Annotated in this window: 55 protein-coding genes and 1 tRNA gene; 33 read left to right on the top strand and 23 right to left on the bottom strand. The window is 60.2% G+C overall.

All coding sequences use genetic code 11. From position 1 onward, the window contains the following. Positions 1-110: 110 nt before the first annotated feature. Positions 111-1439, bottom strand: coding sequence for a L,D-transpeptidase family protein (locus H4I99_RS19100; protein ID WP_163904750.1), 1329 nt, complete (start codon positions 1437-1439; stop codon positions 111-113). Positions 1440-1679: 240 nt separating this feature from the next. Between H4I99_RS19100 and H4I99_RS19095 the strand changes: the two genes are divergently transcribed. After that, the gene (locus tag H4I99_RS19095; RefSeq protein ID WP_163904748.1) at positions 1680-2417 is read left to right on the top strand and encodes a YrbL family protein; all 738 of its coding nucleotides are present in this window, start codon (positions 1680-1682) and stop codon (positions 2415-2417) included. Here H4I99_RS19095 and ldtR read toward each other — a convergent pair. Next, positions 2414-2923: a transcriptional regulator LdtR gene (gene ldtR, locus H4I99_RS19090; RefSeq protein ID WP_163904746.1), complete on the bottom strand. Its 510-nt coding sequence runs from the start codon at positions 2921-2923 to the stop codon at positions 2414-2416. The two genes, H4I99_RS19095 and ldtR, sit on opposite strands and share 4 nt — an antisense overlap. Positions 2924-3053: 130 nt before the next feature. Further along, positions 3054-3437, bottom strand: coding sequence for a DUF6163 family protein (locus tag H4I99_RS19085; protein ID WP_425503169.1), 384 nt, complete (start codon positions 3435-3437; stop codon positions 3054-3056). 180 nt (positions 3438-3617) lie between these two features. On the opposite strand from H4I99_RS19085, the gene hemB reads away from it, so the two are divergent. The 4 genes from hemB to H4I99_RS19065 all read left to right on the top strand — a co-directional run bounded on the left by hemB (position 3618) and on the right by H4I99_RS19065 (position 7032). Then, on the top strand, positions 3618-4634 hold the full coding sequence (gene hemB / locus H4I99_RS19080; RefSeq protein WP_163904742.1) for a porphobilinogen synthase: 1017 nt from the start codon (positions 3618-3620) through the stop codon (positions 4632-4634). Positions 4635-4728: 94 nt separating this feature from the next. Continuing rightward, entirely contained in the window at positions 4729-5187 is a 459-nt protein-coding gene (locus H4I99_RS19075; RefSeq protein WP_163904740.1) for an RDD family protein, read from the top strand. Positions 5188-5332: 145 nt separating this feature from the next. Next, positions 5333-6112 carry an arginyltransferase gene (locus tag H4I99_RS19070; protein WP_163904738.1) on the top strand — a complete coding sequence of 260 codons (780 nt, stop codon included), beginning with the start codon at positions 5333-5335 and terminating at the stop codon, positions 6110-6112. Further along, positions 6109-7032, top strand: a complete 924-nt coding sequence (locus H4I99_RS19065; protein WP_163904736.1) for a DMT family transporter — start codon at positions 6109-6111, stop codon at positions 7030-7032. The genes H4I99_RS19070 and H4I99_RS19065 overlap by 4 nt, the downstream gene beginning before the upstream one ends. A 66-nt stretch (positions 7033-7098) precedes the next feature. Here H4I99_RS19065 and parC read toward each other — a convergent pair whose 3' ends face one another. Further along, positions 7099-9375, bottom strand: coding sequence for a DNA topoisomerase IV subunit A (gene parC / locus H4I99_RS19060; protein ID WP_163904734.1), 2277 nt, complete (start codon positions 9373-9375; stop codon positions 7099-7101). Between the two features lie 225 nt (positions 9376-9600). Between parC and H4I99_RS19055 the strand changes: the two genes are divergently transcribed. Further along, positions 9601-10797 carry an aq_1923 C-terminal domain gene (locus H4I99_RS19055; protein WP_163904732.1) on the top strand — a complete coding sequence of 399 codons (1197 nt, stop codon included), beginning with the start codon at positions 9601-9603 and terminating at the stop codon, positions 10795-10797. Between the two features lie 17 nt (positions 10798-10814). Here H4I99_RS19055 and H4I99_RS19050 read toward each other — a convergent pair whose 3' ends face one another. Further along, positions 10815-11354 carry an FUSC family protein gene (locus H4I99_RS19050; protein WP_163904730.1) on the bottom strand — a complete coding sequence of 180 codons (540 nt, stop codon included), beginning with the start codon at positions 11352-11354 and terminating at the stop codon, positions 10815-10817. Between the two features lie 4 nt (positions 11355-11358). Further along, complete coding sequence (gene aspS, locus H4I99_RS19045; RefSeq protein WP_163904728.1) at positions 11359-13149, bottom strand: aspartate--tRNA ligase; 1791 nt, start codon at positions 13147-13149, stop codon at positions 11359-11361. Between the two features lie 220 nt (positions 13150-13369). On the opposite strand from aspS, the gene H4I99_RS19040 reads away from it, so the two are divergent. The 8 genes from H4I99_RS19040 to H4I99_RS19005 all read left to right on the top strand — a co-directional run bounded on the left by H4I99_RS19040 (position 13370) and on the right by H4I99_RS19005 (position 21195). Continuing rightward, positions 13370-14605, top strand: coding sequence for an MFS transporter (locus H4I99_RS19040; RefSeq protein ID WP_163906245.1), 1236 nt, complete (start codon positions 13370-13372; stop codon positions 14603-14605). Positions 14606-14691: 86 nt separating this feature from the next. Then, complete coding sequence (locus tag H4I99_RS19035) at positions 14692-16101, top strand: multicopper oxidase family protein (protein ID WP_163904726.1); 1410 nt, start codon at positions 14692-14694, stop codon at positions 16099-16101. A gap of 96 nt (positions 16102-16197) precedes the next feature. Continuing rightward, positions 16198-17079, top strand: a complete 882-nt coding sequence (locus H4I99_RS19030) for an MBL fold metallo-hydrolase (protein WP_246225588.1) — start codon at positions 16198-16200, stop codon at positions 17077-17079. Positions 17080-17220: 141 nt separating this feature from the next. Continuing rightward, positions 17221-18366 (top strand): ribonuclease D, encoded by a 1146-nt coding sequence (gene rnd / locus H4I99_RS19025; RefSeq protein ID WP_163904722.1) that lies wholly within the window; start codon positions 17221-17223, stop codon positions 18364-18366. Positions 18367-18370: 4 nt separating this feature from the next. After that, on the top strand, positions 18371-18865 hold the full coding sequence (locus tag H4I99_RS19020) for a GNAT family N-acetyltransferase (protein ID WP_163904720.1): 495 nt from the start codon (positions 18371-18373) through the stop codon (positions 18863-18865). 10 nt (positions 18866-18875) lie between these two features. Continuing rightward, a complete protein-coding gene (locus H4I99_RS19015) occupies positions 18876-19868 on the top strand; it encodes a small ribosomal subunit Rsm22 family protein (protein ID WP_163904718.1) in 993 nt (330 codons plus the stop codon). Beyond that, a complete protein-coding gene (locus H4I99_RS19010) occupies positions 19846-20862 on the top strand; it encodes a DUF2891 domain-containing protein (RefSeq protein WP_163906243.1) in 1017 nt (338 codons plus the stop codon). Before H4I99_RS19015 ends, H4I99_RS19010 begins: the two co-directional genes overlap by 23 nt. Beyond that, on the top strand, positions 20863-21195 hold the full coding sequence (locus H4I99_RS19005) for a hypothetical protein (RefSeq protein WP_163904716.1): 333 nt from the start codon (positions 20863-20865) through the stop codon (positions 21193-21195). Here H4I99_RS19005 and H4I99_RS19000 read toward each other — a convergent pair. After that, positions 21167-21574: a PTH2-like family protein gene (locus H4I99_RS19000; RefSeq protein WP_163904714.1), complete on the bottom strand. Its 408-nt coding sequence runs from the start codon at positions 21572-21574 to the stop codon at positions 21167-21169. The genes H4I99_RS19005 and H4I99_RS19000 overlap by 29 nt on opposite strands. Between H4I99_RS19000 and H4I99_RS18995 the strand changes: the two genes are divergently transcribed. Further along, a complete protein-coding gene (locus H4I99_RS18995) occupies positions 21573-22454 on the top strand; it encodes an AraC family transcriptional regulator (RefSeq protein ID WP_163904712.1) in 882 nt (293 codons plus the stop codon). The genes H4I99_RS19000 and H4I99_RS18995 overlap by 2 nt on opposite strands. A 95-nt stretch (positions 22455-22549) precedes the next feature. Continuing rightward, positions 22550-23905: an esterase-like activity of phytase family protein gene (locus H4I99_RS18990; RefSeq protein WP_163904710.1), complete on the top strand. Its 1356-nt coding sequence runs from the start codon at positions 22550-22552 to the stop codon at positions 23903-23905. A gap of 174 nt (positions 23906-24079) precedes the next feature. Here the strand turns inward: H4I99_RS18990 and ppx are convergent, their stop codons facing one another. The 4 genes from ppx to H4I99_RS18970 all read right to left on the bottom strand — a co-directional run bounded on the left by ppx (position 24080) and on the right by H4I99_RS18970 (position 29707). Continuing rightward, positions 24080-25600, bottom strand: a complete 1521-nt coding sequence (gene ppx / locus H4I99_RS18985; RefSeq protein ID WP_163904708.1) for an exopolyphosphatase — start codon at positions 25598-25600, stop codon at positions 24080-24082. A gap of 11 nt (positions 25601-25611) precedes the next feature. Next, positions 25612-27804 carry an RNA degradosome polyphosphate kinase gene (locus tag H4I99_RS18980; protein ID WP_163904706.1) on the bottom strand — a complete coding sequence of 731 codons (2193 nt, stop codon included), beginning with the start codon at positions 27802-27804 and terminating at the stop codon, positions 25612-25614. Between the two features lie 64 nt (positions 27805-27868). Continuing rightward, a complete protein-coding gene (gene hdaA / locus H4I99_RS18975) occupies positions 27869-28582 on the bottom strand; it encodes a DnaA regulatory inactivator HdaA (RefSeq protein WP_163904704.1) in 714 nt (237 codons plus the stop codon). Beyond that, the gene (locus tag H4I99_RS18970) at positions 28583-29707 is read right to left on the bottom strand and encodes an AI-2E family transporter (protein ID WP_163904702.1); all 1125 of its coding nucleotides are present in this window, start codon (positions 29705-29707) and stop codon (positions 28583-28585) included. 252 nt (positions 29708-29959) lie between these two features. On the opposite strand from H4I99_RS18970, the gene purM reads away from it, so the two are divergent. From purM to H4I99_RS18945, 5 genes are all read left to right on the top strand, one after another. Beyond that, positions 29960-31033, top strand: coding sequence for a phosphoribosylformylglycinamidine cyclo-ligase (purM, locus tag H4I99_RS18965; protein WP_163904700.1), 1074 nt, complete (start codon positions 29960-29962; stop codon positions 31031-31033). Next, positions 31030-31689 (top strand): phosphoribosylglycinamide formyltransferase, encoded by a 660-nt coding sequence (purN, locus tag H4I99_RS18960; RefSeq protein ID WP_163904698.1) that lies wholly within the window; start codon positions 31030-31032, stop codon positions 31687-31689. Before purM ends, purN begins: the two co-directional genes overlap by 4 nt. Before the next feature lie 85 nt (positions 31690-31774). Beyond that, positions 31775-32725 (top strand): ABC transporter ATP-binding protein, encoded by a 951-nt coding sequence (locus tag H4I99_RS18955; protein ID WP_163904696.1) that lies wholly within the window; start codon positions 31775-31777, stop codon positions 32723-32725. 87 nt (positions 32726-32812) lie between these two features. After that, positions 32813-33754 carry an omptin family outer membrane protease gene (locus H4I99_RS18950; protein ID WP_163904694.1) on the top strand — a complete coding sequence of 314 codons (942 nt, stop codon included), beginning with the start codon at positions 32813-32815 and terminating at the stop codon, positions 33752-33754. A gap of 179 nt (positions 33755-33933) precedes the next feature. Beyond that, positions 33934-34878: an omptin family outer membrane protease gene (locus H4I99_RS18945; protein WP_163904692.1), complete on the top strand. Its 945-nt coding sequence runs from the start codon at positions 33934-33936 to the stop codon at positions 34876-34878. A gap of 96 nt (positions 34879-34974) precedes the next feature. On the opposite strand, the gene H4I99_RS18940 is transcribed toward H4I99_RS18945, so the two are convergent. Beyond that, positions 34975-35571 (bottom strand): NUDIX domain-containing protein, encoded by a 597-nt coding sequence (locus H4I99_RS18940; protein WP_163904690.1) that lies wholly within the window; start codon positions 35569-35571, stop codon positions 34975-34977. After that, on the bottom strand, positions 35568-37682 hold the full coding sequence (locus H4I99_RS18935; protein ID WP_244625183.1) for a molybdopterin-containing oxidoreductase family protein: 2115 nt from the start codon (positions 37680-37682) through the stop codon (positions 35568-35570). The genes H4I99_RS18940 and H4I99_RS18935 overlap by 4 nt, the downstream gene beginning before the upstream one ends. 75 nt (positions 37683-37757) lie before the next feature. Between H4I99_RS18935 and H4I99_RS18930 the strand changes: the two genes are divergently transcribed. The 4 genes from H4I99_RS18930 (at position 37758) to H4I99_RS18915 (ending at position 40496) form a co-directional block, all read left to right on the top strand. Beyond that, positions 37758-38609, top strand: a complete 852-nt coding sequence (locus tag H4I99_RS18930; RefSeq protein ID WP_163904687.1) for a 23S rRNA (adenine(2030)-N(6))-methyltransferase RlmJ — start codon at positions 37758-37760, stop codon at positions 38607-38609. An 84-nt stretch (positions 38610-38693) separates the two neighbouring features. Continuing rightward, the gene (locus tag H4I99_RS18925) at positions 38694-39116 is read left to right on the top strand and encodes a hypothetical protein (RefSeq protein WP_163904685.1); all 423 of its coding nucleotides are present in this window, start codon (positions 38694-38696) and stop codon (positions 39114-39116) included. Positions 39117-39138: 22 nt separating this feature from the next. Continuing rightward, positions 39139-39873: a ribonuclease T2 family protein gene (locus H4I99_RS18920; protein WP_163904683.1), complete on the top strand. Its 735-nt coding sequence runs from the start codon at positions 39139-39141 to the stop codon at positions 39871-39873. A 26-nt stretch (positions 39874-39899) separates the two neighbouring features. Then, positions 39900-40496 (top strand): glutathione S-transferase, encoded by a 597-nt coding sequence (locus H4I99_RS18915; RefSeq protein ID WP_163904681.1) that lies wholly within the window; start codon positions 39900-39902, stop codon positions 40494-40496. An 86-nt stretch (positions 40497-40582) separates the two neighbouring features. On the opposite strand, the gene H4I99_RS18910 is transcribed toward H4I99_RS18915, so the two are convergent. Further along, positions 40583-41227 carry an outer membrane protein gene (locus H4I99_RS18910; RefSeq protein ID WP_163904679.1) on the bottom strand — a complete coding sequence of 215 codons (645 nt, stop codon included), beginning with the start codon at positions 41225-41227 and terminating at the stop codon, positions 40583-40585. A 365-nt stretch (positions 41228-41592) separates the two neighbouring features. Between H4I99_RS18910 and H4I99_RS18905 the strand changes: the two genes are divergently transcribed. The 5 genes from H4I99_RS18905 to H4I99_RS18885 all read left to right on the top strand — a co-directional run bounded on the left by H4I99_RS18905 (position 41593) and on the right by H4I99_RS18885 (position 45922). Further along, a complete protein-coding gene (locus H4I99_RS18905; protein WP_163904677.1) occupies positions 41593-42360 on the top strand; it encodes an SDR family oxidoreductase in 768 nt (255 codons plus the stop codon). Then, positions 42357-44384, top strand: a complete 2028-nt coding sequence (gene uvrC / locus H4I99_RS18900; protein WP_163904675.1) for an excinuclease ABC subunit UvrC — start codon at positions 42357-42359, stop codon at positions 44382-44384. Before H4I99_RS18905 ends, uvrC begins: the two co-directional genes overlap by 4 nt. Before the next feature lie 115 nt (positions 44385-44499). Then, entirely contained in the window at positions 44500-45135 is a 636-nt protein-coding gene (gene pgsA / locus H4I99_RS18895) for a CDP-diacylglycerol--glycerol-3-phosphate 3-phosphatidyltransferase (RefSeq protein WP_163904673.1), read from the top strand. A gap of 2 nt (positions 45136-45137) precedes the next feature. Then, on the top strand, positions 45138-45392 hold the full coding sequence (moaD, locus tag H4I99_RS18890; RefSeq protein WP_163904671.1) for a molybdopterin converting factor subunit 1: 255 nt from the start codon (positions 45138-45140) through the stop codon (positions 45390-45392). A gap of 68 nt (positions 45393-45460) precedes the next feature. After that, complete coding sequence (locus H4I99_RS18885) at positions 45461-45922, top strand: molybdenum cofactor biosynthesis protein MoaE (RefSeq protein ID WP_163904669.1); 462 nt, start codon at positions 45461-45463, stop codon at positions 45920-45922. Between the two features lie 66 nt (positions 45923-45988). Here the strand turns inward: H4I99_RS18885 and H4I99_RS18880 are convergent, their stop codons facing one another. Further along, entirely contained in the window at positions 45989-46885 is an 897-nt protein-coding gene (locus H4I99_RS18880) for a branched-chain amino acid ABC transporter permease (protein ID WP_163906241.1), read from the bottom strand. 59 nt (positions 46886-46944) lie between these two features. On the opposite strand from H4I99_RS18880, the gene H4I99_RS18875 reads away from it, so the two are divergent. Together H4I99_RS18875 and H4I99_RS18870 are read left to right on the top strand one after the other, a co-directional pair. Then, positions 46945-47493 carry a CGNR zinc finger domain-containing protein gene (locus H4I99_RS18875; protein WP_163904667.1) on the top strand — a complete coding sequence of 183 codons (549 nt, stop codon included), beginning with the start codon at positions 46945-46947 and terminating at the stop codon, positions 47491-47493. Next, positions 47490-48014 (top strand): hypothetical protein, encoded by a 525-nt coding sequence (locus H4I99_RS18870; RefSeq protein WP_163904665.1) that lies wholly within the window; start codon positions 47490-47492, stop codon positions 48012-48014. Before H4I99_RS18875 ends, H4I99_RS18870 begins: the two co-directional genes overlap by 4 nt. Before the next feature lie 21 nt (positions 48015-48035). On the opposite strand, the gene H4I99_RS18865 is transcribed toward H4I99_RS18870, so the two are convergent. The 7 genes from H4I99_RS18865 to H4I99_RS18835 form a co-directional block, all read right to left on the bottom strand. Continuing rightward, positions 48036-49067: a LacI family DNA-binding transcriptional regulator gene (locus tag H4I99_RS18865; RefSeq protein WP_244625181.1), complete on the bottom strand. Its 1032-nt coding sequence runs from the start codon at positions 49065-49067 to the stop codon at positions 48036-48038. 256 nt (positions 49068-49323) lie between these two features. Further along, a complete protein-coding gene (locus H4I99_RS18860) occupies positions 49324-49938 on the bottom strand; it encodes an alpha/beta hydrolase (protein WP_163904661.1) in 615 nt (204 codons plus the stop codon). A 17-nt stretch (positions 49939-49955) separates the two neighbouring features. Then, positions 49956-50945, bottom strand: a complete 990-nt coding sequence (locus tag H4I99_RS18855; protein WP_163904659.1) for a glutathione S-transferase family protein — start codon at positions 50943-50945, stop codon at positions 49956-49958. A 12-nt stretch (positions 50946-50957) separates the two neighbouring features. Further along, positions 50958-51863 (bottom strand): VOC family protein, encoded by a 906-nt coding sequence (locus H4I99_RS18850; protein ID WP_163904657.1) that lies wholly within the window; start codon positions 51861-51863, stop codon positions 50958-50960. A 109-nt stretch (positions 51864-51972) separates the two neighbouring features. Then, positions 51973-52896 (bottom strand): LysR family transcriptional regulator, encoded by a 924-nt coding sequence (locus tag H4I99_RS18845; RefSeq protein WP_163904655.1) that lies wholly within the window; start codon positions 52894-52896, stop codon positions 51973-51975. Positions 52897-52990: 94 nt separating this feature from the next. Then, positions 52991-53566 carry a DUF922 domain-containing Zn-dependent protease gene (locus H4I99_RS18840; protein ID WP_163906239.1) on the bottom strand — a complete coding sequence of 192 codons (576 nt, stop codon included), beginning with the start codon at positions 53564-53566 and terminating at the stop codon, positions 52991-52993. Between the two features lie 736 nt (positions 53567-54302). Beyond that, positions 54303-54379 (bottom strand) — tRNA-Pro (locus H4I99_RS18835). A 289-nt stretch (positions 54380-54668) separates the two neighbouring features. On the opposite strand from H4I99_RS18835, the gene H4I99_RS18830 reads away from it, so the two are divergent. Beyond that, positions 54669-55073, top strand: a complete 405-nt coding sequence (locus tag H4I99_RS18830; RefSeq protein ID WP_163904653.1) for a hypothetical protein — start codon at positions 54669-54671, stop codon at positions 55071-55073. Between the two features lie 141 nt (positions 55074-55214). Here the strand turns inward: H4I99_RS18830 and H4I99_RS18825 are convergent. Beyond that, positions 55215-56278 (bottom strand): IS3 family transposase gene (locus H4I99_RS18825; protein ID WP_342345169.1). Its coding sequence is split into 2 segments (ribosomal slippage): positions 55215-56056 and positions 56056-56278, totalling 1065 coding nucleotides; the frame shifts between segments, so codons are not numbered across the junction. Between the last annotated feature and the right edge of the window lies 1 nt (position 56279).

The raw sequence follows: 56279 nt of genomic DNA, 5'->3' as shown, positions 1-56279 counted from the left end.
ATTTTAACAAATTTTTAACGATTATTATTCGTCACCCGATAAGCGTATATTAACCATAACGAAACTAACCGGCCGCTCCCAGGGTAATGGAGGCGGCCGAAAATTCGCTGTTATTGCGGCAGGATATCGTCTTCGACGGAACCGGAGACCTGCTCGACGCCGATATTGGTCTGCAGCGCGAGCTGGGCGTTGCCGTCTTTTCCGTAAATATCGTCACGGAACTGAACGACGCCATCCTTCGCCGACCAAGCGGTCAGGTATACCCAATGCACGCCGACTTCGTCCGTCACCTTGATCGGCGTATTGACGCGGCTTGCGATCACACGCTCGATTTCCTGGCGGTTCCAGCCGGGGGTGTTCTTCAGCACCCAGACGATGAGGTCGCGCACGTTCTGAACGCGTACACAGCCGGAGGATTCGAAACGCATCAGCTTGTTGAACAGGCCCTGGGTCGGCGTGTCGTGCATATAGACCGCTTCCGGGCTCGGGAAGTTGATTTTCGTCGAGGACATGGCGTTGATCTTGCCCGGGTCCTGTCGGAACATCAGGTTCGGTGCCTTGGGCGCGAACCAGTCAATGCTTTCCGGCGACACCTCGTTGCCCTTGCCGTCGATCAGGCGGATGTTATTGCGCGACAGATAGGTCGGATCCTTGCGCATCAGCGGCACAATGTCCTTTTCGACGATCGAGCGCGGCGCAGTCCAGTAGGGGTTCAGGATGATGTCGGAAACCTTGGAATCCACCAACGGCGACGGACGGGTGTCACGGCCGACAATCGCAGTATTGCGGAGCGCAACGCGGTCGCCTTCAACCGCTTCAACATAGGCTGCCGGAATGTTGACGACGATGTAGCGGTTTTCGAGCTGCTTGCTCATCATCTCCTGCAGTCGCTGCAGGTTCACGTTGAGCTGCATCAGTCGAGTATCGGCTGAGACGTTAAGGGCCTTCAGCGAGAACTCGCCGAGAACGCCGTCTTCCGGCAGGCCGTGGCGGGCCTGGAAACGCTTCACGGCACCATCGACATAGGTGTCGAAGGAGTTGGACATGCCAGCGCCGCGATCAAGGTCGCCCGAAATCATCAGACGCTGGCGCAACTGCTGGACTGACGGATCGACGACACCGATCTTCAGCTTGACGGCAGGCGTAACCTGTGGCCAACCGCCGTTAGAAACGATGGCCTGATAGTTCTGGATCGCATCCTGGAAGTTGAAGAGGTTGCTGCCGCTCAGCATGGGAGTGTTCGACACGACGCTCGCCGTCGCGCGGGAAGCCTGGGCGTCGAACTGATCATCCCAGTTGCCGCGTCGCGGCGCGCTGATCAGCTCGTCGACTGCCGTCTGTGCAACGGCCTGGCCGGCGATTGCTGCGGCACCTGCTGCTGCGGCACCGCGCAGGATCGCGCGGCGTGACAAATCGACAATTCCAGATTTCTTCGACATCTTTCCTACCGTTTCCAGTTCAAACGAAAACCATGCTTTAAGTCGGCCATGGTTAACAAACGGACGCCAAGCTTGGCTTTTGGGGCGACAGCCGCTCCGGCACCGCGACGAATATGCAACCGTTATTCCCTCCGGCGCTCACATAGCAATATGGCCAATTCGTGGCTCCGACTATTGCGCACGGCGTCATCTTATTGTCATATCAAGCGTAGTTATATGTAATTACGATCAAAGATTTCCATGGCCAGCAAGGACTTTTACGGCAGGTTCAGCAGCAGACTCGATATATCGGAATGCAAGTTCGAGACCGCCGGTTCACTAAAACGTGTCTACACCCACCCCGATATGCCTGATGTGGTGCTGAAGATCGTCGATCCGGAAAGAACATCCGGGGATGCTCGTCTGAAGGGTGAAAGCCTGATCAAGCGAACCAATCCGCTAGGGGTCTATCGCGGCTTTCGGCGGGAACTGACCCAATATCTCATCCTCAGCCGTCGCTGGAACGAGGACGAGCGGGGCGCTCCCCCGATTGCCGTGCCCTGCGGTCTCGTGTCGACGACAGCTGGGCTTGCGCTTGTCACAGAAAAAATTGCCGGCGAAGGCGATGAACTCGCCCCCACACTCGAAAAACTGTTCGACAAGGGCACATTGGCCGTCAAGCACCTGACTGCTTTCGACCAGTTGTTCAAGGACTGCATGGACATGCATGTGGTGCTTTCCGACATGCATATGCGGCAGTTTCTCTACAGCGAGAACCGCTCGGGCAGGCCGGAATTCGTCGTCATCGACGGCATCGGGGAAAAGAACATGATCCCTCTGCGTTCGCTCAGCCCATATCTCAACAGACGGCGACTGCAACGCGCACGCGACGGCATTTTCGACGCCATCTTCGCGCGCTACCCCGCCCTCAAGTTAGAGTGGACCGGGAAGCAGGCGAATGCATCCCGGCCAGAGCTTGAAAGCAAGCCAGCTTCTTAGAGGCGATAAAGGATCTGGTCGTTCCAGAAGCGATCGAGGCGCTGCAGCAGCTTGTTCATCTGGGTAAACTCGTCGGAACCGATGCCGCCGACCTTCTGGATCGAACCGATGTGGCGCTCGTAGAGCTTGGCGACGGTTTCGGCAATTTCCTGGCCACTCTCGGTCAGGCTGATGCGAACCGAGCGGCGGTCGATGCGCGAGCGCTGGTGGTTGATAAAGCCCAGATCTACCAGCTTCTTGACGTTGTAGGAAACGTTCGAACCGAGATAGTAACCACGCGAGCGCAGTTCGCCGGCAGTCAATTCGGAATTGCCGATGTTGAACAAGAGGAGCGCCTGAACGGCGTTGACGTCGCTGCGACCCTGCCGGTCGAACTCGTCCTTGATGACATCGAGAAGACGGCGATGCAGGCGTTCAACGAGATGCAACGACTCCATGTAGAGCGAGCGGATTGCTTCTTCCTGCGGTGCCAGGGTGTTCTGCTGTGGCTTGAGCTTGGTGTTCATGTCGGTCTGCCTCACTGTTTTATCTGGCGGCTTTGTTTTTCTCCCGCCTTGTGAGTGACCATATCCAATGCATATAAAATTCTACTTAAAACGCAGGCTTAACAAGAGTTTACCGAAAAGCCTGATGTCATTACGGTAAATCAAGCCTTATCTCATCCTGCTTGTGGCGCTTTTCGAGCCACAACGCCAGACGGAAGACAATGTACACCAGCGCCACTACGGCATGCATGACCAGTACCATCGGATTCGAACCGAAGGTGTCGTACCAGACCACATGCATCAGGACCTGTGTGCCGGCCGCAAGCGCCCAGATAACCGGCCCCCAGGAGACCGCAAGCCACAGTCCGAGAGCAGCAACGGGAAAGATAACAGACAGGCTGGCGCCCGCCACTTTCCACGGCAGGGAGAGAAGATCAAAACGTCCCTGCCCACCCAGCGAATAGCCGACCAGCATTCCCCAGTATTGCAGGCCAAACCACAGGGAGGCGATCGCGACCACTCTCAGAAAGATCACGAACAGGATTTCCGCCAGGCTGCCTTTCGGTGCATTTTGAGAATCAGGGTTCATGGGCGAAGCATATGCGCAAGCGGCGTCCCGTTGCCAGCCATGGCGCGACGATGCGCCCCTTTGCGGTTTCTCAATTTAGGACTAGAGCAGTACGCGCACCGCTCAAAAGGAAGACGAGGCATTACCATGCAGGACAAGATTCATCTGGTCGACGACATCACAGGACACCGCCGCATGCGGCGGAATCGCAAGGCCGACTGGACGCGCCGCATGGTTCAGGAGAACCGGCTGACGGTTGACGACCTCATCTGGCCGATCTTCGTCATCCCCGGCGAAGGCATCGTCGAGCCGGTCGCCTCGATGCCCGGCGTCAACCGAATGTCTGTGGATAAGGCTGTAGAGGCCGCGAAGGAAGCGGCCGATCTCGGCATTCCGGCGCTGGCGACCTTTCCGAACATCGAAATGGAACTGCGTAACGAAACCGGTTCGCAGATCCTCGAAGCCAACAATCTCATCAATCGTGCAACGGCTGCGATCAAGAAGGCCGTCCCGAACATCGGCGTCATCACGGACGTTGCGCTCGATCCGTTCACCAGCCATGGGCACGACGGCATCCTGCGCGGGGAAGAGATCGTCAACGACGAGACGGTCGAACAGGTCGTGCGCGCCGCCATCCTGCAGGCCGACGCCGGCTCCGACATCATTGCGCCGTCTGAAATGATGGACGGCCGCATCGGCGCGATCCGCCGCGGCCTCGACGCCGCAGGCCACCAGAACGTCGGCATCATGTCCTATGCGACGAAGTTCGCTTCCGGCTATTACGGCCCCTATCGCGAGGCGATCTCCACCGGCGGGCTGCTGAAGGGCGACAAGAAGAGCTATTATCTCGACCCGGCCAACGGCACCGAAGCGCTTCGCGATGCAGCGCTCGACGTCGAGGAGGGCGCGGACATGCTGATGGTCAAGCCCGGCCTGCCTTATATCGACATCTGCTGGCGAATGAAGGAAGCCTTCGGCCTGCCGGTCTTCGCCTATCAGGTCTCCGGCGAATATGCGCAGATCAAGGCCGCCGGCCTCAACGGCTGGCTGGATGAAGAAAAGGTCATGCTGGAAACCCTGCTCTGCTTCAAGCGCGCGGGTTGTGATGGCATCCTGACCTATTTCGCCATGGATGTGGCCCGCCACCTCGCCAAGCACGGCTGAGACTTCGGAACCTTTCGGGGGCAGACCTGTCGGAGTCATTGTTTTTCCGGCGTTTGCCCCCATATGCTTTCATGAGTTCACAACGGAGCATACAATGAGCCTCGACACCAACCCGACCTATGCAGCACCGGATGACTGGCGCGCTTATAGTGGTGTGCTGTCGCGAAGGGTCTTTGCTTTCATGATCGACTACCTGCTCGTCGGGGCATTGTGGGTCCCGGCCGCAATTCTGGTGTTCTTCATGGGCGTCATCACGCTCGGCTTCGCGTGGCTTCTCTATCCGATCCTGTTCTTCGTGGTGGCAGGCCTCTATTTCGGCATGTCGCTTGCCGGACAAAGCCAGGCGACGCCTGGCATGCGCGCCATGGGCATCGCCATGGTTCGCCTCGATGGCCGCAAGATCGACTTCTTTACCGCGATCGCGCATCTGGCGCTGTTCTGGATCCTGAACTCGGTGCTCACCCCGCTGATTCTCCTCGCCGGTCTTTTCATCGAGAGATCGCGGTTGGTTCACGACCTGCTGCTCGGTACTGCCGCCGTTCGTACGGCCTGACAGAGGTCAGCGAGAGCAAAACCTTCGGAACACGCCGTCCCATAGCGGTCCGGCGTGTTCTTCTTTGATGACGGATAGTTGACGTTTTTTATTCTTGCGCCATGCTAATGAAAATGATGGTCGCCAGAGGAAATCGACCGGCAAGATGAACACCCAGACGTCTCCGTCTCCGCAATTTTACCTCACGGCGCCCGCGCCGTGCCCATACCTGCCGGGGGAAATGGAGCGCAAGGTTTTCACTCATCTCGTCGGCCCTCGCGCGACCGAGATGAACGACCTTCTCACGCAGGGCGGCTTCCGCCGATCCCAGAACATCGCCTACCGTCCCGCCTGCGAAGCGTGCCGTGCGTGCATCTCGGTGCGGATCCTCGTTGACGAGTTCGAGCCGGGCCGTTCCTTCAAGCGGGTCGCCGCCACCAACAAGGACGTGGTCTCGACGGTCTTTCCGGCCCAGCCCTCGACCGAGCAGTTTTCCCTATTCCGTACCTATCTCGATCATCGTCACCAAGAAGGCGGCATGTCGGACATGTCGGCGCTCGACTATGCCATCATGGTCGAGGATACCCATGTGCAGACCCGCGTGATCGAATACCGGCTGCGTGCGCCCGGCGACGGGCTTGGCGGCCAGCCGCGAGGCGAGTTAATAGCGGTCGCCCTGTCGGACCTGATGAGCGACGGGCTCTCGATGGTCTATTCCTTCTTTAACCCGGCTCTAGACAAGCGGTCACTCGGCACGATGATGGTTCTCGACCACGTCAACCGGGCGAAGGCGCTCGGACTGCCGCATGTGTATCTCGGCTATTGGGTGCGCGGCTCCCACAAGATGGATTACAAGACCCGCTTCCTCCCGCAGGAGCACCTGACGAACCAAGGCTGGGAACGCTATATTCCCGACCCGGAAGCGGCCGAGCCCCCGAAAAAATGACACCACCCTCCCCTGCCGGTCGCTCCACCGGCCTCGCGCTGGCGACAGCCGGAGGCCTCTTCCTTTCCTTCGACATTCCGCTCGTCCGGCTTTCAGATGGCGGGCTGTGGCCGGTGCTTGGCCTTCGCAGCATGGCGATCTTCCTGATCGCGCTTATGGCGCTTGCCGGAATGCGGCTTGTGACAGGGCGCTGGTCCGCGATCCGCCTGACACCAGCGAGCTTGATTGGCGGGCTGTTCTACGGCTTCAGCACCATGGCGTTCGTGGCTGCCGTCTATCACACCTCCTCGGCAAACGTCGTCTTCATCGTCGCCTTCTCGCCGATGATCGCGGCCATCCTGTCATGGCTGTTCCTGAAGGAACCTCCGAGCCGCTCGACGCTGGTTACCATGGTGATCATGCTGGCCGGGGTCTCATTGATCGTCAGCGGGGGCGTGTCATCGGGCCATCTTTTCGGAGATTGTCTCGCCACCGTCGCCGCCGTGCTGATTGCCGGGGCACTCACCATCGGACGCGCCTCGCGCCAGCCCATGGGCTTCGTACCGCTGCTTGCGACCATCATACCTGCCGGTTTCAGCCTCGTTCTCGGCTGGAGCGACGAGTTCACCATGCACGCACCCGGCTGGGCGCTGCTCGATGGGATCGTGATGATGCCGCTTGCCTTCTGGCTGCTGGCAACCGCCCCGCGCTATCTGCCAGCCGCGGAGGTCGGTATGTTCTACCTGCTGGAAACCATTCTCGCGCCGGTGTGGATCTGGCTGATCTTCAACGAGATGCCCGGGACGCCGACCCTCATCGGCGGCGGCATCATGGTGCTCGCCTTGCTCGGTCACTCCCTGACTCAGATATGGGCCGGGCGAATAGCCAACCGGCGCAAGGCTGCGGCAGTACCGATCGAGGTGAGACAAAGCGAAGCCTGAGGCCACTCTACCCGCATCGATATCGCAATTATCTCTTCAATATCCGATTGCCACCGGAAGAGAAGATCAGCCGGAGAACTTGCCGCTGCGGGGGAAACCCTTCGGAACGGTACGGCCGGCCGCAGCGCGATCGCCCATCCATTCGGCAAGGTCATCCTTCGACTTGCTGAAGACGCGACCGGCGCTGTCTTCCCAAGTCAGTCCGTCAGCAATCGCGAAGCACTTGATGTCGGAAATGCCGCCATCCTTGTAACGCTGAAGGCGAACGCCCTTGCCGCGGGTCATTTCCGGCATCTGCGCCATCGGGAACACCAGCAACTTGCGGTTCTCGCCGACGACGGCGACGTGGTCGCCCGATACGGGAACCACGAGCTTCGCCTCATCCGGCATTCCGACGTTCATCACCTGCTTGCCCTTGCGGGTATTGGCGACGATGTCCGCTTCGGCCACGATAAAGCCGTTGCCCACGGTCGAGGAGAACAGAAGCTTACGATTGCTATCGTGCACGAAGGCGGTCAGCACGTCCTGATCATTCTCCATGTCGACCATGATGCGCAGCGGTTCGCCGTGTCCACGGCCACCCGGCAGCTTGTCGCCGCCAAGCGTGAACACCTTGCCGCCGGTGGTGACCAGCAGAATCTTGTCCGTGGTCTGCGCCGGGAAGGCAACCTTCAGGCCATCGCCTTCCTTGAAGGTGAGGCTCGACGTATCGGAAATGTGACCCTTGAGCGCGCGGATCCACCCCTTTTCGGAGACGACGACGGTGATCGGTTCCTTCTCGATCATCGCCTGCTGGATCGCCTCACTGTCGGCGTCGGGCGCATCGGCGAACTGGGTGCGGCGGCGGCCGAGTTCGGTCGCCTTGGCATACTTCTTCTTGACCTCGCCGATCTCCCAGGAAATCGTCTGCCACTGCTTATCGTCGGATGCGAGCAGCGCCTCGATCTCGGCCTTCTCCTTCGAAAGCTCCTCGTGCTCCTTGCGGATCTCGAATTCCTCGAGCTTGCGCAAATTGCGCAGCCGCATGTTGAGGATGGCTTCGGCCTGGATGTCGGTCAGATCCCAACGGGCGATCATCACCGGCTTGGGTTCATCTTCCTCACGAATGATGCGGATTACTTCGTCGAGGTTGAGATAGGCGACCAGCAGGCCGCCGAGAATTTCGAGGCGGCGGTCGATCGCGGCAAGGCGGAAACGCGAACGGCGAACCAGAACGTCCTTGCGGTGTTCCAGCCACTCGGTCAGCACCTCGTTCAGCGCCATGACGCGAGGCACCTTGCCCTGCGACAGCACGTTCATGTTGAGCGAGATACGGCTTTCGAGCTCGGTGAGCTTGAACAGCGATTCCATCAGCAGCGTTGCGTCGACGGTGCGGCTCTTGGGCACCAGAACGACGCGGACGTCCTCGGCGGACTCGTCTCGGATATCTTCCAGAAGCGGCAACCGCTTGGCGATCAGCAGTTCGGCGATCTTTTCGATCAGGCGCGACTTCTGCACCTGGAACGGGATCTGGGTGACGATGATCTGGTAACCGCCACGACCGAGATCCTCGATTTCCCAGCGCGCACGCACACGGAAGCCGCCGCGACCCGTGCGGTAGGTTTCCAGCATGCTTTCGCGGCTCTCGACGATGATGCCACCGGTCGGGAAGTCCGGGCCTTCGATACCGCCCTTCTGGGGATTGGCCGGATCGGCCAGCAGCTCCTCGACGGGAGCGCCGGGGTTCTTGATCAGGTAAAGGGCGGCGTCGCAAATTTCGTGCGCGTTGTGCGGCGGGATCGAAGTCGCCATGCCGACCGCGATGCCGGATGCGCCGTTTGCAAGCAGGTTGGGGAAGGCGCCGGGAAGAACGACCGGCTCCTCGTCTTCCTCGTTATAGGTCGGGCGGTAGTCGACGGCGTCCTGATCGATGCCTTCGAGCAGCAGCGCCGCGACATCGGTCATGCGCGCTTCGGTGTAACGATAGGCAGCAGCGCTATCGCCATCGATGTTGCCGAAGTTGCCCTGCCCGTCCACGACCGGGTAACGCTGGGAGAAATCCTGCGCGAGACGCACCAGCGCATCATAGACCGACTGGTCGCCATGCGGGTGGAACTTACCGATGACATCGCCGACGATACGGGCGCATTTCTTGAAGGCCGAGTTCGGGCGAATGCCCATCTCGCTCATCGCGTGGATGATGCGGCGATGAACCGGCTTCAGGCCATCGCGCACGTCGGGCAGCGCCCGGTGCATGATCGTCGACAATGCATAAGCGAGATAGCGCTCTTCGAGCGCCGCCTTGAGATCGACCGGCTGAATGTTGTCGCCGCCGTCATCCGGCGGAATAAGATTTTTCCCCATGGCTTCTCAACTAGACGAGAAGGCCTGAAACGGCAAGGAATCCGCGTCATCCGGCTGTGGATTAACAGGGGCTGGCGTTGGCTGTGACAAAACTCACCACCCTTTAACCTAGGTCAAAATGTCATGGCAAAAGCGATGGAAGTTTCGCAATCTGACAATATAAAGACATGCTGTTAGTCGTGAATAATACGACTCTGCATTTTTTTCTCCGAAAGGAACTCGTGTATGACCTTTTTCCGTACTTCCCGGCTGCTGCTGGCAGGCGCCGCCTTTGCAACGCTTTCCAACCCGGCATGGGCTCTCGACGGCCAGGATCTTCTGAAAAAGATCAATGCAGCCTATGCGGCGGGCAGCGGCGCAATCTCCGCCGAATCGGTGGAAGTCGATGGCAGTGCCGTGATCCTCAAGGGTTCGAAATTCACGACGACGGGCCCGCAGGAAAAGTCGATCCCGCTCGGCGACCTTACCCTCAAGGGTGTGAGCGAGGAAGACGGTGGCGCCTATTTCATCGAGCGCATCGATTTCCCGGCCGTGGACTTCACCGAAGAGAAGACCAGCATCTCGGTCAAGGATCTCTACCTTGCGGGCGTGCATGTGCCCGGCAGCACTGAAGGCAAAGACTTCAAGTCGATGATGCTCTACGATGAAGCCCATAGCGGCGCGATCAATGTCAGCGTCGACGGCAAGCCGGTCTTCACAATGGCCGAGGCTTCCGCCACCATGACGCTCGGCGAAGATGAGAAGTCGCTCGCCTTCGAAGGCGGCGTCAGCAGCGTCAAGGCCGACCTCTCTTCGGTTGAAGATCCCAAGAGCAAGGAAACCCTGAACGCGCTGAACCTCAACACGATAGAGGGCGACGTCTCCTTCTCGGGCAACTGGGAGCTTGATACCGGCACGATCGATGTCGAGGAATACGCCTTCGACTTCGCCAATATCGGCCGCCTGAACCTCGCATTCAGCCTGTCCGGCTACACCATGGACCTCGTCAAGCAACTGCAGGAAACCGCCCGCACGATGCAGGGTCAGCAAAACAACGAACAGGCACAGCAGGCCGCAGGTCTCGCCATGCTCGGCCTGATGCAGCAGATGTCCTTCGTCAGCGCCGAAATCAGCTTCGAGGATGACGGCATCACCAAGCGCGGCCTCGATTTTGCCGGCAAGGAGCAGGGCACCACCGGCGAGCAGATGGCCCAGATGGTCAAGGCGATGCTGCCGATGATGCTGGCGCAGGCAAAGCTCGGCGCGCTGCAAAACGAGATCTCGAATGCCGTCAACACCTATCTCGACGATCCGCAGAACCTGACGATCAGCGCGGCACCGGAAAAGCCGGTCCCCTTCCCGATGATCATGGGTGCCGGCATGGGCGCACCGGAAACAATTCCGCAGCTGCTCGGCGTGTCCGTCAGCGCCAACGAGGAATAAACTTCCCCGTTTCGTTTTCAGGGGCCGTCCTTCGGGGCGGCCCCTTTCGTTTCAGGGGGCTCTTCACCTTCCTTACCGGTGGATGACGCGCGTTTTTGCAAAAACAGGATAAGCGCGAAAGTCGCGCCGATAAGGGCTCCAACCACAACGTCCAGAAAACGCACGAGTCCCGCGTTGGCAGGTCCCATAACCATCACAAGCAGAGCCGAAGCCCCGGCCTGTATGGGAACGACTGGTGCAAGGTTTATCAGAGCACCGAGAAGCACGCCGAGAAAGACGCACAGCAATATCCGGACTTCGAGAAACGGAATCGGCAGCAAGAATGCGAGTTCGCCCACCAGAATCCCGATGGCCACGCCCACTATCATGTTCAATGTCTGGCGAAAATGATTGGGAATACCTGGAGCCAGGCAGATGATCGCAGTGATCGCCGCGAAAATCGGCTCCGGGTGCCCGAATAGCCAACGCGCCACATAAAACGACAACGCCGCGGCAATAGCCGCGGCGAGGGCATGTAGCAGGATGTCCCGGACCCGGTCGGAGATCCAGAGCTTCATCCGATCAGTCTTTCTTCTGCGGCGGGATCACGCGCAGGCCGAGTTCGCGAAGCTGCGTCGGCGTTGCGTCGGACGGCGCGTTCATCAGAAGGTCCTGCGCCTGCTGGTTCATCGGGAACAGCGTGATTTCGCGCAGGTTCTTGGCGCCGACGAGCAGCATGACGACACGGTCGATACCGAAGGCACAGCCGCCGTGCGGAGGTGCACCGTACTGGAAGGCACGATACATTCCGCCGAAGCGTTCCTCGACGTCGGCCTTAGAGAGACCGACCAGTTCGAAAGCCTTGACCATCAGGTCCGGCGACTGGTTACGGATCGAGCCGGAAGCGATTTCAAAGCCGTTGCAGACGGCGTCGTACTGGAAGGCCTTGATCGACAGCAGATCCTCGCCGTTCAGTGCCTCAAGCCCGCCCTGCGGCATCGAGAAGGGGTTGTGCGCGAAGTCGATCTTCTTTTCCTCTTCGTTGTATTCGAAGAAGGGGAAGTCGACGATCCAGCAGAATTCGTAGCGGTCGCGGTCAACCAGATCCAGCTCTTCGCCGGCGCGGGTACGGGCTTCGCCCGCGAACTTGTAGAACTTGGACGGCTCGCCGGCGACAAAGAAGCAGGCATCGCCTTCGTCGAGACCGAGCTGCTCGCGGATCGCCTCTGTGCGCTCCGGACCGATGTTCTTGGCAAGCGGGCCGGCACCTTCCAGCACGGCGCCTTCCTGGCGCCAGAAGATGTAGCCGAGACCCGGCTGGCCCTGGCTCTGCGCCCAGGCGTTCATGCGGTCACAGAACGCGCGGCTGCCGCCGGTCTTGGCCGGGATGGCCCATACCTCGACCTTCGGGTTGGACGCGATCATGTTCGCAAAGACCTTGAAGCCGGAACCGGCAAAATGCTCGGTGACCGACTGCATGACGATCGGGTTGCGCAGGTCCGGCTTGTCGGAACCGTACTTGCGGATCGCTACGTCATAGGGAATGCGCGGCCATTCCTTGGTAACCGGCTTGCCTTCGGCAAACTGCTCGAACACGGCCGTCATCATCGGCTCCATGGTGTTCCAGACGTCTTCCTGGGTCACGAAGCTCATCTCGACGTCGAGCTGGTAGAACTCGCCCGGCAGACGGTCGGCGCGCGGGTCTTCATCGCGGAAGCACGGCGCGATCTGGAAGTAGCGGTCGAAGCCTGCGACCATCAGCAGCTGCTTGTACTGCTGCGGGGCCTGCGGCAGGGCGAAGAACTTGCCCTGATGGATACGCGACGGCACGAGGAAGTCACGCGCGCCTTCCGGCGAAGAGGCCGTCAGGATCGGGGTGGTGTATTCGCCGAAGCCGGCATCGGCCATGCCGTTTCGCATGGCGGAGATGATCTTGGTGCGCTTGACGATGTTCTTGTGCAGCGTCTCGCGGCGCAGGTCGAGGAAGCGGTACTTGAGGCGCACGTCTTCGGGATAATCCGGCTCGCCGAAGACCGGCAGCGGCAATTCCTTGGCGGCGGAAAGAACTTCGATTTCCTGCGCGTAGAGTTCGATTTCACCCGTCGCCATGTTCTTGTTGACGGTGTCTTCGGCACGCGCCTTGACGACGCCGTCGATGCGGATCACCCATTCTCCACGCACGGTTTCGGCCAGCTTGAAGGCCGGGCTGTCGGGATCGGCCACGACCTGGGTGACGCCATAATGGTCGCGAAGGTCGATGAAGAGAACGCCGCCGTGGTCACGAACACGATGGACCCAGCCGGAGAGACGGACGGTTGCGCCCACATCGGACTTGCGAAGGGCGGCGCAGGTGTGGCTGCGGTAACGGTGCATTTTTCAGAGCTTTCCTGGACTAAGGTAACGGCCGAAAAGGCGCGCGGGCGACCATAGACAACCGATAAAAATCGGGCGGAAAAGCGCACGGACTGTCCGATTTGTCAAGGCTGGAGCATATGTCGCCGAGATTTCCGCTGTAACAGCACAACCCTCTGCTCTACAAGGTGCATCCTGTGACGGCGCCGACTCGCGGCGGCCGGTCATGCGTGCAGGTCCAATGAACGATATCCGCCCCCTCATCCCGCTTCTCATCACCGCAGGCATCCTGATCGGCGGCAACGGCCTGCAAGGCACCTTCATCTCGCTTCGCGCGCTGCAGGAAGGTTTCTCGACGTCGATGATCGGCATCATCGGGACCGGCTATAATATCGGCTTCGCCATCGGCTGCATCTATGTGACCCGCATCATCCGCTCGATCGGGCATATCAGGACATTCAGTGCCCTGGCGGCCATCGCGTCGGCGGCCTCCATTTCCATGCTGCTCTTCATTCACCCGACGAGCTGGTTCACCATGCGGCTCATCCAGGGCCTCTGTTTCGCCGGCCTCTTCGCCGTCGTCGAAAGCTGGCTGAATGCGCGAGTCACCAACAATACCCGGGCAAGAACGCTCTCCATCTACCGCTTCGTCGATCTCGGCGCGGTGACTCTTGCGCAATACATGATACCGGCGGTCGGAATCAGCGGCTTCGAGCTGTTCGCCATCATCTCCATGGCGCTTACGCTGTCGCTGGTGCCGATCTCGTTTGCCGACCGGTCCAGCCCCTCCCCGCCGCAGGCCGTTCGCTTCGACCTGCGCGTCCTGTGGAAGGTCTCGCCGCTCGCCACGGTCGGCTGCATCGTCGTCGGCCTCACCAATTCCAGTTTCCGGTCGCTCGGGCCGATCTATGCCGATGGTATCGGCATGTCGATCACCTCGATCGCGACCTTCATGAGCGTCGGCATCTTTGCCGGCGTCGTGCTGCAATATCCGCTCGGGCACTATTCCGACAAGCTGGACCGCCGGTTCATCATCCTGATATCCGCCTTCGGTACCTTCGCGGCGGGGCTTTTCCTGGCTTTCGTTGCGGGTACGAACGAGTGGCTAAACTTCGTCGGCATCTTCGTGTTCGGTGCCTTCGGCATGCCGCTCTACTCGCTCTGCTCGGCCCATGCCAACGACCATGCCGCTCCCGGCCAGCACGCGCTGGTTTCCGCCGGCACGCTATTTTTCTGGTCCATTGGCGCGGTCATCGGACCGTTGTTTGCATCCTTCATGCTCGACCTCTTCGGTCCGCAGGCGCTCTTCATCTATACGACGGTGGTGCTCTTCGCCTTCATGGCCTACACGCTTCTGCGCATGGGAACCCGCAGCGGCGTACCGACAGGCAGCCGGCGGCAGCGGTTCCGCAACCTGCTCAGAACCTCCACCTTCTTCAACAAGCTGGCGACTCCGCCGACCGAGAAAGAAGACTGACTGCGGCAGTTTGGCCGACGTCGGGATATTGATGATTTTTCACCTCAAGTTTAAAGAGGCGTAAGCTCTTTCGCAGGAGAAGCCCCATGGCTCTGCTCACCCGTCGTAATCTTCTCAAAGCTTCCGCCATCGCTGGCGCCTACGCCTCTGGCATGACCTTCCTGCCGCGCCTGACCAACGCACTTGCGGCCGCCGATCCGGTGACACTCGAAGCCTATCGGCGAAGCGCCATGATCGACGGCAAGGCGGCGACAGAGGGCGTCATGAGTTATCGCCTGGGTGGCGGCGATGTCGCCGATGCCACGCCTCCGGTGCTTCGCGCGCGGCGCGGCGAGCCCTTTGCCGCCCGTTTCCTCAACAATCTGGACGAGCCCAGCACCGTCCACTGGCATGGCCTCAGGATCGACAATGCCATGGACGGCGTTCCCTTCCTGACCCAGCCCTATGTCTATCCCGGCGACGGCTTCGATTATGCGTTCACGCCGCCCGATGCAGGCACTTACTGGTACCATCCCCATTGCAACACTCTGGAGCAGATCGGCCGCGGCCTTGCCGGCATGTTCATCGTCGAGGACCCCGACGATCCCGTTTTCGACGCGGAAGTGGCGATCAACCTTCGCGACTGGCGGCTTGGCGGCAACAGCCAGTTCATAGAGCAGTTCAAGGCACGCGACGCGGCCAAGGGCGGCACGTTCGGCACCGTACGCACAGCCAACTGGCAGCTGGAGCCGAGCTATGACGCACCCGCCGGCGGCCTTGTCCGTCTGCGCATCCTGGTGTCCGACGTCACGCGTATCTTCAATCTGAAGATGGTCGGAGCGGACGCCCTTATCATTGCCCTGGACGGCCAGCCGGTTCCCGAACACACGCCGCTCGATACCGTGGTCATCTCACCTGGCCAGCGGCTCGATCTCGTGGTTCGCATGCCGGATACAGAGGGCGAGACAGCAGCGCTCGAAGACATCAGGCCATCGACGCCGAAGATCGTCGCCCGGCTTCGCTCCGTCGGCTCGTCCCTGAAGCGGAACCTCGGCGATGTGGTGCCGCTTGCGCCCAATCCTCCTGTCGAGGCAGACCTTGCCAACGCCATCCCGGTTCCGCTCGTGCTGAGTGCCACCGCCGAAAACGCCGCAAAGGATTCGATCTGCGGTTCGCTCGGCTATTCCTTCTGGGCGATCAACAAGGTGCCCTACCCCGGCGACAGCGCTGACCCGATGGATCCGCTTGTCGAAATGAAACTTGGCAAGACCTACATATTCAATCTGGAAAACGTGACGCCGCACGCGCATCCGATCCACATCCACGGCATGAACTTCAAGGTCGTCTCGTCGTCCAAGGGGCCGGTTTCGCCTCTCGTCTCGGACACATACCTCGTGCTACCCGACGAAAAGGTGCAGTTGGCTGTGGTCGCGGACAATCCCGGCAACTGGGTCCTGCATTGCCACATCATCGAGCACCAGAAGACCGGCATGACCAGTTATGTGCGGGTCGTATGACACGCTTCATCCGGCCATATGGCCCGATTGCGTGACTTGACAGCGGACAGGCCACACAGGCATCAACCTGCGACGACACCAGCGCAGGAAGCTGCCGTGACTGACTTCGCCGCCACGCTCCGTATCCTTGAGCCCTATCCCGGGCTCTTCGCCTATTACGACGGTCGCACTCCCGGAAAACGCCTGCATTCACCTGACCGAAACTGGCTGGACGACGGCGCCTACAGCCTCGGTGTGGCCAGCTATGCCATTGTTTCCGAGAACGAGGCGCTCGTCTACGATACGCATATTTCCCTCGACCACGCCCGCGCCGTACGACGTCATCTGGAAGGGCTTGGCGTCTCCCGCATTCGCGTGGTGCTCAGCCACTGGCACGCCGATCATATCGCCGGCAACGCGGTCTTTGCCGACTGCGAAATCATAGCCAACCGGCTGACGGCAAAGGCGATGGCCGACAACGCCGCAGTTCTCGCAGCCAAGAACCCACCCATTGATCCCGTCGTGATGCCCAACGCTCTTTTCAATGAGCGGCTTGAACTCGATGTCGGCAAATGGAACGTCGAACTCCTGCAGTTCGATATCCACAGCGCGGACGGAACAGTTCTCCTCCTGCCCGACATCGGTGTCCTTCTTGCCGGCGATACGCTTGAGGATACGGTTACCTATATCTCCGAGCCGGAGCATACGCTTCGTCACATCGAGGAACTTGACCGGCTCGCCGGGCTTCCCATCCGCCATATTCTGCCGAACCATGGCTCGGAAGATCGGATCGGTGGCGGCGGTTATGCGCCAGATCTGATCCAGGCGAACCGTGACTACCTCCAGCGCCTGCTGGATAACGTCGCCGATCCCAATCTCGACAAGGCCAGTCTCGCTGATTTCATCGCTCCGGAACTAGCGCATGGCAGCGTCATCTATTTCGCACCCTATGAGCGTGTTCATCGCGACAACATCGCCGCTCTCCGCAATAGAAAGTAGGCAGCCTCACGATTTAGCGTCGTAGATGGCGAAAACGGGGAGCAACTGTCGTACGCGCAGCCGCGTCGCCCCGTTCGTATTGACATCCACGGTCGAAAGGAGAACTAAGGTTAACAACCTTTTTTACATGACCGAGCCGAAATGATTGAAACTACCACCGCATTAGAGGAAGCGTGCCTCAAGCTCGCCCAATCGGATTTCATTACTATCGATACCGAATTTCTCCGGGAAACAACGTTTTGGCCGGAACTCTGCCTGATCCAGATGGCCAGCCCCGATCTCGAGGTGATCGTCGATCCGCTGGCCAAGGGTCTCGACCTTGCTCCCTTCTTCACTCTGATGGCCGATGATTCGGTGGTGAAGGTGTTTCATGCCGCCCGGCAGGACATCGAAATCATCTTCCACCTCGGCAACCTTATCCCTCATCCTATCTTCGACACCCAGGTGGCGGCGATGGTCTGCGGCTTCGGCGATAGCGTCTCCTACGACCAGTTGGTGCAGAAGGTGAAGAACGTCCATATCGACAAGACTTCGCGCTTCACCGACTGGAGCCGTCGCCCGCTTTCCGAAAAGCAACTCGATTATGCACTGGCTGACGTCACCCATCTGCGTGACGTCTACCTCAAGCTCAAGTCGGATCTGGAGCGCGACGGTCGTGCAGAATGGCTGACGGAAGAGATGGCCATCCTCGAATCGCGCGAAACCTACGACCTGCACCCCGACGATGCATGGCAACGGTTGAAGATGCGGCTGCGCAAGCCGCAGGAACTCGCCGTCATGCAATATGTCGCCGCATGGCGTGAGCGTGAAGCACGCAGCCGCAACGTGCCGCGCTCCCGCGTGCTGAAGGACGACGCGATCTACGAAATCGCCCAGCAGCAGCCGAAGGACACCGAAGCGCTCGGCCGCCTGCGTACCATCCCGAAGGGTTGGGAGCGTTCCTCCTCGGGTGCAGCCATCATCGAACAGGTCAACGCTGCGCTCGCACTTCCGAAGTCCGACATGCCGCACGTCCATCGCCACAATCATGCGCCGGAAGGTGCTCAGGCTGCCGTCGAACTCCTCAAGGTGCTGCTGCGCCTGACTTCGGAAAAGCATGGCGTCGCATCCAAGGTGATCGCCAACAGCGACGATCTGGAAAAGATCGCGGCCGAAGGCGAGAAGGCTGACGTTCCGGCCCTGCAGGGCTGGCGTCGGGAACTGTTTGGCGATCTGGCGCTGAAGCTGATTTCCGGCGGTGTCGGCCTGCGCTTCGTCGACAAGCGCGTTGAAGCAGTGGAATTCTGAGCAGATGCCGGTTCTGCGGCTACGGCGCGCATCTCCGGATGATATCGGCTTCATCATGGAAACCGAACGTCTTCCGGGCTATGACTACTTCATAGGCCGTTACAGCGCAGAAGAGCACAAGGCATACCTGACGAGTGAAGCCTTCGCCTATCTGATCGGCGAAAACACGAACGGAATGCCGGTCGGCTTCGCGATTCTCACGGACCTCGACAACCGGGACGGCAATGTCTGCATCAAAAGGATTGCGGTGGCTGTTCCGGATCAAGGCTACGGCTCGCAGCTTTTGAGCAGTGCAATGGATTTCGTGTTTCGCGAAACAGAAACCTTCCGTCTTTGGCTCACCGTGGTTCGCGGGAATGATCGGGCGCTTTCCGTCTACCGGAAAAACGACTTTGTCGAGGAAGGTGCCAAGCGGCAATCCGCATTGCTTCCTGATGGCAACCGCGCCGATATGGTCATGATGTCGATCCTGCGCCCCGAGTGGTCGGCGCGAAACTGAGGTCACCTTCGTGGAACTCCCCGCTCCGCTCAGAGCCGCCGTAGACCAGATGCTTGCCCGCGAACCGCTGGAGCGGCTGCAGCGCGCGAGCGAAAAACTCTCCGACCGCTATCGCCGCGAAGTGCGCGACGGCAAGTTCCACATCGATGGAGAGTTGGCCGCCAAGGCCTATCTCGCCACCCGCCTGCCAGCCACCTTCGCAGCCGTTCGTGCGGCGCTCTCCATGGTCGAGGAAGCATCGCCGTCCTTCGCGCCGGAAAGCCTGATCGATGTCGGTGCAGGCCCAGGCACCGCGCTCTGGGCTGCAGCTGATTGCTGGCCGGAACTCAGGCGGGCAAGCCTCGTCGAGGCGAGTGCCGCGATACGCTCGGTCGGCGATGCGCTGGCGAAAGCCGGGCAGGTGGACTGCCAATGGCTGGCGGGCGATCTCACCGGTTCCATTCCCCAGTTGCCGCCCGCCGATCTCGTGACCCTCGCCTACGTGCTGGACGAGATCGACGAGAATGCCATACCGGCGGCCGTTTCCCGGCTCTGGGCGCTGACCGGGCATACCCTCGTCATCGTGGAACCCGGAACACCGGCCGGCTGGCGACGCATCCTGACGGCGCGCGCCACGCTGCTGGAGGCTGGCGCCCATATCGTGGCGCCCTGCCCTCATGCCGCAGCCTGCCCCATCGAAGCGCCGGACTGGTGTCACTTCTCCCGTCGCGTCGCCCGCTCGCGCGTGCATCGCCTCGCCAAGCAGGGAGAGGTGCCGTGGGAGGACGAGAAATACATTTTCATCGCCGCTTCGCGGCATCCCGCAGGACCGCCGGAAGCGCGAGTTCTGGCTCCGCCGAGGGTTTCCGGTGGCGTTGGACGGTTGAAGCTCTGTCGCACCGACGGCAGCGCCTCGGAGATCACCGTCAGCCGTCGCGACGGCGCGATCTTCAAGGCGGCCCGTCGTGCGGATTGGGGCGATGCCTTCGATGCGAGGGGAGATGGCGATGTCGCAGACGCATGAACTCGACCTGCATACGGCTGAAAAGTTTGCGCGTATCGCGCTTTCCCATGTCGAGCTGGAATATCCTCACAAGCCGGGCTTCGTCTTCGGCAGCCGCGATGATGTGCGTTCGCCCCGCGAGACGCACCCGGTCTTCTTCGGCAGTTACGACTGGCATTCCTGCGTGCACGGCTACTGGATGCTTGCCCGCCTCCTCAACCGCTTCGCCGATCTTCCGGCCGCGCCTGAAATCCGCGAGCTTTTTGAACGACGCCTGACCTCCGACGCCATCGCCCGTGAAGTCGCACTGTTCGAGCGGCCCGAATCGCGGGGTTTCGAGCGTCCCTATGGCTGGGGCTGGCTGCTGAAGCTCGCGGCGGAACTGGAAGTCATGGAGGAGCGACGATTCGCGGATATCCTTCGGCCTCTTTCCCGGCTTGTCGCCGGTGGCTTCCAGGAATTCCTGCCGCTCGCCAGCTATCCCGTAAGAGTGGGAACGCATTTCAACACGGCCTTCGCGATCCGGCTGGCGGCGGACTACGGCACCGCGATAAACGACCAAACGTTGGTCGATCTTCTCCGCGCAACGGCTGTTCGCTGGTATGGCGAGGACCGGGATTGCCCGGCCTGGGGAGAACCGTCCGGCGACGACTTCCTATCGTCTGCCTTGACCGAGGCTGAATGCATGCGCCGTCTTCTGCCTATCGAGGCTTTCGCCGGATGGTTCAGCCGATTCCTGCCGAGGCTTGCAGAGAGGCGACCGGCGACGCTGTTTTCGCCCGCCAGCGTTTCTGACCGATCCGACGGCAAGATTGCCCATCTGGACGGACTGAACCTCAGTCGTGCATGGTGCTTTCGCTCACTCGCCGTCGCACTGGCTGTGAACGACCCACGCCATACTGTCCTGCAAGCGGCGGCCAATCGGCATCTTGCCGCATCTCTGCCCCATGTCGCGGGCGATTACATGGGTGAACACTGGCTCGCGAGCTTCGCGGTTTTGGCTCTGGAGGCCTGATTGTCAGGAATTCTGCCATCGAGAAAACTGATCGGGCTCGTGATTGCCACCGCAGTGCTTGCGCTGGCCACGGCCGACCTGAGGCGGCGCGGCTTCATGTCGCCGTCGCTCGCCTCGGCAATCGCTATCTCGCTGCTTCTGATCAATCTCGCTCTCTGCATCGCCGGCCTGATGACCCGGCAGAAGGTGGCCTGGGGGCTTTATCTGCTGGTGAGCCTCGCCACCTCGCTGGTGCTTGGGTTCGCGACGCCTGTGAACGCCGCGCTTACCCTGCTGCCTCTCGGCATAGGCGCCCTGCTGGACGTTATCCATGCATCCGGGCGCCCTTGGTGATCTTGTCGACGATCTTCTTGTCGGCGCGCAGTGCAAGACCCACCACCTTCGCATCATCAGGAGAGAACTCGGCGAAGACGGCGCGGTTTGCGGCGTCATGGCCGGTTGAAAACATTTCTTCGATGTAGAGGGAACTCGGCACCTCGCGCTCCAGCGAGCGCAGGTGGATCTTGCGCAGGGTCTCCTGATCGCCGGACAGGACGACAATCGGCTGGATACACAGCGCATTGTAGAGGTTGCCCGCGGCGTCCCTGTAGGGTTCGCCGATGATGCCCTCCTCCCTTGCGACTATGCCGCTGGTCAGAAAGGCGGTAACGTTGAGCTTCTGCCATGCGGCGAGATCCTCGCGCAGGACAACGACGAACTTGGTATCGAACATGCAACACTCCGGAAACGGTCTTCTTGATAGGCTTGCCGGGCTACCAGTCCCCGATGGCGAAGGTCTTGAACGTTCGTGCAGGCCGGCCGACGCGATCCGTTCCGGTATCGATACCCACGGCATCGAGCGCATCGAGGCACAGTTTTCCGGCAACGGCTTCGCGCCGCATCGGCACGATACCTATGCGCTCGGACTGACGATCAGCGGCGTGCAGGCCTTCTCCTATCGGGGAGAGACACGTTTCAGCCTGCCGGGAAACATCATCGTTCTTCACCCCGACGAGGTTCACGACGGCGCGGCAGGCACGGACGACGGCCTGCGCTACCGGATGATGTACATTCCCCCCGAACTGATCCGCGATGCCAGCGACGAGCCGTCGGCCACCCTGCCGTTCGTATCGACCCCGGTGCTGTCCGACAGCCGGCTTGCCCGTGCCCTCGCGGAAGCGCTTGCCGATCTCGATCACGCTCCGGATGGACTGGTCCTTTCCGATCTGCTGACCCGGATCGCGGACGGGCTGGGGCGTCATGCCGGCAGCCGGCAGACGGTATCGGCCAAGGCAGAACGGGCCGTCGCGCGCGCCTGCGCCTATCTCAGGGAAAACTGTGCCGAACAGGTTTCCTCCGAAGAGCTGGAAACGCTGACCGATCTCAACCGGTATTCGCTCGCCCGCCAGTTCCGGTTGGTGACGGGAACGAGCCCGCATCGTTATCTGACCATGCGGCGGTTGGAACGGGCCAAGGGCCTGATGAGCAGTGGCATGCCAATTGCCGAAGCCGCCTACGATGCAGGGTTTGCCGACCAGAGCCATTTCACCCGCCATTTCAAGAACTGCTACGGCATGACGCCCGGCCACTGGCTGACGCTGCTTCGCGCCTGAAGACAGTCACCGAAACTTCATCGAACGGAAATCGCTCTGACATGGGCGGTCCGTAAGCATGCCGCGTCTCTAACCGTCCTACGAATGGTGACGCCATGAAAAAACATCTCTTTGCTTCCGTATCCCTTTTCCTTCTTGCCGCACCGGCCTTTGCCGACGAGGTCGCCTTCCCGGCCAAGCTCGTTTCCCACGCAATCCTTCCGGCCAATACGATCATCGCCGCACCGGCCGATGCCCCCGCCCATCTGAAGACCTCGGCCAAGTTCACCACCGCGGACCGCAAGCGCGCGGAAGGCCTCGGCACCGTTCCGGGTAAGGACGGCGTTCGCCCGACCGGCCTTTCCATGCCTTTCGACGGTCAGGCCGTGCAGGGTTTCTCCGGCATCAAGACCATGGAAGACGGTACCTTCTGGAGCCTCTCCGACAACGGCTTCGGCTCGAAGATCAATTCCAGCGACTCCATGCTGATGCTGCATCACATCAAGTTCGACTGGGATGCCGGCAAGGTCGAGCGTCTTGAAACCGTGTTCCTGTCCGACCCCGACAAGAAGGCACCCTTCCCGATGGTCATGGAAGGCGCCGAGCAGCGTTACCTCACCGGCGCCGACTTCGACGTCGAATCGATCCAGCCCGTCGCCGACGGCTTCTGGATCGGTGAAGAATTCGGTCCCTACATCCTGAAATTCACCAGGGATGGCAAGCTGACCGATGTCATCGCCACCAAGGCCGGCGAGACTGAGGTGAAATCGCCCGATAACGCAACCCTCGTCGTTCCGGCCAATCCGACCGCCAAGATGCCGGCCTTCAACCTGAAGCGCTCCGGCGGCTATGAAGGGCTTGCCATGTCGAAGGACGGCTCCAAGCTTTATGGCCTGCTCGAAGGCCCGCTCTACCTCGAAGACGGTTCGATCGAGAAGGCCGACGGACTGACGGCGCTGCGCATCATCGAACTCGACGTCGCCTCCAAGGCCTGGACCGGCCGTTCGTGGCTCTATCCGTTGTCTGAAGGCGGCGAAGCCATCGGCGACTTTAACATGATCGACGGCACCACCGCCCTCATCATCGAGCGCGACAACGGCGCCGGCACGGCGGACAAGGCTTGCGCCGATCCGAAGAAGCCCGAGCCGACCTGCTTTGCCGTTCCGGCCAAGCACAAGCGCATCTACAAGATCGAGATGACCGATGAGAACGCCGGCAAAGCCGTTCGCAAGATCGGCTACATCGATCTCATGAAGATCTCCGATCCGGACAACAAGAAGCGTCAGGGCGGCGGCGAAGGCTTCTACGACATGCCTTTCGTCACCATCGAGAACGTCGACGTGGTCGATCCGACCCACATCGTCGTCGGCAACGACAATAACCTGCCCTTCTCGGCCGGCCGCGCAATCGACAAGGCCGACGACAACGAGTTCGTCCTGCTCGAAGTCGGCGAATTCCTCTCTGCGAAGTAAGAGCGGTCAACTCACGAAAAGAGCCCGACGGCATTTCCGCCGTCGGGCTCTTGATTCGTTCCAGATCCATCGGATCAGTCAGGCTTCAGCGAGAAGCATGCCTTCGTTGGTAGCTTTCAACAGACGCTGGCAAAATGCGAATCAAGGAGCGCCCCTCCCCACTGCGGTTTTGGATTACTCGAAGACGAAAGCCAGTCGCTTGCCGGTCAGCTTGGCAAGCTGCTGGAGGCGTCCATCGAGGCGTTCGCCAGCAAAGTCGCTATAGGCGTGCGGCACGACGAATTCGAGGTCAAGATCGGGCCGTTCCGACCGGCGGAAGGCCAGATCGTTCACGATGCCGGGCATCGAAGCCGAGAAGAGATAGACCACCCGTAGCATGCCGCCGAGAAGCTTGGCGCGATCGAGCAGGCGTTCAGTCGCAATCGTCGCCAGCGGACCGGTGCGACCGTCGTCATAGAGGCCTTCGAAGCGATAGTAGTTGGTCAGCGCAATGAAGGCACGACCTGGATGAGTGATCCCGACGAAGGACGAGTGGGCAATGATGTTGAGCGCCTGCAACCCGCGATAGTCGGGATGCGCACGCCAGCTGAGATCCGCCAGCAGGCAGGCTGCCCGACGATATCGCGTATCCTCTTCAGTTTCGATGATATCGAAAAAGGGCATCATCCGGCCCGTCCATTCGGCAAGCTCACGCGCATGCTCGGGCGAGCGGGCGCGCAGGATGGCGAGTTCATCGGCTGCAGTCAGCAGCGGATCCAGCGACTGATCCTCTTCGGGCAAAAGCGAAAAAAGATAGCCTTCGCGCACGCCCTGGGCGGAGAAGGAAACACGTGCGGGCTTCATCGCCTCAAGCACTTCCTGCATGGCGATGGCACCGAAGGGAAGCAGCGAACGACGGTTCTTGGAAATCGAAGCCCATGCGGGATCGCGCGAATTTGCGCCGGAGACCACCTCCTCGAGGAAAGAGACGATCTCGCCATATGGCAGTTCGTAGCCCTGCATCATGTGAAGGGGATACTTGCGTAGTTCCATATGCAGCTTGGCGATGTTTCGCCAGGTGCCGCCGACCGCATAGAAGGTGCGGCCGGCACCCTTTTCGAGAAGCTTGGCGCCCTTGATCTGCTTGCGCGCAAAAGCCCTCGCCTTGGATAGCGAACCGCCCACGGTTTCCGAGAGGCGCAGGCCGCCGAGCGGCAGCGTGATGCCCTTGCCGAGTTCGCGGCCCTTGATGTCGATCAGTTCAAGAGAACCGCCGCCGAGGTCGCCGGCGATGCCATCCGGATCGTGGAAGCCGCTGACGATGCCGAGGGCGGAATAAAGCGCCTCTTCCTCGCCGGTCAGCACGATCACCTTGTGATCCAGAATTTCTTCGGCCCTGCGGATGAACTCCGGGCCGTTTGCCGCCTCGCGAGCCGCAGCCGTCGCCAGCACATACATCGCCGTGGCGCGGGCCTGGCGCGACAGCGCACCGAATCTGCGCAGCGCCGCAAGCGCACGCGCCACTCCTTCGTCGTCCATGCGACCGCTGGACGCCAGCCCCTTGCCGAGACCGCAAAGCACCTTTTCGTTGAAAAGCACCGCTGGAGCCCTGGAGAGGCCCTCGTAAACGACGAGACGGATCGAATTCGAACCAATATCGACAACGGAAACAGGGGCAATGCCGGGCAAGCGCCCCTGCGCTTCAGATCTTGTCATGAAGTACCAGTTTAGCGTTTCCGACCGGATATGATACCGGCAATCAGTTTCGGCGCGCTCGATTTCAATGACTCCCCACGTCCAGAAAGGCTCGGATTGGTCATGAAATAGTGCTGCGCGTTGAAAGGTTCCTCGCCGTGGCGTACTTCCATGCGCCTTGACGTCCCGTCGGCCAATATCTCGTAGCTCTGCTGGTTGTCAATCAGATTGCCCAGCATAATCTGTGATAGAACCTGTTCATGCACGGTAGGGTTGGTGAGCGGCACCAGTGTCTCGACACGCCGGTCCAGATTGCGCGGCATCATGTCGGCCGAGCCGATATAGACCAGCGCCTTCTCCGAAGGCAGGCCGTAACCGTTGCCGAAGCAGAAGATGCGGCTGTGCTCGAGGAAGCGGCCGACGATCGACTTGACGCGGATATTGTCTGACAGGCCCGGCACCTGTGGACGCAGGCAGCAGATGCCGCGAACGACCAGATCGACATCGACGCCCGCGCGGCTGGCGCGATAGAGAGCGTCGATGATTTCCGGATCGACCAGCGAGTTCATCTTCATCCATATCGCTGCCGGCGCACCATTGCGGGCATGGACTATCTCTTCCTCGATGTGCCGCAGGATGCGCGGGCGCAGCGTGTAGGGAGACACGGCCAGCTTCATGCTCTCTTCCGGCTCGCCATAACCGGTGATGAAGTTGAAGATGTTTGCCATGTCGTGGGCGATCTTCGGATTGCAGGTGAAGAAGGACAGGTCGGTATAGATCTTCGCCGTCACCGGGTGATAGTTGCCGGTGCCGAGATGGCAGTAGGTGCGGAGCTTGCCGTCCTCGCGACGCACTACCATGGACATCTTGGCGTGGGTCTTGAGTTCGATGAAGCCGAAGACCACCTGGACGCCAGCGCGCTCGAGGTCGCGCGCCCAGCGGATGTTGGCTTCTTCGTCGAAACGGGCCTTGAGTTCGACCAGCGCCGTCACCGACTTTCCGGCCTCGGCGGCGTCGATCAGGGCACGAACGATCGGGCTGTCGTTCGACGTGCGATAAAGCGTCTGCTTGATCGCCAGAACATCCGGATCGCGGGCGGCCTGCAGCAGGAACTGCACGACGACGTCGAAGCTTTCATAGGGGTGATGAACCACCATGTCCTTCTCACGGATGGCGGCAAGGCAATCGCCGGCATGCTCGCGCACACGCTCCGGGAAACGGGCGTTGTACGGCTCGAACCGCAGATCGTCACGCGGGGCCTTGGTGATCTCGGAAAGCGTATTAAGCGCCAGCAAACCCGGCAGAACCGCCACGCGATTATCGGGAACGGCCAGTTCATGCACCACGAACTGGCGTAGCGAAACTGGCATTTCGGAATCGACCTCGATGCGGATGACCGATCCGCGGCGGCGACGCTTGAGAGCTGTCTCGAAGAAGCGCACGAGATCCTCGGCTTCTTCCTCGACTTCGATATCGCTGTCACGAATGATGCGAAACGTGCCGAAGCCGGTCACTTCATAACCCGGATAGAGACGGTGAATGAACATGCCGACGACATCTTCGAGTGTGATGTAGCGAATTGTCGTCTTCTCATCGGGAAGACGGATGAAACGGTCAAGCGTCGGCGGCAGGCGAAGGAGCGCCGTCATCGGCTCGCGATTGCGCTTGCTCTCCAGCTGCAGCCCCATAGAGAAGCCGAGATTGGGAATGAAGGGGAATGGATGCGCCGGGTCGATCGACAGCGGCGTCAGCACCGGAAAGATCGATTCCTCGAAAGAGGTTTCGAGCCAGCTGCGATCCTCGACGGACAGCGCAGCCGGGCGCACGAACAGGATGTCTTCCTTGGCGAGATACTGCTGCAGGACGGCGAGCGACGCCTGCTGCTCCATCTGCAGGTTGTCGATTTCCTTCAGGATCTCATCGAGCTGCTCAGCCGGTGTCTTGCCGTCCGGGCTCTTGATGGTGATGCCCTGGCGAACCTGACCTTCGAGACCGGCAACGCGTACCATGAAGAATTCATCGAGGTTAGTCGAGGAAATCGACAGAAACCTGACACGCTCCAGCAGCGGATGCGCGGTATTCAGGGTCTCTTCCAGCACGCGGCGATTGAACTGAAGCCAGGAAAACTCGCGGTTGATGAACCGCTCGGAACTCGACAGGAGTTCGTCCGTGGCCGTCACCCCGGCGTCTGATACATCGGCCGCGTCGCTTACCACAGAATCCATCTCTTCCATCCCTTTATCGGTTTCCCGCGCCAATTATAACAGTTTGACGACAGTCCTGTGACAGTCACTCCAATCCGCTGGTCGCGTAGAGTTCGTTCAGAACCTCCCCGGCCAGTGTGCGCGTGATCCGCGTTCGACGCGCCAGTGCCAGCCGGTCGATCCTCTCCACGATATCCTGTGCCGCGGAGAAGGATCGCTCCATGCGCTGCACGATATAGCCTACAATCTTGTCATCGACATAAAGCTGCCGGTCGGCGAACAATTTCATCATGACCTGCGAAAGCAGCGCCTCGTCGGGACTGCCGATCTCCACCATGGTCGCGGCCTTCAGGCGCGAACGCAGATCCGGCAGCGCAACATTCCACGACGGTGGCCAGGTGCGCGACGTCATCAGCAGGCTGGTGCCGTGTTCACGCACGGTATTGATGAGATGGAAAAGCTCGACCTCGTCGAAGCCCTCCCTGTCCGCATCCTCGAACACCACCGGTCCGGTTTCCGCCTGACGGGAGGCATCGGCGCCGGCCAGCGGATGAACATCCGCTGCGCCGCTCTGCTGCCGGAATATATCAACCAGATGCGACTTTCCCGACCCCTGCGGCCCCATCAGGACCACCACCGGAGACGACCATTGCGGCCAGGAATCGATGATTGCGACGGCCGCCTCCAGGCGATCCGATACCAGCAGGTCGTCGCGTCCCGTCGCCTTTCCGTGATCGAAAGAGAGCGGAAGCTGTTCGGCGATGCTGCGCCGTGAAGCGACCTTCTTGATTTCACTCATTTACTTCTCTGAAACATCCTTCACGGGCGGCTCGCCGTCGGCAGCCGTCGGCCCGTAATACAAATCACTCTCAAGATATCTTGCCAGCGCAAAACGGACAAGCACGCCGATGGCGGCTGCCGCCGGCACCGCGACAAGAACGCCGACGAAACCGAACAGGGCGCCGAAAGCAAACAGCGCAAACATCAGCCAGACGGGATGCAGGCCGACGCTCTGACCGACAAGCTTGGGCTGCAGAATATTGCCTTCGATGAACTGCCCGGAGAAGAAGAACACCGCCACGATGATGAGGTGGACATAATCCGGCCAGAATTGCACCAGCGCGACGCCAACTGCGAGAAGCAGGCCGACCGTGGAACCGACATAGGGAATAAAGCTGATCATGCCGGTGAAGAAGCCGATCAGAAGGCCGAAGTTAAGCCCGATCAGCGACAGCCCGACCGCATAATAGATGCCGAGAATCAGACAGAGTGACCCCTGCCCGCGCACGAATCCGGCAATGGTCCTGTCCAGTTCGGTGGCAATCTCGCGGACGGTGGCAACGTTGTTGCGCGGGATCCAGCTGTCGACCTTGGCGATCATTCTGTCCCAGTCGAGGAGCAAATAGAAGGCGACGACCGGGGTCACGACCAGAAGGGAGGCGACATCCACCAGCGCCTTGCCGGAATTCCAGATCTGGCCGAACAGAGTGCCGATGAAGCCGACGCCCTCCGACAGATATTTGGAGAAATTGTCCTTTATCGTGTCCATCTGGGAATTCAGCCATTGCGGCAGCCAGGCGGCGTTCGACGTGGCAATGAAGTTCTGCAGTTCCGTCACATAACCTGGAATGTGCTGGATGAACTGGTTGAGCTGGCTCGCCAGGATTGGAATGATGATCATCAGCGAAAGGACGAAGACAATGACGAAAGCGGTCAGGATGACCACGGTCGCCATTATGCGGCTGAGGCCAAGGCGCTCAAGCCGGTCGGCGACGGGATCGAGGAAATAGGCCAGCGCCATGCCCGCGATGAACGGCAGAAGGATCGACCGGAATGTCATCAGGAAGAAGACGAAGACAATGAGGGCTACGAGCCAGAACAGCAGTTGGCGCCGCAGACCCGTTCCGCTGATATGATGCACCATGAAGCGTTCCTCTCGTCGCGCGTGCTGCGGTCTCGTGCGAATATGCGACAAGCCTGCAACAAGGAATTAGGGTATGCGCAAAGCGCGGGTCAAGATGGCTCGCGGACAGAACAGGCCGTCGCGACAAACCTCTCTATATAAGTCTCTTGCGAAAACTGCCGGAAAACATCGTGAATCCAGCCTCGCGACTTGCATGTCGAGCCTCTTCATGCAATTGCCAGCCCCATAATCGATACCCATCGGAGACACGGGATGAGCCAGTCTGGAAAGAACGGTCTGACCTATAGCGACGCCGGCGTTGACATCGATGCCGGAAACCTGCTGGTCGAGAAGATCAAGCCGGCGGTACGCTCCACGCGGCGTCCCGGCGCCGACGGCGAGATCGGCGGCTTCGGCGGCCTGTTCGACCTCAAGGCTGCAGGCTTCAAGGACCCGATCCTCGTTGCCGCCAATGACGGTGTCGGCACCAAGCTGAAAATCGCCATCGACGCGGGCATCCACGACACCGTCGGCATCGACCTCGTCGCCATGTGCGTCAACGATCTCGTGGTGCAGGGCGCAGAGCCGCTGCTTTTCCTCGACTATTTCGCGACCGGCAAGCTGGACCCCGAACAGGGCGCGGCCATTGTTGGCGGTATCGCCGCCGGCTGCCGCGAGGCCGGCTGCGCACTGATAGGGGGGGAGACCGCAGAAATGCCCGGCATGTATGCAGGCGGCGACTATGACCTGGCCGGCTTTGCAGTTGGTGCGGCCGAGCGCGGTAAGCTCCTGCCGGCGGGCGATATCGCGGAAGGCGACGTCATTCTCGGCCTCTCCTCTTCCGGCGTTCACTCCAACGGCTTCTCGCTGGTGCGCAAGATCGTCACCCTGTCGGGTCTCTCCTGGGATGACAAAGCGCCCTTCGATGGCGACAAGACGCTCGGTGCGGCCCTGTTGGAACCCACCCGCATCTATGTGAAACCGCTCCTCAAGGCGATCCGCGAGACGGGTGCGCTCAAGGCGCTGGCACACATTACTGGCGGCGGCTTCCCCGAGAACATTCCGCGCGTCCTGCCGAAACATCTTGCCGCAGAAATCGACCTTGGCGCCATCAAGCCGCCGGCCGTCTTCTCCTGGCTCGCCAAGACCGGCGGCGTCGCCCAGAACGAGATGCTGCGCACCTTCAACTGCGGTATCGGCATGATCGTCGTTGTCGCGGGAGCAGATGCCGAGCGCGTCTCGGCTGTGCTCGCGGCCGAAGGCGAGACCGTCATTCCGCTCGGCCGGATGATCGCCCGTGCCGAGGGCGAACCCGGCACACGCTACCAGGGTGTCCTCGCCCTATGACAATGCCGCGCAAACGCGTCGTCGTCTTCATTTCGGGCGGCGGCTCCAACATGCTGGCGCTCGCAGCCGCCTGTGAGGTGCAGGACTTCCCGGCCGAAATTGTCGCCGTCATCTCAGACAAATCGTCGGCGGGCGGACTGGTGAAAGCAGCCGAGCGCGGCATCGCCACCTTCGCCTTCGAACGCCGCGATTACGCCAGCAAGGCCGAACACGAAGCGGCGATCCTCGCCACGCTCGAAACCCTGTCGCCGGATATCATTTGCCTTGCGGGCTATATGCGACTGCTGTCGGGCGAGTTCATCCAGCGTCTCGAAGGCCGGATCATCAATATCCACCCTTCCTTGCTGCCGCTCTTCCCGGGCCTGCATACCCATCAGCGGGCCATCGATGCGGGCATGCGGATCGCCGGCTGCACAGTGCACTTCGTCACCGAGGGCATGGACGAAGGCCCGATCCTCGCGCAGGCGGCCGTTCCCGTCGTTACCGGCGATACGGCCGACAGCCTTGCGGCGCGTGTGCTGACCGTCGAACACAAGCTCTATCCGCTCGCGTTGAAGCTTATGGCAGAAGGCAAGGTCCGGATGGAGGACGGCCATGCCGTTCGGGAACGACAGGGCACGGCTCATCCCGACGACAAGCTGATCGGTGCGTTCTGATACCTGCGGCAAGCGAGCAGCTTGAAATGCCTGAAATCCGCGAGCAACATTGCTCACTCATAGATTGAGAACGCAGGGAATCGCGGTGCCGACATCACTTTATCGCTTCGTCTGGCGGGTCAGCGGCCTGCATCAGGCCGCAATCGCCATCCTCTCCATTCTCCTCTTCCTGCTTGGCACCATCCCGCTCGAAATCCAGCGTCGCATCGTCAATGATGCGACCGACATGAAGCCATTCAGTGCCATCATCACGCTGGTGAGCCTTTATCTTCTTTGCGTTCTAGCCGAAGGATCCGTGAAACTCGCACTGAACATCTACCGCAACTGGATCGGCGAGCGATCGGTCCGCTGGCTGCGCCGGGTCGTTTTCGTATCCGATACGGTCCACCCTGATACCGTGGACCTCACCAAGGAAGGAGCAGAACTTTCGATCGTGATTGCCGAGGCAGAACCGATCGGCGGATTTGTAGGCGGCGCGATTTCAGAGCCCTTGTTGCAGGCCGGTATTCTCCTGTCGGTCACGGGCTACCTTATCTACCTCCAACCGTTGATGGCGCTCGTGGTCGTGCTGGTATTCTGTCCGCAGATCGGCTTTGTGCCGCTGATGCAAGGAGCCATCAACCGAAGGGTAGGCGCGAAGATCAACGTCACCCGTCAGATGAGCGCCGGTATCGTCGAGCGCGGCGCGGCGCTCGATGCTGATGGCGTGCAGAACAAGCGGATAGAACAGATTTTTGCGCTCAACATGGGCGTATACAAGATCAAGTTCACCATGAACTTTTTCATGAACCTCCTTACCCAACTCGGCTATGCCGGAATTCTTGCTCTCGGTGGCTATTTCGTCGTCACCGGCCAGACCGAAGTCGGCACCATCGCGGCCTTCATTGCCGGCCTCGGCAAGATCAACGACCCCTGGGGCGACCTCATCGACTGGTATCGTGCCGTGAAGGTAACGCAGGTCAAATACGAGATGGTTCGTAACGTTCCATCCATTGTCGATCTCTCAGAGCAAGATGCCAACGCCATCGCATTTTGAGATAGCGGACGGCGGTAACACAGCATAATAGCCAATCATTAACCATTCCGAGGCAGGCTCCCCTTAAACAACAAGGGGTTGCGGGGCATGACGATTCGCCTTTTCCATTTACCGTTGATTGCGTCAGCCGTCTTGGTGTCGATGCTGCCCGCCCGCGCCCAGGACAATTTCTACTCTTCCTCTAATGGCTCGGTGAGCGCCTTTGCGGGTATCGGCTTCACAAATCTCCAAGCTGGGGAATATGTCTACGACGGAGGTCACAAGCTCAGCCAGCTTGACTGGAAGAGCAAGAACGTCCCTACCGCCAAGCTGGGCGCAACACTTGAACTCGGCTACAACTGGCGCCTGAAGGGCAAGCTCGACTTCGGCATGAGGGGCGACGGCCACATGGTGGACCGGGACTGGATGGACTATTCCATCGATGACTGGACGGATCGGTCCGTCCATCCCGACACGAAGCTCGACCACTATCTGAACGGCATGATCGAAGCAGACAGAACCATTTACCAGACAGAGAGCACGAGGCTCGCTCTTGGCGGCGGCCTTGGCTATTCGGATGTGCAATGGAGTGGGTACGGCGGCAGCTATGTCTATTCCAACTATTCCCTGCATGACACCGTCGGCACCTTCGCGGACGGAGAGAAGGGCATTACCTATCGGCAGAAGATTCCCGTTGCCTTCGTCTCGGCCAATGCTGAGCAAAGCATCGGCGCTCTGACACTTTCAGGCGGTCTCCAGGGCGGGGCGACCTTCGGCATAAGCGATATCGACGACCACTGGATGCGCGACCTGCGTTTTACCGATGACATGAAACCCGCGCCGATGATCGGGGCCAATGTCTCACTCGACTATCAGCTCCTGCCATCCGCCTCGATCTACGTGGCCGGGGACTACCAGAAAATCTATCACGCCAAGGGTGACACGAAGGTAGAGAGCACAATTGTTCCGGCATCCGCCAAGTTCGACGACGCGGCCGGTGCCGACTTCCAGGCATGGTCAGTGTCCTTCGGTGTGAAGGGGCGTTTCTGAAAGCTGATACTGCTGCGTGCCAATGATTGCGCGATTTCCGCCAGCAGAAGCCAGTCAAAACTAATTGACTCACTTTTGGCCTGGGTCATTCCCATAAATGGCCGGTTCTCCCCATTGAAGAAGAGGAGCAAAACCGTAGTGTCCGACCTCATTGGATAAGTACTACTGAGGGTAAACGCATGTCTTTTCTTCGCCCGCAAACCGCCTTTCTGGCGGGCCTTTTATTTTGTGTTCCCGCCCTTGCGACGGCAGCGGACAATATATTCACGTCTCCTGACCAGAGCTTCACCATTTACGGAGGCATCGGCTTCGCCAACATCAAGGCCGGGGAATATGTCTATGACGGCTCCCACAAGCTCAGCCAGCTCGACTGGGAGAGCAAGGGCGTCACGCTCTACACGTTCGGCGCGATGGCTGACCTCGACAAGAACTGGAGCATGAAGGCGAACGTCAACATCGGGGCCAACGGCAACGGTCACATGGTCGACTACGACTGGCTCGTCTATTCCATCGACGACTGGACGCACCGCTCCACCCATCCAGACACGAAGCTAGACCATTACTTCAATGGCTCGATCGAAGTGGACCGCGACGTCTACTCCAACGACGCCACGACGCTCGATCTCGGCCTGGGCTTCAGCTATTCGGATGTGAAGTGGAGCGCCTTTGGCGGCTCCTACATCTACAGCACGTCCGCTCTGCATGACACCGTAGGAAGCTTTGCCGACGGCGAGAGGGCCATCAGTTATCGCCAGAAGATCCCTGTCGCCTTCCTTGCGGCGAATGCGGAACATAAGATCGGCGCCTTTACTCTCTCCGGCGGCCTGAAAGGCGGCCTCAGCTTTGGCATCGAGGATATCGACGACCACTGGATGCGTGACCTGCGCTTCTACGATTCCATGGGCGCAGCCCCTATGCTCGGGGCTAATGTCGCGGTGAACTACGAATTCACCCAGAACGCCGCATTCTATGTCGCTGGGAATTTCGAGAAGGTCTTCCGAACCAAGGGAGACGTCCGCATGGTCGACACCACGGGCGCAAGTGACGACGAGCATTTCTCCAACGGCGCCGGCGCCGATTTCCAGGCGGTATCGATATCCTTCGGCCTCAAGGGCAAATTCTGATCCCCCGCCCCCCCGGACGGCCAGCCACGCCGTCCGTCTGGCCGCGAACGTACCTTTGCGCGTTCGCGGCCTTTTTACACAACCGCACAGAACACTTCAGTCGGCCAGATGTTCGCGGTTCAATGCCGCCCACTGCAGCAGCATGATCGTCTTCGCGTCGAGGATTTCTCCGCTTTCAATCATGGCAAGAGCGGTTGCCAAAGTAAGTTCAACAAGCTCGATATCCTCGTGCTCCTCGTCCAACCCACCGCCATCGGCCACCCTGTCGGCCTCTCCGATCTGCGCATAGAAAAAATGGATCTTTTCCGTCACCGCGCCGGGCGACATATAGGCGGAAAACAATCGCCTCGGCCGCCTGAGGCCGAAGCCGGTTTCCTCGTGCGCCTCGCGGATCACCGTTTTCTCGGGATCCTCCCCCCGCTCCATGGAACCTGCCGGGACTTCCAGTAGAAACGGTGCTTCGCCCTGCAAATGCACGGGAATCCTGAACTGCCGCACAAGAACCACGACGTCCCGTCGGGGATCGTAGATCAGCACGGCAACGGCTTCACCGCGATCAAAGACCTCCCATTCAAGCTGTGTCGTATGGCCATCGCGCCCATAGTCGAAAACGACGCGACGCAGGGTGCTCCATCCCTTCCACACGACCTCATCACTGACGATGTCGATATTGGTTCGGTCGAAACGGCTCATTCGCCGTCCTTCAGGAGCCAGACCTTATTGTCGTGGAAGGCTGCGCCGCCATGGGGAGCCACGCAATCGGCGCCGGTCAGCACGTTGATGCCTTCTCCGTCGATATGGGCCTTGTTGGGCCAAAGCCCCTCGGCGACCAGCACGCCCGGCTTCACCGCATCGGTGACCCGCGCATGGATCCGGATCTCGCCACGGCCGTTGCCGATGCGCACCACATCACCGGCGGCGATGGAAAGTCGCTCGGCATCCCCGGTGTTGACCATGACTTCCGGTCTGCCCTCTTTCTCGACCGAAGTCTTTGTTTCGGCAAAGGTCGAATTCAGGAAGTTGCGGGCGGGAGAAGTCGCGAGACGGAAGGGATGTTCGGCGTCGGCGACCTCGATCAGATCGACATGATCCGGAAGTGCCGGCAATGCTGCAACGGGGCCGAGATTGCCGACATTTTCCGGCGGCTTGTTGGGAGACTTGCCCGTCGCCCAATCCGGGCGGAAGCGAAACTTGCCATCGGGATGTCCGAAACCATCGAGGAAATGGGCCTCGCGGAAGTCCGGCTGGCAGTCGATCCAGCGGCCGGCCTTCAGTTCCTCATATCCGGCTTGACCGCTTGCCTTCAGAAGCCGGTCGATATGCTCTTCTTCCGAGAGACAGAAACCCGGATAGTTCGAGACGCCAAGACGCTTCGCCAGTTCCTCGATCACGAAGAGGTTGGTGCGCACCGTTTCCGGCGGCTCCACAAGCTTCGGTCCCAAAAGGACATGGCTCTGGCCACCGGCGCGATAGATATCGTCATGCTCCACGAACATGGTGGCCGGCAGCACGATATCGGCGACTTCGGCGGTTTCCGTCATGAACTGCTCATGGACGGCGACAAAGAGGTCGTCACGCAGAAAGCCCTGCTTCACCAACCGCTGTTCGGGCGCGACATTCATCGGATTGGTGTTCTGGATCAGCAGCGCCGTCACCGGTCCGCCATGGCGCAAGGCCTCGGCGTCACCGGTCAGCACGCGGCCGATCTGCGACTGGTCGAGCATGCGGATCGACGGGTCCATATAGCCGGTGCCCATAAGTTCCGATTTGTTCAGCCGGAAAATATCGCCGTTGTTGTGGAAGGCGCCGGCGCCTTCGTATTGCCAGAGACCGAGGACGGTCGCGACCGACAGGGCCGCATGCATGGCGGCGGAACCGTTGCGCTGGCGGGCAAAGCCATAGCCGAGGCGGAAGAAGGTCTTCTTCGTCGTGCCGACCAGTCTTGCCAGCGTTTCGATCTCTTCCACCGAGAGGCCGGTGATCGCCGCCGCCCATTCCGGCGTACGGCTCGCGAGATGCGCCTCGAGACCGGCCGGGTCATCGGCATATTTCGCCATGTATTCGCGGTCGGCATAGCCATCGCGGAAGGCGACGTGCATCAGCGCGCAGGCAAGTGCCGCATCCGTGCCCGGACGGACGATCAGGCCGAGATCGGCCTGTTTCATCGTCGGGTTGTCGTAGATGTCGATCACGACGATCTTCGCGCCGCGTTCCTTGCGGGCGCGGGTCGCGTGGGTCATGACGTTGACCTGCGTGGCCACCGCATTCGTGCCCCAGATGACGACGCAATCCGATTTCGCCATCTCGCGCGGATCGGGTCCGCGCAGCGCACCGGTTCCCATGACATAGCCGGTCCAGGCCATGTTTGTGCAGATCGTACCCATGAAGCCGGAATAGCGCTTGGCGTGACGCAGCCGCTCGATCGAGTCGCGCTGCACCTGGCCCATGGTGCCGGCATAAAAATACGGCCAGATCGCCTCGGAGCCATGCGCCACCTCCGCCTTGACGAAGGCGTCGGCGATCTCGTCGAGAGCGGCCTCCCAGGAAACCTCCTGCCAGTCGCCGGCACCCCTTGCTCCCTTACGCCGCTTCGGCGTCATGAGCCTGTCAGGATGATAGAGGCGCTCGGCATAACGGGCGACCTTGGCGCAGATGACGCCGGCCGTATAGGTGTTGTCAGGTGCGCCGCGCACACGGCCGATGCGGCCGTCCGGCTCGACGTCGACGTTGAGCGCGCAGGCGGAGGGACAATCGTGCGGACAGACCGTGTGACCGGTCTTACGAATAGGGCTCGCGATGTTCATGTCTTTTGTATATTCCAAGCCCGAGAGCGCCAAAAGGCCCATTCCGACAAATCATCAAAACCATCAGGACGCCAGATGAACTATCGCCACATCTACCATGCAGGCAATTTTGCCGACGTGCTGAAGCATGCGGTGCTGGCCCGCCTGATCGTATACCTGCAGCAGAAAGACAAGGCCTTCCGCCTGCTCGACACCCATGCCGGCATCGGGCTCTACGATCTTTCCTCGGAAGAGGCCCAGAAAACAGGCGAATGGAAGGATGGCATCGGCAGGCTGCTGGAAGCTGAACTGCCCGCACCGGTCTCGGCCTTTCTCGCTCCTTATATCGAGGCCGTGCGCACGCTCAATCCGGACGGCTCCATCCGGCTTTACCCCGGTTCACCGAAGCTTTCGCGCATGCTCTTTCGCCCGCAGGACCGTCTGTCCGCGATGGAACTTCACCCGGACGACTGCCGCGCGTTGTCGCGTCTTTTCGAGGGCGACTATCAGGTGCGCGTGACCGAACTCGACGGCTGGCTGACGCTCGGTGCGCACCTGCCGCCGAAGGAAAAGCGCGGCATTGTTCTGGTCGATCCGCCTTTCGAGATCGATGGGGAATACGACCGGCTGGTTGATGGGCTTTCCAGAGCATCGCGGCGTTTTTCGACCGGCGTCTATTGCCTGTGGTACCCGATCAAGAAGGGTGCGCCGATCGCGGCCTTCCATCAGGCGCTCAAGGAACTTGAGATCCCCAAAATGCTCTGTGCCGAGCTTTCGGTTCGCAGCGACCGCGAAACGACCGGCCTTTCCGGCTCCGGCCTCATCATCGTCAACCCGCCCTACACGCTGAAGGACGAGTTGCATGCGGCGCTGCCGGAACTGAAGCGGGTGCTGGCGCAGGATCGTTTTGCCTCGCAGCGCTGCTTCTGGCTGAGGGGCGAGGAATAAGCCGCAGACGGAGACCGGGAAGCCGGATCCCTTGACGTTGCCGCCGTTTCTCAACATTGTGGCGGCTCATTGGGGAGATTCATCATGACGAACCGTCTGCTGATCCGCGCCGCGCTGTCGCTTGCCAGTCTCATGCCCCTAGCCGGTTTCATGTCAATTGCCATCGCGACGGAGAGCCTTGCGGCGACGCCATCCTGCGAGCAGGTCGCCGGTAATGTCAGTTCCCGCTTCGCGGTGAACAATCGCGAATTCCTCAAGGTCGATCTTGCCGTACAGGACTTCGGCAGCATTCATGAAAGCCGCTTCCAGCCTGCCGACGACACCCATCGCATCGAGCGCCGCTATTGCAATACGACGATCACCGGAACAGATGGCCACCGCCGCGCGCTCTGGTATGTGATCGAGAGCACCTGGGGGCTTGCCGGTGTCGGCCACTCCGTCGAATACTGCGCCAGCGGTCTCGACCCGTGGCATGTCTACGGCGCCCATTGCGCCTCGCTGCGCTAGGCAGGATTGATAGACGAACGCCATGTCCCGATATGCAGGTTTCATCGCCCTCGCCTTTCTGGCATTGGCCGCTCTCGCCTACGCCCTCCTGAAACCCGAGGGGAAACCAACCCTATCTCCGCCACAGAAGGAAAGTACGGCGCCGCCGCCCGCTGTGACACCATCCCCGGTGAAATTGCCGCGCGGAACCGGCTTCGATTACTACGTATTGGCGCTTTCCTGGTCACCGACCTTCTGTTCGCTCAATACGGGCGGCGGGAATCGCGATCAGTGTGGGCCATCGAAAAGTTATGGCCTGATCGTGCATGGCCTGTGGCCGCAATTCGAACGCGGCTATCCGGAATCCTGCGCGACAGACGCAGCACAACGCGTCCCGGAAGGCGTCGGTCGCCCCATGCTCGACATCATGCCCAGCATGGGGCTAATCGGGCATGAATGGCGCAAGCACGGAACCTGTTCCGGCCTCGGTCAGGCCGACTATTTCGCTGTCACCCGGGCCGCCTACGAGAAGGTCGCAGTACCCGCCGCCCTTGCAACAGCCCGAAAAGAGACAAGGATTTCGCCTGTGGTTCTGGAAACCCAGTTCCTCGACGCCAATCGTGGCCTCGATCCCCGCGGCATCGCCGTCACCTGCGAGGACGGCAAGCTCGACGAGATCCAGATCTGCCTGACGAAGGACCTCGAATTCCGCACCTGCCAGGACGTGGACCGTAACAGTTGCCGGCAACAGAGCATTACAATCCCGCCCCGGCGGTAAATACCGCACCAGAAAATGGATCACCCATGAAGCTGCTTTTCTCCTCCACCTCACCCTACTCCTCGAAGGTCCGCATGGCGGCCCGCTATCTCGGGATCGATCTCGACGAGATCACCGTCAACACCAATGACGATCCGCCGGTGCTGATCAACGCCAATCCACTCGGCAAGATCCCGGCCCTCGTTACCGACGACGGCGACGCCATCTTCGACAGCCGCGCCATCATGCATTATCTGCACCGCGTCTCCGGCAAGAGCCTTTACCCCAAGAAGGACGAAAAACGAACGGAAGCCGAAGTACTGGAGGCGCTATGCGACGGCATCAACGACTGCCTGCTGGCCATCGTCTACGAGAAGCGTTTGCGTCCGCCGGAACTGGTCAGCCAGGCGGTTATAGACCGGCAGTGGTCGAAGGTCGTTCGCGGTCTCGATCATCTCGAAGCCAACATGCCGAAGACCGGCAAGAAGCTGCATGGCGGCCACTTCGCCATGGCAAGCCTGCTCGGCTACCTGATGCTGCACTTTCCCGGCCAATGGGAAAATGGTCACACCGAACTGACGGCGTGGCCGGCCAAGTTCACCAAGCGCTTCGAGAATTACGGCGCGCTGCGGCCTCAGACGTGAGGTCCGGCGACTTGCACGACAAATTCAAGGCAACAAAAAAGCCGGGCTCGCGCCCGGCTTTTTCATGAGTTCGATCCTGACAAGGATCAAAACTTGATGCCCATACCGACCTTGACGCTGTGGTCGTCAAAGCCCTTGGTAACCTTCGTACCGTCGAGGTCGAAGTCACGCTTCTGGTAGTCGCTATAGCGATACTCGACACGCGCCATGACATTGTCGGTGACCATGGCTTCAACACCGGCACCGACGGTGTAACCAGCGGCAAGGCGCTCGTCGGAGTCGGTGGCGCTCTTCAGTTCATTGTTGGTAACGGCAAGACCGGCTGTACCGTATACAAGGAACGGATTCATGTCGTAACCGACGCGGCCACGGATCGAGCCGTTGACACCCTGGGTGCCCTTGTAGCCAGCACCGGCATTGCCATCTTCGCCAGCATAACCGATGTCGGCTTCACCACCGTAAACGATCTGGCCGTTCTGCATGTTGTAACCGCCGTAGACGGCGCCGCCCAGACCCTTGGCATCACGGTTCTTTGCACCGTCGAACTTGCCGAAGTCGTAGGTAGCCATACCGCCCACATAGGCGCCGGACCAGTTGCCAGCCGGAGCTGCATAGTTGTCCGTGGCGGCCGGAGCCTCCGGAATCTGGTCGATGGCGTCGGCGGCACTTGCAACCTGGATAGCAGCAAAGCTCGTAGCGGAAGCCAGAAGAATCATAGTGAGGGTACGCATAATAGTCTCCTTTCAGTTCACTGCCGCGCTTAATCCTTACAAGCAGCGGCGAGAACGATAGTTAGAAATCCCTGCCCGTTCCGAAGGAATAGATGGCGGTGAAATGAGGAATTGAAAGAGCCAAAATATGAAATGATTGTGGCACACCAGTGACCAAAATGGGATGTTGCTTTAAAACAACAGGAAATTTGTTAACCATAACAAACCATAAACGCAAAATTACTGAATTCAACCCAAATTAAACTTAAGTTAATCAAAGTATTTCCCAGGCATTTGATGCGAAAAGATTTTCGCACCCCCTGTGCAACGCACCGCCACACGACATATATGCCCAGCAGCATCACAGGTAATCGGGTTGGATCGTAATGAAAGCAAGCATACCGAAGACAGCTCTGGTGACCGGTTCCGCAAAGAGACTTGGTGCAGCCATTGCGGAAGACTTGGCGCGCCACGATTTTGCCATCGCAATCCATGGCAACGGATCGTTTGCAGAGGCCGAGGAGCTTGCCGCACGATTACGCGCCGAAGGATGCAAGGCGATCGCCCTGAAAGCCGATTTGTGTGACGCCTATGAAACTGCAGAATTGATGAGGATGGCGACAGCGGAACTTGGACCGGTCGGTCTTCTGGTCAACAACGCCTCGGTTTTCCTCGAAGACAGCGCCGAGAACTTCAATGCCGACCATTTCTCCCAACACTTCGACCTCCATGTGCGAGCGCCCTCGATCCTCTCAGCCGCCCTCCTCCAGCAATTGCCGCCCGATGCCCATGGCCTGATCGTCAACATCATCGACCAGCGGGTTCTGGCGCTGACGCCAAGATTTTTTTCCTATACATTGTCGAAGTCGGCGCTGATGACGGCGACTCACACCATGGCGCAGGCCTTTGCCCCGCGTGTCAGGGTGAATGCGATCGGTCCCGGACCGACGCTGAAGAGCGCGCGTCAGGCGGAAGCCGATTTTCAGGCACAGATCGATGCGCTGCCGCTTGAACAGGGTCCGCGGCTGGAGGAATTCGGGCGGACGATCCGCTTTCTTTTTGACACACCGTCGATCACCGGCCAAATGATTGCGCTGGACGGCGGGCAACATCTCGCCTGGCGAGTGCCGGGCGCCACGGAGATCAATGAATGACCGGAGGAAAGCTGCCGGATGGCGGCATTCTCTACGACGAAACGGAAGAGGAAGACGATGACGCCATCGTCGAACCGGAAGCTCCGCAAGCCGCGACCGCCATCGACTGGAACGAAGGCGGAGCCAGCCATGAGGGGCTGACAGGTGCTGCGCTGATCGGAGAATTCGTCAAGCAGTTGCCGAACGGCCCCGGCGTCTACCGCATGCTGAATTCCGATGGCGACGTTCTTTATGTCGGCAAGGCGCGCAGCCTGAAGAAGCGCGTCAGCAACTATGCGCAGGGACGGCTCCATTCCAACCGGCTGACGCGCATGGTGCGCGAGACCGTGCACATGGAATTCGTCACGACCCGGACCGAGGTCGAGGCGCTGCTGCTGGAAGCGAATCTGATCAAGCGCTTACGGCCGCGCTTTAACGTGCTGCTTCGCGACGACAAGAGCTTTCCCTACATCCTGATCACCGGCGACAGCCGCGCTCCCGCGATCTACAAGCATCGCGGCGCGCGAGCGCGCAAGGGCGACTATTTCGGCCCCTTCGCTTCCGCCAGCGCGGTTGGCCGCACGATCAACTCTCTGCAACGGGCGTTTCTGCTGCGCACCTGTACCGACAGCGTGTTCGAGACGCGCACGAGGCCGTGCCTGCTCTATCAGATCAAGCGCTGCTCTGCCCCGTGCACCCACGAAATCAGTGACGAAGGCTATGCCGGTCTCGTCAAGGAGGCCAAGGACTTCCTTTCCGGCAAGAGCCAGAACGTCAAGGAGGCCATGGCGCGGTCCATGAACGAGGCGGCCGAGGATCTGGACTTCGAGCGTGCCGCCGTGTTCCGCGACCGCCTTGCCGGGCTCTCCCATGTCCAGAGCCATCAGGGCATCAATCCCGCCGGCGTCGAAGAGGCCGATGTCTTCGCCATCCATCACGAGGGCGGGCTTTCCTGCATTCAGGTCTTCTTCTTCCGCACCGGACAGAACTGGGGCAACCGCGCCTATTTCCCGAAGGCAGACCCGCAGCTCACCGGAGCCGAGGTGCTCAACGCCTTCTTGGCACAGTTCTACGACGACAAGCCCTGTCCCCGGCAGATCCTCCTCTCCGAAGCCATCGAGGAGCAGGATCTGCTGGCGACGGCGCTCACGGAGAAGACCGGACACAAGGTCTCGATCCTCGTGCCGCAGCGGGGCGAGAAAAAGGATCTGGTGGATCATGTCAGCGCCAATGCGCGCGAGGCCCATGGCCGCAAGCTCGCCGAGACGGCTTCGCAGTCGCGCCTGCTTGCAGGTTTCGCGGAGACCTTCGGCCTTGCCTACGTCCCGCGCCGGATCGAGATCTACGACAACTCCCACATCATGGGCACCAATGCCGTCGGCGGCATGGTCGTGGCGGGGCCGGAAGGCTTCATCAAGGGACAGTACCGCAAGTTCAACATCCGCTCGACCGACATCACACCGGGCGACGACTTTGGCATGATGCGCGAGGTGATGACGCGGCGGTTCTCACGCCTGCTGAAGGAAGAAGGCAAGCCGGACCGTTCGGCTCCCGTAGACGATTCGGCAGACGCCCCCTTCCCGGCATGGCCCGACGTGATCCTCATCGATGGCGGCCAGGGCCAGATGACTGCGGTGCGCGCCATACTCGACGAACTCGGTATCCGCGACTGTGTGACAGCCATCGGCGTAGCCAAGGGCGTTGACCGCGACGCAGGCCGCGAACGCTTTTTCGCAGAGGGCAAGCCCGACTTTACCCTGCCGCCACGCGACCCGGTTCTCTATTTCATCCAGCGCCTGCGCGACGAGGCCCACCGATTTGCAATCGGTTCACACCGGGCTCGCCGCAAGAAGGAAATGGCGAAAAACCCGCTCGACGAAATCTCGGGGGTCGGACCGACTCGCAAAAGGGCTCTGCTCCAGCATTTCGGCACCGCAAAGGCCGTTTCGCGTGCCGCCATGTCCGACCTTCTGGCGGTCGACGGCATTTCGGAAGCCGTGGCGCGTCTGGTCTACAATCACTTCCATGAAAACGCCGCAGACTGACGTCACGAAGCATGTGACAGGCGGCGTTTTCTTATAGACGATTCAAAAAACTTGGGTTGACGCTACAGGTTTAAAGCCGTCATCTACGAACGAAATCTTCCGGCAGCAGGGCATCATGGCATCGCGCGCATACAATCTTCCGAATATCCTGACATACGCGCGCATCGTGGCCGTGCCGATCATCGTTCTCTGCTTCTTCGTCGAGGGCAAGCTGCAGAGTTCCGACTTCGCCCGCTGGACGGCGCTGTGGCTCTTCATCATCGCCTCGATCACAGACTTCTTCGATGGTTATCTCGCCCGCATCTGGAACCAGACGTCCAATATCGGCCGCATGCTCGACCCGATCGCCGACAAGCTGCTCGTCGCCTCGGTCCTGCTGCTGATGGCGGCTGATGGCACAATCGCCGGCTGGACGATCTGGGCGGCGATCATCATCCTGTGCCGCGAAATCCTCGTTTCCGGCCTTCGCGAATATCTTGCAGCACTCACGGTCTCGGTCCCGGTGACCCGCATCGCCAAGTGGAAGACGACGATCCAGATGGTCGCCATCGCTCTCTTGCTGGCCGGTTCGGCGGGCGATGCCTATGTCGACCGCCTCATCCATGGCGTATCTGCGGCGGGCGATGTCCAATCCGTCCTGCCGATCGTCACATATGCCGGCATCTTCATGCTGTGGATCGCTGCTGCACTGACCATGTACACGGGCTACGACTACTTCAAGGCCGGCGTGAAGCACATCGTGGACGAATAGGGATGGTGAAACTCGTCTATTTTGCCTGGGTGCGGGAACGAATCGGCAAGGGCGAGGAAGAGATCGAGCTTCCCGCCGACGTGAGGACGGCAGGCGACCTGATCGCCCATCTCGCGACGCTTGGCGAGGAATACGAAAACGCCCTCCAGTTTCCCGAGGCCATTCGCGTGGCGATCAACCAGGAACATGTGGAGCATGACGAACCCATCGCGGGTGCGCGCGAGATCGGCCTGTTCCCCCCGATGACCGGTGGGTGATCCGGGGGACTTCAGGCAGGCATACCGCATCCGCCTGCGTTTCCGGTGAAGACATCAAGGAAGAGAGCATGACCATCCTTCCGACCATCCGCGTGCAATCCACGGATTTCGACGTTGCGACGGAGACGGCTGCGATCACCAACGGCCGCCGGGATATCGGCGCACTCGTCTCCTTTACCGGCCTTTGCCGCGACGAGGGTGGAGCGCTTACCGCGCTTGAACTGGAACACTATCCCGGCATGGCCGAGGCCGAGATGCGCCGAATCGCGCTGGAGGCCATCGAGCGCTTCCAGTTGCAGGCCCTCACCGCCATCCACCGTTTCGGACGCATTGAATCCGGCGAGCAGATCGTGCTGGTCATCGCCGCCTCGCCGCATCGGCAGGCTGCCTTCGACGGCGCCAACTTCGTGATGGACTATCTAAAGACTGCCGCCCCTTTCTGGAAGAAGGAACACATGCAGGATGGCACGAGCGGCCAGTGGGTCAGCGCCAAGGATGCCGACGATCGTGCTCGCGACAAGTGGAGCTGATGCAATTCCAGAAAAGGTGTGCAGCGGCTTTGCGTCCGGAATTGCGTAAAAAAGAGATCGAGCCTTTCAGGGAATGACGCGTTCCCGACGGCTTGCCACCAGTAACAGCACCAGCGCTGAAATAATCGCGGCATCCCGCCAGAGGATGGGTGCATAGCCGCTCCATAGCGTTTCCGATAGACCCACGACGGCTGCTCCAGCCGCCGATTTCAACGGCACGGAGTAACCACCAACCGCGGCAATCAGCACGACTTTGAGGCCGAATAGCAGGCCTGAGGCAAAATCCATCGAGCCATAATAAGACGTTGCGAGGGTGCCGCAGATCGCGGCAATCGATGCTGCGGCCACATAGGACAGCACGAAGACGCCATCGGCATTCACGCCGCAAAGGCGCGCGGCGCGCGGATCGTCCGCAACTGCCCGCCAGTCCCTGCCCAAACGCGTGCGTGCCATCAGCAGATGCCCCAGGGCCAAGAGGCCGGCCATGAGTACGACACTACCGATTTGTATAACCGTCAGGCCGACATCGCCTCCTTCCCCCTGCCAGAAGACGACGCGCGCGTTCAGAAAGGGAGAGAGCCAGAGTTCACGGCTGTTCATCGACAGACGCATGATTTCCGAAAGCAGGATGACCAGCGCCAGAGACGCCACGATAACCGCGTTGGTGCTCGCGCCATGCAACGGGCGCAGCACATGCCGGACAATGCTCCAGCCGGCAACAGTCGTATAAAGAAACGAAGCGGCAGCCGCGAGCGCCAGTGTGGCCGGCAATATGAGGAACAGCCTGTTCCAGCCGATATGCGCGAACAGCAGGAATACCTGTCCCGCAAAGGCAAACAAAGCGCCGTAGGTGATATCCGGGCGGCGCGTCATGCCGAAGGCCAACGCATAACCAAACGCCAGCGCCGCATAGAGCGCGGAAATCGGCAAGGCATTCGCCAGTTGCTGCAACAGGTAGGTCATCATTTCCTCCTGTCATTTTTTATAACTAGTAAAGTTTATTTTACCAGTTATAATTCCGCATGACCTTTTCTTGGACCCCTCACCGTTTTGCTGGCGGCGCGCTGGCGCTTGATGTCGCGAACAGCGTCATCCTGCGCTTCGATGCGGCCCGCACCATCGACCGCTTCGCAGAGCATGGTCAGATGGACGCGTTCGCTGCTGCGGCCTCAACCTTCTCCGCGGAGAAGGCACTGTTCGGCGAACTCGTGGCAACACCTCCGGAAAACAGGCAGGGGCTGATCGCCTTGCGAGAGGCGATCGATCGCTATTTTCGCCAACGCACACTGGGCACAAACAACCGCCAGCTTCTCGCCGATCTGCTGGACGCGGTTGCCGACGCTCTGAGGTCGGCAACGAGCGAACAATCGCTGGAATCCGCAACGGCGCACTCCTCGCTGGCGTTGATCAGTGCACCCCAGCCGGAGCGCATGAAAATCTGCGGTAATTGCGGCTGGCTGTTTCTCGACAAGAGCAAGAACCGAAGCCGCATTTGGTGCGACATGGCGGTTTGCGGCAACCGTGTGAAGGCAAGCAGGCACTACCGCAAGCAGAAGGACGACCATTCATGACCGCCCGCACTGCATGCGTCGTACTTCTGCTCTCCCTCGTCCTGCCGCTTGCAGGTTGCCAGCGCGAGGAGGAAGGACCGCTTGCGATCTCCGGCAAGGTCTTTGTCTTCAACTATCGGGTTGCTAGGGCCACTTATCTGCTGACCCTTGCCCGCAACGCACCCCTGCCTGATGAAAGCTATGCGGAGGCCACGTTCGAGAACCCGGCGGGAGGCGAACCGCTCAGGATTCGGGAGAAGATCTTCCCCTTCTGGGACAAGGTCACGCTGGAAAGCCCCGCGCTCCATTGCGTGCGCAAGGAGCATCCCTATGCCGTCTCGATCCGAATCGTCAACGCCTCGGGAAAGCTGCTTCAATCCTTGGAGACGACCGTCATCTCCAGCATGGACCAGAGCGTGCTACCGGCGAAGCCGCTGGTAATCGGGCCGGTCTACACGGAAAATCCGGAGGTTTTCAAAGCCGACGGAACCATGGACTTTTCGCCGGAAAAGGGATGCGACTACGGCGACAAGCAAGGCTAGAGTCAAACGTCAAGGCTGGCTTCAGTAACGGGCCGTCGTCTCACGCTCGACCAGATGGAAACCCAGATCGATCTGAGCTTCCGGCTGGTTGCCGCTGCCGGAGGCGCGCACGATCATGTCGACCGCCCTGTAGCCGATCTCGTAACGGGGCACGCGCACCGTCGTCAGGCTCGGTTTCGACACGTTCGCATATTCAAGATCGTTGAACCCGCAGATGCCGAAATCCTCGGGCAACCGGATGCCGCGACGCTGGCATTCGAACAGCACGCCCAGGGCTATATCGTCATTATGACAGAATGCGGCATCGGCATCCGGCGCCTGCCGCAGCAGGCGTTCGAGCAGATGGCCCCCCAGGCCGACACTGGTATGCGCATCGAGCGAGAACACCAGCTCGGGGTCGTATAATCCCGCCTTCTCCATGACGGTGCGATAACCATCGAAACGACGCCGGCTGCGAATATCCCATCGACCGCCCAATAATGCGATCCGGCGAAAACCGCGCTCGATCAGGTGCGCGGTCGCCGTTTCGGCGGCGAAGCGGTGACTGATACCAATCGACATGTCCACGGGGTCGCCATTGACGTCCATGATCTGCACCACAGGGCAAGGCGCCTTGCGCAACAGGTCCAAGACATCCGGGTGTTCTTCAACGCCCGCAATGATAATCCCCGACGGATTCTGGGCAAAGAACAGCCGCAACTGCCTGATCTCGTCGGCCGGTTCAAAGTGAGTGTTGGCATACTGGATGCGCATATCGGTAGAGCGGACACGATCCTCGATGCCGCGCATGATGCCAATGAAGGAATAATTCGTCAGCGCCGGCGACAACACGCCGATGATTCCGCTGTTCTGGCTGGCCAGCGCCCTCGCCGCGAAATCGGGGACATAGCCCATGCTCTCGACGAATTTCATTATGGTTTCGCGAAGCGCCGGCGACACCTTTTCAGGATTGCGCAGCGCCCTCGAAACCGTGATCGAACTCACCCCCGCTGCGGTTGCCACATCGAGAAGCGTTACCCGTTCCTGCCGTTGACGTCGCCGCCTCGTGCCCAATGTCCACCCGCCGGAATATCGCCGCCCGTCGGCTGCCGGACACCGCGCCACGCCGGCGCATGCATCTCCCCAATCGGCAACCATTAATTGTGCAGGATATCGGAGTTCGGTATCGACCGCAATCGAACCGTTGTGGAAAACCGGGCAGTTCCGCTCCCCAAGAGTTGGGGGGATTACGTTAAATGCCGTAGGGGCCCCAAAAAGGTCAACGCTTTCAAGGAGGGGCTTCTATACCCCTCCAGTGCTTCGGTCACATTCAGGCAAGATGCTCCGCAAGGAAGACGCCGGCCCTGTCGAGACCGGGAGCAGAGATCGAATGCCCGAGGCCCGGAACGATAAGCGTTTCGACTGGAACACCGAGTGCCTTCAGGCGTTTTTCGGCGGCCTGCGTTTCCCCGACGGGAATGACGCTATCCATAGTGCCGTGCTGCAGCAATACCGGAACGGAAGGAACAGTTTCCGCGATATCATCAGTGGCGAGACGGCCGGAGAAGCCGACGATTGCCCCGACCGGCCACCTGCCGGAAACAAGGGCATCGAGCGCCATGATCGTGCCCTGCGAGAAGCCGACGAAAGCCACCCGATCCAGACGACGGGAAAACCCATGCTTTTTGATGGGTTCGCTCACGACCGCGTCGAAGGCGCCGCGCGCTGCCCGGATCCTCTCGGCACGATTCTCGGGCGTTACGCCGGCAACACTAAACCACTGGTAGCCAGAGTTGAAATCGCAGGGCTGCGAGCCATTCGGCGATTCGAACGCGACACCGGGCAATGCCGGCGCCATGGCCGGCGCAAGCGCGGCAAGGTCGGCACCGTTGGAGCCGACGCCATGCAGGAAGATCACAAGGGCTTTTGCCTCAGAATTCGTCATTGTCTTTTCCAGTAGAGTTAGGCGGAGGGACGGGTGGTGGCGAGTTCAACCGGGTAGAGGCCAGGCAGATCCGGCCCGACGGGCACGATGCCGTTCGGGTTGAGCGCCTTGATGGAATAGTAGCCCTGCTTGATGTGGTCGATGTTGACCGTGTCGGCGACGCCCGGAACGGCCAGCATGCGGTGCAGATAAGCGTTCAGCGCCGGATAATCTGCGATCCGCTTCAGGTTGCACTTGAAGAGGCCGAAATAGGCGGCGTCGAAACGCACCAGCGTGACGAACAGGCGAATATCGGCTTCGGTCAGGCTGGAGCCGAAGAGATATGGCCCACCGGCGGAGAGCCGGTCTTCCAGCGCGTTCAGCATGGAAAAGACGTCCACGAACGCTTCCTCATAGGCAAGCTGGGTCGTGGCAAATCCCGCGCGATAAACCCCGTTGTTGAGGCGCGGGTAGATGCGATCGTTCAGGGCGTCGATCTGATCGCGCAGCGGTTCCGGATAAAAGTCGAAGGTATCGTCCGCGAGGTCGCCGAAGCCCGTATTCAGCATACGCAGGATATCGGCCGATTCGTTGTTGACGATCGTCTTGCGCTCCTTGTCCCAAAGCACCGGCACCGTCGCGCGGCCGGTATAATGCGGGTCCGCGCTGGTGTAGATCTGGTGCATGTAGGTGGCGCCATTCAGAGCATCGAGGTTCGAACCGGGATAGGTTCCAAACTTCCAGCCTTCGGCGGCCAGCGCCGGCTCCACGACGGATACAGAAATCACATCCTCAAGCTTCTTGAGCTTGCGGCCGATCAGCGTACGCGAGGCCCAGGGACAAATCAGTGCGACATAGAGGTGATAGCGGCCAGCTTCAGCCTTGAAACCGCCCTCGCCCGTCGGGCCGGCGCTGCCGTCCGGCGTGACCCAGTTGCGAAAACCCGAGATCTGCCGCACGAAGCCACCCTTGGCATCGGTCGCTTGAACGGGGTGCCATTCGGCGGTCCACTTTCCATCTACCAGCATGTCTCAGTCTCCTTACTTGCTGCCGGGTTCGCGGGCATCGAAGGTGATCTTCGTGCCCCAGGGATCGGCGATTGTGAAATCCGCAGCACCTGCATCCGCGCCGAGATGCGCCCGAACGGGGTCTGCAAAACGCCCGCCCGCCAGAAACACCACGCTTTCCAGCCCTGTGCTCGGATAGCTGCGCGGACCCGCTCCACGGCTGTTCCAGATATTGGTCGCAACGTGGTGGTGATAGCCATTAACGGCATAGAAGGTGCCGCCCGGATACCGGCTGGTGACGTCGAGACCGAGGACACCATTATAAAAGGCCTCGGCGGCATCTATAGCCCCCACCTGCAGGTGCACATGGCCAACGACAGAACCTTCGGGAAATCCCTTCCAGCGGTCATTGCCGGCCGTTGCAAGAATGCTCTCGATGTCGAGTTGATCGGAGGGCATGTGGACATGCCCGTCCCGCCAGCGCCATTCGAGAATGGGGCGGTCAGTGTAGATTTCGACGCCGTTGCCCTCGGGATCGGAGAGATAAAGCGCCTCGCTGACTGCGTGGTCGGAAGCGCCGACCACCCTGGCCTGCGTTTCGATCGCATGGCGGATCCAGCGTCCGAGATCGGAACGGGCCGGCAGAAGGAAAGCCGTGTGGAAAAGCCCCGCCTCACGCGGCGAACGACGGCGGGCGGATGCATCGCGGCGCAGTTCGAGCAGCGTCTTGCCGCCAGCGCCGAGTTCAACCGAAGCGGCATCGCCCTTCAACAGGTGAAGACCGACAGACTGCTGATAGAAGCTGCTGACGGCGTCTAGATCATTGACGGTGAGAACGACCTTGCCGATGGCAAAGCGGTCGTCATTGACGGCGTTCACAGCACCGGCCTTGCCGGATTGGTCCTGCTGGACCGAGGAATTGATAGCGGTATCGACCATGAGAAATCTCCCAGACAGATCGAACGTAAATTCGTCTGGGATCGATATGCATCATTTCCATTCAAAATATTATCCCATTTGATGGACGAAAATTACGTCCAAAATGGAATTAATTCACCCGCCAGCCGAGATCCCATGGCGGTTCGCCGCGGAAACGGTCGGCAAGGAAATCGACGAGGACACGCACTTTGGCCGCCAGATAGCGGCCGGGAGGATAGAGAGCGTAGAGACCATGGGGCTCGTCCTCCATGCCGGGAAAGAGCGGATGCACATTGCCGGCGACGAGAGCAGTCCCTGCAACGAAGCTCGGCACCCGTGCAATCCCCAGCCCAGCCTCTGCCGCCGAAAGACAGGCCTCCGCGTTGGAGAACCGCATTCTGCCTTGCACGGAAACGGACACGACATCATCCCCGTCCCTTTTCCCGAACCGCCACTGAAGGGGATCGCGGAAGTTGGTGTCGACAATGCAGGCGTGGTCGACCAGTTCCGCCGGCGTTGTCGGCGTCCCGTGGCCGGCGAGATAGGCCGGGGACGCGATAACCACGATGCGGATGGGGCAAAGTCTGCAAGCAATCAGCGTGCTGTCCGCGGGGCGACCGATGCGCACGGCGACATCGAAACCTTCTTCCACCAGATTGACGGGCCTGTCGGAGAAACTCACATCGATCTGGATATCCGGATATTGCTCAGCAAACATATTGAGCAACGGCGCAAGCTGCCGGGTGCCGAAGGTGATGGGCGCAGCAATTCTCAAAAGGCCGGAAGGTGCGGCGGAGACATTGCGCACGGACGCATCGAGCTGGTCGAATTCTTCAAGCAGCGCCCTCGCCCTCTCGCAATAGGACGTGCCGGCCTCGGTGGGGGACAACACCCGCGTGGTGCGCTTGATGAGCTGTACTCCAAGGTCGGACTCCAGGCGTGAAACCAGCTTGGACGCCTGACTGCTGCTGGTGCCAAGGCGCGCGGCGCCGGCGGCAAAACTGCCGGTATCCATGACGGCGACAAACATGCGAATGCAATCGAGTCGATCCATGCCCTGTGGTTCTCCAGCCCTCCCCAGATAGAAGACTAGCCCTATATCGTGACCTCGGAAAAGTCCGTTAGCATCCGGACGGGCTTTTCGTTCATCAGCCGTTGACCAGCGCAAGAATGAGCTGGTGGACATTGCCGCCGTTGCTCATTTCGGCGCGGTCGAAATCTCGGCTCTGCTGCCGTTCGGCGCGGGACAGTTCACCCAGCTTGCCCGTCAGCTCGGTGCGGATCTTCTTGCAGCCCGGATCGTCGGCAACGGTCAGGCCGACCGAGACAGCCTCGATCTTGTGGACGAGGTCCTTGATGAAATCGCCATGCACGCGCTCATGCGCCTGAATGCCCGCATAGAAACGATCCCATTTCTGCTTTACGGCTGGCGGCAGGGAATTGGCAGGCTTGGGCAGGGTGTAGGTGATGATGAGTTTTGGTACCGCGCTCGCAAGGACGCAGGATGCGCCGCGCTGCTGGTAATCCCGCCTCCATGTGAGCTTGAATCCCGTGTGAGCGATCGCCCGCACGTCGCCGCCGATCACCGGGCCTCGCTCACCTATGGAAGCGTAGAGCTCGGGACCCGAATGTCCGCGGACCGAATAGGTTTCGATTTTCTCGATTGCCTGCCACGCGCTCTGCGCGGCGGTGGGCATCGCGGCAAACACCGCTGCGGCCGTCATCAAGCCGAAAATCAATGCGCTCTTCACAAAAAACCCCTGAACAAAAAAACTGACTGCAACGCACTACGTCGCCGGTAATCGCAATCACCTGCAGCGACCTCGATTAATCGAGGGAAACAGCGGGAAAATCCAGCGCATTGCGGCTGTTATTTCCGCATTCGGTTGTTGAGAACCTGCTCACGAAGCATTTCAACAGAGGTTTCGGACCATGAATCCGCCCATTCCGGTTCATTTCGGCACAACCGAACAACAGTCGTTCACTCGGGTTTAGGGACCACATCAAGTGGTTGTGAAACCAGCATAATTCGATGATGCGCTTGCGAAATGAACTGCTATCAGAGTGCCAGCCACCATGATGGTGGTCAGGGACCCGCAGTCCCCCTACCCCTTAAACTTGCGGGTCCCGCCCTGGTCGTAAATTTTTCAGCCGTTTCGATAAGCGACGATTGCAGCGAAGCGAATAGTCAAAAATTCATACTGCGGAAAACGCCACCCGCTCAGACCAGCGCGAAGCCAGTAGCGACGCCCGGCGAAACGCATCCCTCCTTCGAAAAACGCGGATCCTGAAACGACAAAACAGATCCTCGGCGGGTCTGCCGGAGCTTTCGCGGAAGGTTCTTCATACAGGTGCAGAACAGGCGACATCCCGACGACGGAACATGAACAACATGCCAGCCGTAAGGCTATATTTCTATTTCTCTATCGGGAAAACCTGTTCGGGATCAGGTACTTAAACTGGTCGGAGTGGAGTGATTCGAACACTCGACCCCCACGTCCCGAACGTGGTGCGCTACCAGACTGCGCTACACTCCGTGACCAGTGGCGCCTCTATAGTCCAGCCTTTTTTGTTGCACAAGCGGGTTGGAGGAAAAATTCCGAGAAAAATGAAAATTTCACGACAGGCTGTCCGCCCGCCCCTGATTTGCGGGCCGGCAAACGTGGCACGGCGGCATCATCAAGAAAAATTGCACGGACTCCCGTCACTTATGATTTTCACGACCTTCGTTTGGGGATAAAGCCGTAGATGCGAGACGCCGGCGGGCCAGGGGAATTGGGACCGAGGACAGGCAGGCTCGCAAACAAGAGCTCAAGGGACAGAGACATGAATTTCCGCGTGATCACCATGGCAGGCGTCTTGCTGGCGCTTGCCGGCTGCACAACAACGAGCATTAGCAAGAACGGCATCGAGTCGCGCTGGAACGGCCAGCCGGCCGGAGCCTTCTTCGCCAAGTTCGGCCCGCCGACGGCCGATACCGCAAGCGGCGGAACCACTCTCTACACATGGCGCGGCGGCTACAAGACCCGCACGGTTGCGGCAGTCTACGAAGATCTCGGCGACGGCAAAAAGGGCAAGCTCCTGAAGCCGGCCCGTTCGGAATACCTGCGTTGCGAAGTTCAGCTCACGGTTTCTTCCGATTACGTGATCCGCAGCGTCCGCACGCTTCTCGACAAGCCGGGCACCGACGGCGGCAAGAGCTACTGCGAAGAGTTCCTGACGGCCGAATAAGCCACGATCTTCAAGTGGCACAGCAAAGCCCCCGAAGGCGGTTCGGAGGCTTTTTTTTCGACCATGCACAAAGACTGCTCCTTCCGGCGTGCTCTGAGACCGAACCTTGGATCGCCGGAAGCTGGAGTTTTCCGACTTTGATCACGATGGCCGGCTGGTTGTGCCACCGGGATTATGCAGGTCAATCGGGACGTTATAGCCGATCGCCGAGTGAGGACGTTCCTCGTTATAGTATCGACGCCAAGTCTCCAACTTTTCGCGCGAATCCGCAAGGGTCAGGAACCAATGGGCGTTTAGACACTCCGCCCGCAGCTTGCTGTTGAAGGCCTCGATGAAGCCGTTGTCCGTCGGCTTACCAGGCCGAGAGAAGTCCAAGGTGACGTTGTTGGCATAGGCCCACAGGTCGAGATCACGAGAGATGAACTCACTGCCGTTATCCACCCTTATCGTCTTCGGATAGCCGGTCTTCCTACAGATGCCTTCCAAGGTCTGGACCACGTCTTCGCCTCGATAGGTGAAGCGGGCGTCGGCGGCCGGACAGTAACGCGAGTGCGTATCGACCACGGTCAGGATGCGCAGCTTCTTACCGGTGGCGAGCTGGTCGTGAACGAAGTCCATTGCCCAAACATCGTTCGGACCGACAGCTTCCTGCCGATCGTCCCGAAGCTTGGCCTTCACCCGGCGCTTCGGATGCTTGTTGCGCAGCTGAAGACCCAACTCGCTGTAAATCCTGCGTGTCTTCTTCATGTTGATCTTCCATCCATCGCGGAGCAGGTGGACATGGACGCGCCGATAGCCGTACCGCACGCGCGTCTCGCAGATCTCCTTGATGCGTCGTTCGAGTGGGGCCTGTCCGGTGCGACGGGATTTGTAATGGTAGGTCGACGTGTCGAACCTCAGGACCTTGCAGGCCCGTCGGATCGAGATGCCCCAATCCACCAGCATCCCGTCTATCAGTTTGCGCTGCCTGACAGGCCTCAGAGCTTTCGGCGGATGACATCCTGGAGCATCTCGCGGTCCAGTGTCAGATCGGCGACGATCTTCTTGAGCCTGGAATTCTCATCTTCCAGAGCTTTCAATCGGCGCATCTCGTCCGGCAACAGGCCCGCATACTTCTTGCGCCAATTGAAATAGGTCGCCTGGCTGATCCCGGCCTTGCGGCAAATCTCCGCAACCGGCACTCCGTCATCGCCTTGCTTCAGAATG

Origin of the sequence: Paenirhizobium daejeonense (assembly GCF_014280875.1) — a bacterium.
GTDB classification, from domain to species: domain Bacteria; phylum Pseudomonadota; class Alphaproteobacteria; order Rhizobiales; family Rhizobiaceae; genus Allorhizobium; species Allorhizobium daejeonense.
Note: the sequence above shows the minus strand (reverse complement) of the source record. Positions and strands in the feature narration are given on the sequence as shown.

What these genes read in the sequence shown, in the direction of transcription:
- H4I99_RS19000 (WP_163904714.1), bottom strand. Translation starts at nt 21,574, where the DNA reads ATGTTCGATACCAAGTTCGTCGTTGTCCTGCGCGAGGATCTCGCCGCA.
- H4I99_RS18855 (WP_163904659.1), bottom strand. Translation starts at nt 50,945, where the DNA reads ATGCTGGTAGATGGAAAGTGGACCGCCGAATGGCACCCCGTTCAAGCG.
- H4I99_RS18935 (WP_244625183.1), bottom strand. Translation starts at nt 37,682, where the DNA reads ATGAACATCGCGAGCCCTATTCGTAAGACCGGTCACACGGTCTGTCCG.
- H4I99_RS19055 (WP_163904732.1), top strand. Translation starts at nt 9,601, where the DNA reads ATGACCTTTTTCCGTACTTCCCGGCTGCTGCTGGCAGGCGCCGCCTTT.
- H4I99_RS19100 (WP_163904750.1), bottom strand. Translation starts at nt 1,439, where the DNA reads ATGTCGAAGAAATCTGGAATTGTCGATTTGTCACGCCGCGCGATCCTG.
- H4I99_RS19095 (WP_163904748.1), top strand. Translation starts at nt 1,680, where the DNA reads ATGGCCAGCAAGGACTTTTACGGCAGGTTCAGCAGCAGACTCGATATA.
- pgsA (WP_163904673.1), top strand. Translation starts at nt 44,500, where the DNA reads ATGGCATCGCGCGCATACAATCTTCCGAATATCCTGACATACGCGCGC.
- ldtR (WP_163904746.1), bottom strand. Translation starts at nt 2,923, where the DNA reads ATGAACACCAAGCTCAAGCCACAGCAGAACACCCTGGCACCGCAGGAA.
- H4I99_RS18910 (WP_163904679.1), bottom strand. Translation starts at nt 41,227, where the DNA reads ATGCGTACCCTCACTATGATTCTTCTGGCTTCCGCTACGAGCTTTGCT.
- H4I99_RS18920 (WP_163904683.1), top strand. Translation starts at nt 39,139, where the DNA reads ATGTCCCGATATGCAGGTTTCATCGCCCTCGCCTTTCTGGCATTGGCC.
- H4I99_RS18880 (WP_163906241.1), bottom strand. Translation starts at nt 46,885, where the DNA reads ATGACCTACCTGTTGCAGCAACTGGCGAATGCCTTGCCGATTTCCGCG.
- H4I99_RS18930 (WP_163904687.1), top strand. Translation starts at nt 37,758, where the DNA reads ATGAACTATCGCCACATCTACCATGCAGGCAATTTTGCCGACGTGCTG.
- H4I99_RS18950 (WP_163904694.1), top strand. Translation starts at nt 32,813, where the DNA reads ATGACGATTCGCCTTTTCCATTTACCGTTGATTGCGTCAGCCGTCTTG.
- hdaA (WP_163904704.1), bottom strand. Translation starts at nt 28,582, where the DNA reads ATGAGTGAAATCAAGAAGGTCGCTTCACGGCGCAGCATCGCCGAACAG.
- H4I99_RS18845 (WP_163904655.1), bottom strand. Translation starts at nt 52,896, where the DNA reads ATGGATCGACTCGATTGCATTCGCATGTTTGTCGCCGTCATGGATACC.
- H4I99_RS18850 (WP_163904657.1), bottom strand. Translation starts at nt 51,863, where the DNA reads ATGGTCGATACCGCTATCAATTCCTCGGTCCAGCAGGACCAATCCGGC.
- H4I99_RS18905 (WP_163904677.1), top strand. Translation starts at nt 41,593, where the DNA reads ATGAAAGCAAGCATACCGAAGACAGCTCTGGTGACCGGTTCCGCAAAG.
- H4I99_RS18995 (WP_163904712.1), top strand. Translation starts at nt 21,573, where the DNA reads ATGCAACACTCCGGAAACGGTCTTCTTGATAGGCTTGCCGGGCTACCA.
- H4I99_RS18830 (WP_163904653.1), top strand. Translation starts at nt 54,669, where the DNA reads ATGAATTTCCGCGTGATCACCATGGCAGGCGTCTTGCTGGCGCTTGCC.
- H4I99_RS19040 (WP_163906245.1), top strand. Translation starts at nt 13,370, where the DNA reads ATGAACGATATCCGCCCCCTCATCCCGCTTCTCATCACCGCAGGCATC.
- H4I99_RS19065 (WP_163904736.1), top strand. Translation starts at nt 6,109, where the DNA reads ATGACACCACCCTCCCCTGCCGGTCGCTCCACCGGCCTCGCGCTGGCG.
- H4I99_RS18860 (WP_163904661.1), bottom strand. Translation starts at nt 49,938, where the DNA reads ATGACGAATTCTGAGGCAAAAGCCCTTGTGATCTTCCTGCATGGCGTC.
- H4I99_RS18990 (WP_163904710.1), top strand. Translation starts at nt 22,550, where the DNA reads ATGAAAAAACATCTCTTTGCTTCCGTATCCCTTTTCCTTCTTGCCGCA.
- aspS (WP_163904728.1), bottom strand. Translation starts at nt 13,149, where the DNA reads ATGCACCGTTACCGCAGCCACACCTGCGCCGCCCTTCGCAAGTCCGAT.
- H4I99_RS18870 (WP_163904665.1), top strand. Translation starts at nt 47,490, where the DNA reads ATGACCGCCCGCACTGCATGCGTCGTACTTCTGCTCTCCCTCGTCCTG.
- H4I99_RS19035 (WP_163904726.1), top strand. Translation starts at nt 14,692, where the DNA reads ATGGCTCTGCTCACCCGTCGTAATCTTCTCAAAGCTTCCGCCATCGCT.
- H4I99_RS18970 (WP_163904702.1), bottom strand. Translation starts at nt 29,707, where the DNA reads ATGGTGCATCATATCAGCGGAACGGGTCTGCGGCGCCAACTGCTGTTC.
- H4I99_RS19075 (WP_163904740.1), top strand. Translation starts at nt 4,729, where the DNA reads ATGAGCCTCGACACCAACCCGACCTATGCAGCACCGGATGACTGGCGC.
- H4I99_RS19050 (WP_163904730.1), bottom strand. Translation starts at nt 11,354, where the DNA reads ATGAAGCTCTGGATCTCCGACCGGGTCCGGGACATCCTGCTACATGCC.
- H4I99_RS19020 (WP_163904720.1), top strand. Translation starts at nt 18,371, where the DNA reads ATGCCGGTTCTGCGGCTACGGCGCGCATCTCCGGATGATATCGGCTTC.
- rnd (WP_163904722.1), top strand. Translation starts at nt 17,221, where the DNA reads ATGATTGAAACTACCACCGCATTAGAGGAAGCGTGCCTCAAGCTCGCC.
- uvrC (WP_163904675.1), top strand. Translation starts at nt 42,357, where the DNA reads ATGACCGGAGGAAAGCTGCCGGATGGCGGCATTCTCTACGACGAAACG.
- purN (WP_163904698.1), top strand. Translation starts at nt 31,030, where the DNA reads ATGACAATGCCGCGCAAACGCGTCGTCGTCTTCATTTCGGGCGGCGGC.
- H4I99_RS18875 (WP_163904667.1), top strand. Translation starts at nt 46,945, where the DNA reads ATGACCTTTTCTTGGACCCCTCACCGTTTTGCTGGCGGCGCGCTGGCG.
- parC (WP_163904734.1), bottom strand. Translation starts at nt 9,375, where the DNA reads ATGGGGAAAAATCTTATTCCGCCGGATGACGGCGGCGACAACATTCAG.
- H4I99_RS18945 (WP_163904692.1), top strand. Translation starts at nt 33,934, where the DNA reads ATGTCTTTTCTTCGCCCGCAAACCGCCTTTCTGGCGGGCCTTTTATTT.
- H4I99_RS19070 (WP_163904738.1), top strand. Translation starts at nt 5,333, where the DNA reads ATGAACACCCAGACGTCTCCGTCTCCGCAATTTTACCTCACGGCGCCC.
- H4I99_RS18840 (WP_163906239.1), bottom strand. Translation starts at nt 53,566, where the DNA reads ATGACGGCCGCAGCGGTGTTTGCCGCGATGCCCACCGCCGCGCAGAGC.
- H4I99_RS18925 (WP_163904685.1), top strand. Translation starts at nt 38,694, where the DNA reads ATGACGAACCGTCTGCTGATCCGCGCCGCGCTGTCGCTTGCCAGTCTC.
- H4I99_RS18885 (WP_163904669.1), top strand. Translation starts at nt 45,461, where the DNA reads ATGACCATCCTTCCGACCATCCGCGTGCAATCCACGGATTTCGACGTT.
- H4I99_RS18940 (WP_163904690.1), bottom strand. Translation starts at nt 35,571, where the DNA reads ATGAGCCGTTTCGACCGAACCAATATCGACATCGTCAGTGATGAGGTC.
- H4I99_RS18980 (WP_163904706.1), bottom strand. Translation starts at nt 27,804, where the DNA reads ATGGATTCTGTGGTAAGCGACGCGGCCGATGTATCAGACGCCGGGGTG.
- hemB (WP_163904742.1), top strand. Translation starts at nt 3,618, where the DNA reads ATGCAGGACAAGATTCATCTGGTCGACGACATCACAGGACACCGCCGC.
- ppx (WP_163904708.1), bottom strand. Translation starts at nt 25,600, where the DNA reads ATGACAAGATCTGAAGCGCAGGGGCGCTTGCCCGGCATTGCCCCTGTT.
- purM (WP_163904700.1), top strand. Translation starts at nt 29,960, where the DNA reads ATGAGCCAGTCTGGAAAGAACGGTCTGACCTATAGCGACGCCGGCGTT.
- H4I99_RS19010 (WP_163906243.1), top strand. Translation starts at nt 19,846, where the DNA reads ATGGCGATGTCGCAGACGCATGAACTCGACCTGCATACGGCTGAAAAG.
- moaD (WP_163904671.1), top strand. Translation starts at nt 45,138, where the DNA reads ATGGTGAAACTCGTCTATTTTGCCTGGGTGCGGGAACGAATCGGCAAG.
- H4I99_RS18915 (WP_163904681.1), top strand. Translation starts at nt 39,900, where the DNA reads ATGAAGCTGCTTTTCTCCTCCACCTCACCCTACTCCTCGAAGGTCCGC.